44 protein-coding genes, 3 tRNA genes and 3 pseudogenes (1 of these 50 only partly in view) are annotated in these 54621 nt (G+C 70.9%); 22 read left to right on the top strand and 28 right to left on the bottom strand.

The features are described 5' to 3' along the window. Nucleotides 1–362 precede the first annotated feature (362 nt). From ACWDZ7_RS21680 to ACWDZ7_RS21640, 9 genes and pseudogenes are all read right to left on the bottom strand, one after another. Nucleotides 363–1148, bottom strand: a complete 786-nt coding sequence (locus ACWDZ7_RS21680; protein WP_451798966.1) for a TetR/AcrR family transcriptional regulator — start codon at nt 1146–1148, stop codon at nt 363–365. A 137-nt stretch (nt 1149–1285) separates the two neighbouring features. Further along, nucleotides 1286–2788, bottom strand: coding sequence for an MFS transporter (locus ACWDZ7_RS21675; protein WP_451798964.1), 1503 nt, complete (start codon nt 2786–2788; stop codon nt 1286–1288). Nucleotides 2789–3034: 246 nt separating this feature from the next. After that, nucleotides 3035–5179, bottom strand: a complete 2145-nt coding sequence (locus ACWDZ7_RS21670; protein WP_451798963.1) for a glycosyltransferase family 39 protein — start codon at nt 5177–5179, stop codon at nt 3035–3037. Then, the gene (locus tag ACWDZ7_RS21665) at nt 5179–6522 is read right to left on the bottom strand and encodes a glycosyltransferase (RefSeq protein ID WP_451798962.1); all 1344 of its coding nucleotides are present in this window, start codon (nt 6520–6522) and stop codon (nt 5179–5181) included. Before ACWDZ7_RS21665 ends, ACWDZ7_RS21670 begins: the two co-directional genes overlap by 1 nt. Before the next feature lie 175 nt (nt 6523–6697). Further along, entirely contained in the window at nt 6698–8359 is a 1662-nt protein-coding gene (locus tag ACWDZ7_RS21660) for a sensor histidine kinase (protein WP_451798961.1), read from the bottom strand. A gap of 110 nt (nt 8360–8469) precedes the next feature. Beyond that, nucleotides 8470–9201 (bottom strand): annotated as a pseudogene (locus ACWDZ7_RS21655) (response regulator transcription factor); the annotation flags it as partial. Nucleotides 9202–9359: 158 nt separating this feature from the next. Then, nucleotides 9360–9584 (bottom strand): annotated as a pseudogene (locus tag ACWDZ7_RS21650) (amidohydrolase family protein); the annotation flags it as partial. Between the two features lie 8 nt (nt 9585–9592). Further along, the gene (locus ACWDZ7_RS21645) at nt 9593–9943 is read right to left on the bottom strand and encodes an antibiotic biosynthesis monooxygenase family protein (protein WP_451798960.1); all 351 of its coding nucleotides are present in this window, start codon (nt 9941–9943) and stop codon (nt 9593–9595) included. Nucleotides 9944–10134: 191 nt separating this feature from the next. Then, nucleotides 10135–11052 (bottom strand): DUF2797 domain-containing protein, encoded by a 918-nt coding sequence (locus ACWDZ7_RS21640; protein ID WP_451798958.1) that lies wholly within the window; start codon nt 11050–11052, stop codon nt 10135–10137. 356 nt (nt 11053–11408) lie between these two features. Between ACWDZ7_RS21640 and ACWDZ7_RS21635 the strand changes: the two genes are divergently transcribed. Continuing rightward, the gene (locus tag ACWDZ7_RS21635) at nt 11409–11876 is read left to right on the top strand and encodes a hypothetical protein (protein ID WP_451798956.1); all 468 of its coding nucleotides are present in this window, start codon (nt 11409–11411) and stop codon (nt 11874–11876) included. Between the two features lie 32 nt (nt 11877–11908). Beyond that, on the top strand, nt 11909–12310 hold the full coding sequence (locus tag ACWDZ7_RS21630) for a hypothetical protein (protein ID WP_451798955.1): 402 nt from the start codon (nt 11909–11911) through the stop codon (nt 12308–12310). Nucleotides 12311–12316: 6 nt separating this feature from the next. Here the strand turns inward: ACWDZ7_RS21630 and ACWDZ7_RS21625 are convergent, their stop codons facing one another. After that, a complete protein-coding gene (locus ACWDZ7_RS21625) occupies nt 12317–12898 on the bottom strand; it encodes a hypothetical protein (RefSeq protein ID WP_451798953.1) in 582 nt (193 codons plus the stop codon). Between the two features lie 196 nt (nt 12899–13094). After that, entirely contained in the window at nt 13095–13325 is a 231-nt protein-coding gene (locus tag ACWDZ7_RS21620; protein ID WP_451798951.1) for a hypothetical protein, read from the bottom strand. A 151-nt stretch (nt 13326–13476) separates the two neighbouring features. On the opposite strand from ACWDZ7_RS21620, the gene ACWDZ7_RS21615 reads away from it, so the two are divergent. Beyond that, nucleotides 13477–14817, top strand: coding sequence for a tetratricopeptide repeat protein (locus ACWDZ7_RS21615; RefSeq protein WP_451798949.1), 1341 nt, complete (start codon nt 13477–13479; stop codon nt 14815–14817). 158 nt (nt 14818–14975) lie between these two features. Next, nucleotides 14976–15395, top strand: coding sequence for a tyrosine-type recombinase/integrase (locus ACWDZ7_RS21610; protein WP_451798980.1), 420 nt, complete (start codon nt 14976–14978; stop codon nt 15393–15395). Between the two features lie 30 nt (nt 15396–15425). Here ACWDZ7_RS21610 and ACWDZ7_RS21605 read toward each other — a convergent pair. Beyond that, a tRNA-Arg gene (locus tag ACWDZ7_RS21605) sits at nt 15426–15498 on the bottom strand. 253 nt (nt 15499–15751) lie between these two features. After that, nucleotides 15752–15842 (bottom strand) — tRNA-Ser (locus tag ACWDZ7_RS21600). A 251-nt stretch (nt 15843–16093) separates the two neighbouring features. On the opposite strand from ACWDZ7_RS21600, the gene ACWDZ7_RS21595 reads away from it, so the two are divergent. From ACWDZ7_RS21595 to ACWDZ7_RS21585, 3 genes and pseudogenes are all read left to right on the top strand, one after another. Then, nucleotides 16094–16549: an SSI family serine proteinase inhibitor gene (locus ACWDZ7_RS21595; protein ID WP_451798948.1), complete on the top strand. Its 456-nt coding sequence runs from the start codon at nt 16094–16096 to the stop codon at nt 16547–16549. Nucleotides 16550–16765: 216 nt separating this feature from the next. Next, on the top strand, nt 16766–21712 hold the full coding sequence (locus ACWDZ7_RS21590) for a PAS domain-containing protein (RefSeq protein ID WP_451798947.1): 4947 nt from the start codon (nt 16766–16768) through the stop codon (nt 21710–21712). A gap of 63 nt (nt 21713–21775) precedes the next feature. Continuing rightward, a pseudogene (locus ACWDZ7_RS21585) lies at nt 21776–22107 on the top strand (MFS transporter); the annotation flags it as partial. A gap of 33 nt (nt 22108–22140) precedes the next feature. Here ACWDZ7_RS21585 and ACWDZ7_RS21580 read toward each other — a convergent pair. The 9 genes from ACWDZ7_RS21580 to ACWDZ7_RS21540 all read right to left on the bottom strand — a co-directional run bounded on the left by ACWDZ7_RS21580 (nt 22141) and on the right by ACWDZ7_RS21540 (nt 31380). After that, the gene (locus ACWDZ7_RS21580) at nt 22141–23790 is read right to left on the bottom strand and encodes a long-chain fatty acid--CoA ligase (protein ID WP_451798945.1); all 1650 of its coding nucleotides are present in this window, start codon (nt 23788–23790) and stop codon (nt 22141–22143) included. A gap of 172 nt (nt 23791–23962) precedes the next feature. Beyond that, nucleotides 23963–24544 carry a SigE family RNA polymerase sigma factor gene (locus ACWDZ7_RS21575; protein WP_451517083.1) on the bottom strand — a complete coding sequence of 194 codons (582 nt, stop codon included), beginning with the start codon at nt 24542–24544 and terminating at the stop codon, nt 23963–23965. Between the two features lie 231 nt (nt 24545–24775). After that, nucleotides 24776–25651: a DUF1906 domain-containing protein gene (locus ACWDZ7_RS21570; protein ID WP_451798943.1), complete on the bottom strand. Its 876-nt coding sequence runs from the start codon at nt 25649–25651 to the stop codon at nt 24776–24778. A gap of 52 nt (nt 25652–25703) precedes the next feature. Continuing rightward, nucleotides 25704–26870, bottom strand: coding sequence for a lipid-transfer protein (locus ACWDZ7_RS21565; RefSeq protein WP_451798941.1), 1167 nt, complete (start codon nt 26868–26870; stop codon nt 25704–25706). Then, nucleotides 26867–27274, bottom strand: coding sequence for a MaoC family dehydratase (locus tag ACWDZ7_RS21560; RefSeq protein WP_451798939.1), 408 nt, complete (start codon nt 27272–27274; stop codon nt 26867–26869). Before ACWDZ7_RS21560 ends, ACWDZ7_RS21565 begins: the two co-directional genes overlap by 4 nt. Then, a complete protein-coding gene (locus tag ACWDZ7_RS21555; RefSeq protein WP_451798938.1) occupies nt 27271–28506 on the bottom strand; it encodes an acyl-CoA dehydrogenase family protein in 1236 nt (411 codons plus the stop codon). Before ACWDZ7_RS21555 ends, ACWDZ7_RS21560 begins: the two co-directional genes overlap by 4 nt. A gap of 1 nt (nt 28507) precedes the next feature. Further along, a complete protein-coding gene (locus ACWDZ7_RS21550; protein WP_451798979.1) occupies nt 28508–29422 on the bottom strand; it encodes a bifunctional MaoC family dehydratase N-terminal/OB-fold nucleic acid binding domain-containing protein in 915 nt (304 codons plus the stop codon). A gap of 116 nt (nt 29423–29538) precedes the next feature. Beyond that, nucleotides 29539–30702, bottom strand: coding sequence for an acyl-CoA dehydrogenase family protein (locus ACWDZ7_RS21545; protein ID WP_451798978.1), 1164 nt, complete (start codon nt 30700–30702; stop codon nt 29539–29541). A gap of 366 nt (nt 30703–31068) precedes the next feature. Further along, the gene (locus ACWDZ7_RS21540; protein ID WP_451798937.1) at nt 31069–31380 is read right to left on the bottom strand and encodes a hypothetical protein; all 312 of its coding nucleotides are present in this window, start codon (nt 31378–31380) and stop codon (nt 31069–31071) included. Between the two features lie 417 nt (nt 31381–31797). Between ACWDZ7_RS21540 and ACWDZ7_RS21535 the strand changes: the two genes are divergently transcribed. Beyond that, the gene (locus tag ACWDZ7_RS21535) at nt 31798–32751 is read left to right on the top strand and encodes a bifunctional DNA primase/polymerase (RefSeq protein ID WP_451798936.1); all 954 of its coding nucleotides are present in this window, start codon (nt 31798–31800) and stop codon (nt 32749–32751) included. A 968-nt stretch (nt 32752–33719) separates the two neighbouring features. On the opposite strand, the gene ACWDZ7_RS21530 is transcribed toward ACWDZ7_RS21535, so the two are convergent. Together ACWDZ7_RS21530 and ACWDZ7_RS21525 are read right to left on the bottom strand one after the other, a co-directional pair. Continuing rightward, nucleotides 33720–33804: transfer RNA gene (locus tag ACWDZ7_RS21530), tRNA-Ser, on the bottom strand. A gap of 106 nt (nt 33805–33910) precedes the next feature. Continuing rightward, the gene (locus ACWDZ7_RS21525; protein ID WP_451798934.1) at nt 33911–35386 is read right to left on the bottom strand and encodes a S1C family serine protease; all 1476 of its coding nucleotides are present in this window, start codon (nt 35384–35386) and stop codon (nt 33911–33913) included. 193 nt (nt 35387–35579) lie between these two features. Between ACWDZ7_RS21525 and ACWDZ7_RS21520 the strand changes: the two genes are divergently transcribed. The 3 genes from ACWDZ7_RS21520 (at nt 35580) to ACWDZ7_RS21510 (ending at nt 38208) form a co-directional block, all read left to right on the top strand. After that, on the top strand, nt 35580–36422 hold the full coding sequence (locus ACWDZ7_RS21520) for a glycerophosphodiester phosphodiesterase (protein WP_451798933.1): 843 nt from the start codon (nt 35580–35582) through the stop codon (nt 36420–36422). A 53-nt stretch (nt 36423–36475) separates the two neighbouring features. Continuing rightward, nucleotides 36476–37093, top strand: a complete 618-nt coding sequence (locus tag ACWDZ7_RS21515) for an ATP-binding protein (RefSeq protein ID WP_451798931.1) — start codon at nt 36476–36478, stop codon at nt 37091–37093. A gap of 137 nt (nt 37094–37230) precedes the next feature. Continuing rightward, the gene (locus ACWDZ7_RS21510; RefSeq protein ID WP_451798930.1) at nt 37231–38208 is read left to right on the top strand and encodes a DUF5926 family protein; all 978 of its coding nucleotides are present in this window, start codon (nt 37231–37233) and stop codon (nt 38206–38208) included. A gap of 264 nt (nt 38209–38472) precedes the next feature. On the opposite strand, the gene ACWDZ7_RS21505 is transcribed toward ACWDZ7_RS21510, so the two are convergent. Continuing rightward, the gene (locus ACWDZ7_RS21505; protein ID WP_451798929.1) at nt 38473–39015 is read right to left on the bottom strand and encodes a hypothetical protein; all 543 of its coding nucleotides are present in this window, start codon (nt 39013–39015) and stop codon (nt 38473–38475) included. A gap of 55 nt (nt 39016–39070) precedes the next feature. After that, nucleotides 39071–39772 carry a bifunctional DNA primase/polymerase gene (locus ACWDZ7_RS21500; RefSeq protein WP_451798928.1) on the bottom strand — a complete coding sequence of 234 codons (702 nt, stop codon included), beginning with the start codon at nt 39770–39772 and terminating at the stop codon, nt 39071–39073. 496 nt (nt 39773–40268) lie between these two features. Here ACWDZ7_RS21500 and ACWDZ7_RS21495 point away from each other — a divergent pair, with 496 nt between their 5' ends. Next, complete coding sequence (locus ACWDZ7_RS21495) at nt 40269–41819, top strand: PP2C family protein-serine/threonine phosphatase (RefSeq protein WP_451798977.1); 1551 nt, start codon at nt 40269–40271, stop codon at nt 41817–41819. Between the two features lie 100 nt (nt 41820–41919). After that, on the top strand, nt 41920–43404 hold the full coding sequence (locus tag ACWDZ7_RS21490; protein ID WP_451798926.1) for an aminopeptidase P family protein: 1485 nt from the start codon (nt 41920–41922) through the stop codon (nt 43402–43404). Between the two features lie 106 nt (nt 43405–43510). Here the strand turns inward: ACWDZ7_RS21490 and ACWDZ7_RS21485 are convergent, their stop codons facing one another. After that, nucleotides 43511–43996 (bottom strand): carboxymuconolactone decarboxylase family protein, encoded by a 486-nt coding sequence (locus tag ACWDZ7_RS21485; protein ID WP_451798924.1) that lies wholly within the window; start codon nt 43994–43996, stop codon nt 43511–43513. A 48-nt stretch (nt 43997–44044) separates the two neighbouring features. Between ACWDZ7_RS21485 and pdxR the strand changes: the two genes are divergently transcribed. Next, on the top strand, nt 44045–45508 hold the full coding sequence (pdxR, locus tag ACWDZ7_RS21480) for a MocR-like pyridoxine biosynthesis transcription factor PdxR (RefSeq protein WP_451798923.1): 1464 nt from the start codon (nt 44045–44047) through the stop codon (nt 45506–45508). A gap of 16 nt (nt 45509–45524) precedes the next feature. Here pdxR and ACWDZ7_RS21475 read toward each other — a convergent pair whose 3' ends face one another. Beyond that, entirely contained in the window at nt 45525–45986 is a 462-nt protein-coding gene (locus ACWDZ7_RS21475; RefSeq protein ID WP_451798922.1) for an ATP-binding protein, read from the bottom strand. A gap of 261 nt (nt 45987–46247) precedes the next feature. Here ACWDZ7_RS21475 and ACWDZ7_RS21470 point away from each other — a divergent pair, with 261 nt between their 5' ends. The 8 genes from ACWDZ7_RS21470 to serS all read left to right on the top strand — a co-directional run. After that, entirely contained in the window at nt 46248–47141 is an 894-nt protein-coding gene (locus ACWDZ7_RS21470; RefSeq protein ID WP_451798921.1) for a hypothetical protein, read from the top strand. Between the two features lie 193 nt (nt 47142–47334). After that, a complete protein-coding gene (locus ACWDZ7_RS21465; RefSeq protein ID WP_451798919.1) occupies nt 47335–48084 on the top strand; it encodes a YcnI family copper-binding membrane protein in 750 nt (249 codons plus the stop codon). Between the two features lie 91 nt (nt 48085–48175). Beyond that, a complete protein-coding gene (locus ACWDZ7_RS21460; protein WP_451798918.1) occupies nt 48176–48889 on the top strand; it encodes an SCO family protein in 714 nt (237 codons plus the stop codon). A gap of 50 nt (nt 48890–48939) precedes the next feature. Continuing rightward, nucleotides 48940–49386 carry a copper chaperone PCu(A)C gene (locus tag ACWDZ7_RS21455; protein ID WP_451798976.1) on the top strand — a complete coding sequence of 149 codons (447 nt, stop codon included), beginning with the start codon at nt 48940–48942 and terminating at the stop codon, nt 49384–49386. A 16-nt stretch (nt 49387–49402) separates the two neighbouring features. Then, a complete protein-coding gene (locus ACWDZ7_RS21450; RefSeq protein WP_451798917.1) occupies nt 49403–51358 on the top strand; it encodes a copper resistance CopC/CopD family protein in 1956 nt (651 codons plus the stop codon). A gap of 6 nt (nt 51359–51364) precedes the next feature. Further along, a complete protein-coding gene (efeB, locus tag ACWDZ7_RS21445) occupies nt 51365–52621 on the top strand; it encodes an iron uptake transporter deferrochelatase/peroxidase subunit (protein ID WP_451798915.1) in 1257 nt (418 codons plus the stop codon). A 110-nt stretch (nt 52622–52731) separates the two neighbouring features. Then, entirely contained in the window at nt 52732–53667 is a 936-nt protein-coding gene (pheA, locus tag ACWDZ7_RS21440; protein ID WP_451798913.1) for a prephenate dehydratase, read from the top strand. A 657-nt stretch (nt 53668–54324) separates the two neighbouring features. After that, a protein-coding gene (gene serS / locus ACWDZ7_RS21435) for a serine--tRNA ligase (protein WP_451517056.1) crosses the window boundary here: on the top strand, nt 54325–54621 show its 5' portion. The gene runs 993 nt beyond the window's last position; 297 of the gene's 1290 nt are visible here — the first part of the coding sequence; the start codon lies at nt 54325–54327; the stop codon falls past the right edge of the window.

Genomic DNA, 54621 nt, shown 5'->3' with positions numbered 1-54621 from the left:
TATGTGCGTGCTCGCCATCTTGGTGCGGGCGTTGATTTGCTGCTGGGCCAGTTGCCCTACTGTGCTCCGCTCGCACATACCCCCACGTCCCCTCGCGCGCGCTCGCGGCTGCGGGCCGTCACGGCTTCCCGACTCCCACGCCCACCTCAACAGCGCCGGGAGCCCCCGCCCGCCGCCACCGTGCGATCCCAGGCTCACCTCAACAGCGCGGGAGCTCCCCACCCGCCCGCGTTCCTACGCCCACCCCGCAACGCGGGGTAAACGGGCGGGTGGGTAGGAGATATCCGCCGCGGAGCGGCGGGACAGGGGCGCCCCGACGGCGGGAAGGCGAGAGACCACCCCCACCCAGGCGCCCACGCCAGCTACCCCGGAGGCCGCTCCCGGGTGAGGAGGGATTCGATGCCCGCGATCATTAGATCGAGGGCAATCGTGAAGTCCCGTTCCCACATTTCCTCGACCGTCGCCCCACCCCGCGCCGCCAACAACTCCTTCGCGCTCTCCATGATCCCGTGCGAGGCCAGCTCGACCCGGACCTTCCCGGTCGCCTCCTGGTAGTACTCGTCCTGGGTCATCCCCGCCTCGGCGCACCGCGCCATGTAGTGGCCCTCGATGGTCCCGAAGCCGTACACGAACTGGAAGACCGCCGAGATCGCCCCGTTCTGGGTATACGGGGACAGCCCCGTCTTCCGTACCGCCTGCTGGACCGCGACGGCGAACGCCAGCCAGTTCGGCCCGATGTTGAGGAACCTGCCGACCAGCGGCGAGACCCAGGGATGGCGGATCAGCAGAGAGCGGTACTCGTCGGCGAGGGCCCGCAGATGGTCCCGCCAGGACTCCGTGGACGTCTCCATGCCGGGCAGCCGCATCTCCCCGCAGACCGCGTCGAGGGCCAGCTCCAGGAGGTCGTCCTTGGTGTCCACGTACCAATAGACGGACATCGCCGTGACGTTCAGCTCGGCGGCGAGCCTGCGCATGGAGAACTTGGCGAGGCCCTCCGCGTCCAGGAGCCGGACCGAGGCCTCGGTGATGCGGTCCCGGTCGAGGCCGCTGGGCTGGTCGCCCTTGCGGCCGCCGCCGCGGGGCGCCTTGCCCTCCAGCCAGACACTCGTCCGCGCCGGGTTCTTCGTGCGGCCGGCTGCCTTGACCATGGCGCACCTTCCTGATCGGTCGTGGGCCTGGAGCGGTGTTGCTCCGGGGGTCCCCGTCCCCGGAGGGTGTCGCTCCGAGCGCGTGACAGGCAAGGCGGCGGTCCGGAAGTGAAGGGTCCGCCCCCTCCCCCACGATGCTATGCCGACGCCTTGCCCACGGAGTCCGCCCGCTCCGCCCTGCGCAGCAACGCCGCGGCCAGGACACCACCGAGGAACACCGCGGCCGCGCCCACCAGCTGACTCGTCTCAAGGCCCGAGGAGAACGCGTCGGCGATCCGCTCCCGCTCGCCCGACGACTTCGCCGCGGCCATGGCCGCCGGGAAGGACGCCGCGGAGACCGCCACGAGTGAGGCGAAGCGGGAGTTGAGGACCGCGCCGAGGACGGCGACGCCGAGGCCGTTGCCGAACTCGGCGAGCGTGCCGTTGACGCCCGCGCCCACGCCCGCCTTCTCCACCGGGATGGCGCTCATGATGGCGTTGGCCATGGCGGGCATGGCGAACGCGATGCCCGCGCCCATGATGACGAGCCCGGCGAGCATGCCGTTGTAGTTGTCGCCGCCGAGCAGCGCGATCACCGCGAGGCCCGCGGCGAGGGCGCTCATGCCGGACAGGATCGTCGCGGGCGTGCCCAGCTTGGCGTGCAGCTTGGCGCCGACGCCGGTGAGGTTCAGGGCCACGATGGTCACCGCGAGCGGCGCCGTCCGCAGGCCCGCCTCCAACGGCTCGTACCCGAGTACGAATTGGAGGTGCTGGGTGAGGAGGAAGAGGGAGCCGGCGAGGCCGAAGGCGACCAGGATGGCGCCCGCCACCGCGCCGATGAAACGCTGGTTGCGGAAGAAGTGCATGTCCAGCATCGGGTACGGGATGCGCAGCTCCCACAGGACGAACACGCCGAGGACCAGCACGCCGACGGCCGCGGAGACCAGTACCTGCGACGACGTCCAGCCGTGCTCGGGCCCGGAGATGATCGCGTAGACCACCGAGGCCATACCGATGGTCGAGAGCAGCGCGCCGAGCAGGTCGGGGCGGTCGCCCTGCCGGTTCTTCGACTCGGGCACCAGCTTGGCGACCGCGGCCAGGCCGATCAGCGCGACGGGGATGTTGATCAGGAAGATCGATCCCCACCAGAAGTGGTTCAGCATGAAGCCGCCGAGCAGCGGACCGGCCGCGAACCCGAGGGAGTTGATGGTCGACCAGAGGCCGATCGCCTTGACGCGCTCGGTGTCGTCGAAGATCTGCACCACGACCGCGAGCGTCGTGGTCATCAGGAGCGCACCGCCGACACCCATGCCCGCGCGGGCGGCGATGAGCTGTGCGGACGACTGCGCGAACGCCGCGACGAGCGAGCCGATACCGAAGAGCGCGAGGCCCGTTATGAGCATCTTCTTGCGGCCGTAGCGGTCTGCGGAGCTGCCCGCGGTGAGCAGCAGCCCCGACTGCACGAGCGAGTACGCGTTGATCATCCACTGGATGTCGGACGTCGACGCGTCCAGCTCCCGCGTGAGGGAGGGGATCGCGACGCTCAGGACGGTGTTGTCGAGCAGCACGGTGAGCTGGGCGAGGCAGATGACACCGAGGATCAGCCAGCGCTGCGGGTGCCGGGGTGGGGCGGCCGAGGTCTCGGCGGTCGTCGCCGTCATGCGGGCTCCTTCGGGGGTGGTGCGGGGGGTGGGGGGAGGTGCGGGGCGGGAGGTGCCGGGGGAGTGCGTGGTGCGGGGGCGGTGCGTGGGGTGCTGGTGGTGGTACTTGGCTGTAGAGCCTGTGCCTCGTACGTGGCTCTGCGGCCTCGTACATGGCTCTACGGTGTACGAGGCTTCCGCGACGTACACCGTAGAGCAGATCCCATACGCCGTACAAGACGGTTTCCCGCAGCCCCTCCGGAGCGGCTACTTCTTCGGCTGCGTCAGGTCGTAGAACGTCGCGTTGCCCACCGTCACCTTCTTGAAGGTCGACTCGACCCACGACGCGATTCCGGACGCGGTGCCGTCGCCGCCCGCGCCTCCCACGCCGCCCACGATGAAGTAGTGGATCTCGCCGTCCGCCACGTACCGCTTGAACCGCGCGAGCGTCGGCGACGGGTCGCTCCCGTTGAAGCCGCCGATCGCCATCACCGGGTCGCCGGTGGCCAGTTGGTAGCTCGCGGCGTTCTGCGAGCCGATGGCCGCCGCAGCCCAGGTGTAGTCACCGGCATCCGCCTCCACGAGCTTCTTGGCCCCGGCGGAGACCCGCGCACCGTCGAGCAGACCGCCCATGCCGCCGCCTTTGCCGTTCTCGCGGATCATGCCGCCGTCGGGGAACCCTCCGGTGCGGCCGTCTTGCGGGGGCACCGTCTGCCGGCCCTGCCCGGCGCCGCCTTTCGCCGGCCGCGTCGGGGGCTGCCCCGTGCCGCCGCCCTGACCCGCGTTCTGGCCCGGCTGCCGCGTCCCGGCGCCCGCACCGCCAGGGCCGCCACCGACCGGGCCACTGCCCGCTCCGCCGCCCGGCCCCATCCGCCCCGCCGAACCCGGTCCGGCCGTCACGATCGAACCGGTGTGCGAACTGCCGACCGTCGACAACGTGTACGCCACCGGCCCCGCCACGGACGCCGCGACACTCAGCCCCACCGTCGCGAGGGCGAGCCGCCGGCCCAGCCGCCCGGCGAACAGCAGGCCCGCCGCCCCCGCGATCCCGGCCACCAGCACCGCCCACCGCAGCCAGGGCAGGTGGTCAGGGGCGCGGCCGAGCAGGACGTACGCCCATACGACCGTGCCCGCGACCGTCGCGCCCAGCACCGCGCCCGCCCACCGCGAGGCCCGCTCCTCCCACAGGACCGTGGCGCCCATGCCGATGAGCGCCGCGATGTAGGGCGCGAGCGCCACCGTGTAGTACTGGTGGAAGATCCCCGCCATGAAGCTGAAGACCGCGGCCGTCATGAGCAGCGCGCCGCCCCAGGCCACGAACGCCCCCCGCGCGGTGTCCGTGCGCCGCGCCGAGCGCGTCAGGACGAGCCCGGCCATGAGCATGACCAGCGCGGCGGGCAGCAGCCACGCGACCTGACTGCCGACCTGGGCGTCGAACATCCGCCCGATGCCGGTCTCGCCCCACTGAGGCCCGCCGCCCCCGCCGCCACGGCCGCCACGGCCGCCCACGCTGCCGGTCTCCTCGCCGTTGATGCGGCCCAGACCGTTGTAGCCGAAGGTCAGCTCCAGGAAGGAGTTGTTCTGCGAGCCGCCGATGTACGGACGCGAGGACGCGGGCCACAGCTCCACGACGGCGACCCACCAGCCGCCGCAGACGACCGTCACGAGTCCGGACAGGGCGAGTTGGCCCAGGCGCCCGCGCAGCGGGACGGGCGCGCATACGGCGTACAGGACCGCCAGCGGCGGCAGGACCAGGAACGCCTGCAGCGTCTTTGTGAGGAAGGCGAGTCCCACGGCGACGCCCGCCCACACCAACCACTTGGTGCGCCCGTGCTCCAGCGCGCGCAGCACGCAGTAGACCGTGACGGTCATCAGGAGGGTGAGCAGCGCGTCCGGGTTGTTGAACCGGAACATCAGCGCGGCCACCGGCGTGAGCGCGAGCACCGCGCCCGCGATCAGCCCGGCGGCCGGGCTGAACCGCCGTCGCACGGCGGCGTACAGCACACCGACCGTGGCGACCCCCATCAGGACCTGCGGGACCAGTACCGCCCACGAGCCGAGGCCGAAGATCCGTACCGAGAGCGCCATCGGCCACAGGGCGGCCGGGGGCTTGTCGACGGTGATCGCGTTGCCCGCGTCGAGCGAGCCGAAGAAGAGGGCCTTCCAGCTCCGGCTGCCGGCCTGGACGGCGGCGGAGTAGAAGGAGTTGCCGTAGCCGGACGCGCTGAGGTTCCAGAGGTAAAGGGCGGCGGTGGCGAGCAGCAGTCCGAACAGCGCCGGGCGCGCCCAGCTGGGGTCGTCGGGCCGGCCGCGCCAGAGGCGGGCGGGCAGGGCGCCGCCACCTGACCATCGACGTGCGGCGTGGCCCGCCGCAAGGGGTGGCGTCGGCGTCGCGGAGGAGGTCGTCGTCATCATCGTGCGTTCCTCGGTTCGTCCGCGAGAGTGGGGGTGGGAGTGGGAGTGGGAGTGGGGGCGGAGGTGGGAGGCGTCGAAGCCGTCACCCCGGCTCCGGGTTCGCGGCGGTCCGGGAACACCCACGCCCGCAGCAGAAGGAACCGCAGCACCGTCGCCGCGAGGTTCGCCGCGATCAGGACCGCGAACTCCGTGGAGTGCGCCGGGGTGCCCGAGGCCGCGCCGAGCGCCGCCAGGGAACCGCTGGTGAGGGCGAGGCCGATGCCGAAGACGACGAGGCCCTGCGCCTGGTGACGGATCGCGCGCTCGCGGCCGCGTACTCCGAAGGTGAGCCTCCGGTTGGCCGCGGTGTTGGCGACGGCCGATACCAGCAGGGCGAGCGCGTTGGCGGCCTGCGACCCCGTGGACGTACGGAAGCCGCTGTAGAGCAGGAGGTAGCAGAGGGTCGAGAGGGCACCGACCACGCAGAAGCCGACGAGCTGGCGGGCGAGGCCGCCGGGTACGCCGCTCAGCTGCCGGTCACGCGGATCGTCCCCGAAGGGGCGCGCGAGCCGGTCCAGCGGAAGCGCGCCGACAGCGAGCGCCCGGCCCACACGCCACACGCCCTTGAGGTCGTCGGCGGCGGTCCGCACCAGGTGGACCGTGGAGTCCGGATCGTCCACCCAGTCGACGGGCACCTCGTGGATGCGGAGCCCGGCGCGCTCGGCGAGCACCAGCATCTCGGTGTCGAAGAACCACCCGGTGTCCTCCACGAGCGGCAGCAGCACCCGCGCCACATCGCCGCGGATCGCCTTGAACCCGCACTGGGCGTCGGAGAAACGGGCGTGCAGGGAGCCGCGAAGGATGAGGTTGTACGTACGTGAGATGAACTCCCGCTTGGGACCGCGCACCACCCGAGAGCCGCCCGCGAGCCGTGAACCGATCGCCAGGTCCGAGTGGCCCGAGATGAGCGGGGCGACCAGCGGGAGCAGCGCGTTGAGGTCGGTGGAGAGGTCGACGTCCATATAGGCGAGGACCGGCGCGTCGGAGGTGGACCAGACGGCGCGCAGCGCCCGTCCGCGCCCCTTCTGGTCGAGCCGGACGTGCCGCACTTCCCGCACGGCGTCGGCCAGTTCGGCGGCGAGTTGAGGGGTGCGGTCCGTCGAGGCGTTGTCGGCGACCGTGATGCGGAAGGGGTAGGGGAAGGTGCGGACGAGGTGGTCGTGCAACCGGAGAACGCACGGCCGGAGGTCCCCCTCCTCGTTGTAAACCGGGATCACGACGTCTAGGACGGGCACATCACGCCATGCGGCGGGCAGGTGCTCCCGCGACGGCAGAACGCCCGGGAGAGAGTCGATTCGCATGCGACCGACACTCGCCAAGTGGCCTGTCAGGGGTGTGTGGCGAGGCTATGGCTGGGCTGTGGACTGGGCTGTGAGTTTGGCTATGGGCTTGGCTTTGAGCTTGGCTTTGAGCTTGGCTTTGAGCTTGGCTTTGAGCTTGGCTATGGGCTTGGCTTTGAGCCTGGCTGCGCTCCGACTACGAGCCCTGCTGTGAGCTCGTCTGCGGGCCCGGCCCCGAGAAGGAGATCTCCTTTTCCGGCGCCGCCGGGAGTTCAACGGCGAACACCGTCCGCCCCGACACACTCTCGACGGTCACCGTGCCACCGTGCGCGGTCACGATCGCACGTACGAGGGCCAGGCCGAGGCCCGTCGAGCCCGCGTGGCGGGAGCGGGAGGCGTCGCCGCGGGCGAAGCGTTCGAAGACCGAGGGCAGGAGGGCGGCCGGGATGCCCGGGCCGTCGTCCTGGACCTCCAGGCGGACGCGGGGCCCCTCCCGACGCACCCGGGCCGTGACCGTCGTACCCGGCGGAGTATGGGTGCGGGCGTTCCCGAGGAGGTTGACGACGACCTGGTGGAGCCGGTCGGTGTCGGCGCGGACCAGCGCGGGCTCATCGGGCCCGGGCAGTTCGAGCCGCCAGTGATGGCCGGGCCCGGCAGCGCGGGCGTCGCCGACGGCGTCGACGACGAGCGGCGCTAGATCACTGCTCCGGTACGTCTGCGGACGTACACTCCCGCCTCCCGCCAGCCCCGCAGGCCGCGAGAGCCCAGCAAGCGCTGCACGCCCCTCGCGCCCCGCGAGCCCCGCACTCTCCTGCCGCTCGGCATCGAGCCGCGCGAGCAGCAGCAGATCCTCGACCAGCCCCGTCATCCGCTCGGCCTCGGACTCGATCCGCCTGAGCGCGTGCCGCGTGTCGGGCCCGGTGGACTCCCTCCCCCGACGCGTCAGTTCGGCGTAACCGCGGATGGAGGCAAGCGGCGTCCGCAGCTCGTGGCTGGCGTCCGCGACGAACTGGCGTACGCGCGTCTCGCTCTGCTGGCGGGCGTCGAGCGCCGAGTGGACATGGTCGAGCATGCGGTTGAGCGCGGCGCCCACCTGCCCGACCTCGGTGCGCGGATCGGCGTCGGGGGCACGCTCGTACAGCGCCACCTCGCCGCTGTGCAGGGGCAGTTCCGATACGCGCGTCGCCGTGCCGGCGATCCTGCGCAGCGGGCGCAGCGCCACGCCGACCATCACCGCGCCGGCGAGCGAGGCCGCGACCAGGCCCGCCGCGGTGACGCTGACCTCGACGACGATCAGGGTGTTGAGAGTGTTACGCACCTTGGTGGTCGGGATCCCGACGAGGAAGGCGCCGTTCTCCCCGGTCGTGTACGTCACGCGGTACTCACCGAGCCCGGGGATATCGACGGTGTGCGAGTGCCCATCCCTCGGCACAGAGGCGAGCGCGTCCACCTGGTCCTCGTCCAGGGACGTCGCGACCGGCAGCGCACTGCCGGTGCCACTGCGCGGCTCGGCACTGACCAGGGCGCGCCCCACGGAATCGCCGTTCACCTCGGCGCCCAGGGTGCCGATCTCCTGCGGCCCCCGCGTGACGAACTCCAACGGATCGCCTTGCGGCCGACTGCCACGCCCTGGCAGAACTGGCGCCCGCTCGCCGCCGGGCCCTCCCGAGGGAACCGCCGCCCGCTTCGCGACCTCGCCGAGCGCGCCGTCCAACTGTGCGTACAGATGCGACTGCAGGGCGATGGTGGTGACGGTACCGATCACCGCGCACACGACGGCGATCAGCGCGACGGCGGACAGCACGAGCCGCGTACGGAGCGTGCGCGCCCGGGTCCGCCGCCGGACGCCACGTCTCACGAGGACGAGGGTGAGGGTGAGTGCGAGTGTGAGGGTGAGGGTGAGGGCGAGGACGAGCGCGAAGACACGGGTGACGGCGAGGGCGAAGGCACGGGCGAGGGCACGGGCACCGCGGACTTGATGAGATACCCGGCCCCGCGCCGCGTATGGATCATCGGTTCCCGCCCGGCATCGATCTTCCTCCGCAGATACGAGATGTAGAGCTCGACGACGTTGGCCTGCCCCCCGAAGTCGTAGTTCCAGACCCGGTCGAGGATCTGCGCCTTACTGAGCACGCGCCGCGGATTACGCATGAGGAACCGCAGCAGCTCGAACTCCGTGGCCGTCAGATGGATCGAGTCCCCGCCGCGCGTCACCTCGTGACTGTCCTCGTCCAGCGTGAGGTCCCCCACCACCAGGGTGGATTCGCTGCGCTTGTCCGCGGCCCCGGCCCGCCGGATGAGCCCGCGCAGCCGCGCGACCACTTCCTCCAGACTGAAGGGCTTGGTGACGTAGTCGTCGCCACCGGCGGTGAGCCCGGCGATACGGTCCTCCACCGCGTCCTTCGCGGTCAGGAACAGCACGGGCACGTCCGGCATCTCCCGGCGCAGCCTGCCGAGCAGGGAGAGACCGTCCATGTCGGGCAGCATCATGTCCAGCACCACGGCGTCGGGCCGGAACGCGCGCGCCACCCGCACCGCGCCCGCGCCGTCCCCCGCGCTGCGTATCTGCCAGCCCTCGTACCGCAGGGCCATGGACATCAGATCGGTGAGCGACGCCTCGTCGTCCACCACGAGTACGCGGACGGGGCTCCCGTCCGGCCTGAGCAGTTCGGTACGCGCCTGGGGCGAGATCGTGGTCATGCCACACAGCCTGGGCCGCGCCCCTGAGAGCACTCTTGCGCGAACCTGTGAATTCCCTGAGAAAGGCGGGCCCTCAGCAGACCCCCGAAGAGCCGGGCCTCATTCCCATAGAGCCCCCCCGCAGCCACTCTCTCCCCCCCCCCCGCTGAAGTCGGTGAAGCCATGGTCGTGTCGAGGCGCACCTCCTCGTACCGCTCGGCCGGCGCCAGGAACTCGGCGTACTCGGGCATGCCCATGAGCGCCACGACGAGCCGCAGCCGCGGATGCCGCGCGAGCAGCCGCGCCACCGCCGCGGGCCCGGTGTGCTTGCCGGGCTCGGGCCCGGACCCGGACCCGGAGTGCGTCACCACCGGAAGCCCCGCATCCGCAAGGAGCCCCCACACCACCCCCTCTAACCACGCGCAACGCCGTGGCTGTGGCTCCGCTCGACCTTGGCGACGTGGAGAACGTACGACTCGTACCACTCCTCACGCCCGCGCCGCTGCGCCGTGCGGTGCTCGGGATGGCCCTGCCAGGCCTTGATGGCGTCCTCGTCACGGAAGTACCCGACGGTGATGCCGAGCCCGCCCGGCGTCCGCGCGGACTCCACCCCGAGGAAGCCCGGCACGGCGGCGACCAACTCGTCCATGCGCTCGGCGGTCTCGCCATACCCCCGGTCGCCCTCGGTGCGCACCGAGCTGAACACGACAACGTAATAAGGCGGTTCGAACGGCCCGACCGGCCCCGCCACAAGATCACTCATCCTCCCACCCTCAAACCCCCACCCCCCGGTGTCCACCCCTGCTCCCCACTCCTTGCCCTCAGGTCACCAACCCTTGACCCTCCGGTCAGCAAACAAGCCACCCACTGCCATCACCCGAACCCGAATCCGAACGACAGCCAAGCCATGCCCCCAAGGCCCCACCGGGGAGACCCCGCCAGAAGACCCCACAGTCAGAAGAGCCCACCCTGCTCACCAGCACCAGCACGGGCGTCAGCACGGGCACCGGCACCCACCCCCACCCCCTGAACCGGCACAGTCACCCCCGCCCCCACATCGGCCCCCGCCAACTGCCACCCCACAAGCACCCGCGTATCAACGACAAGCACACCCCCGCCCCGGTCCCCGTCCCCGCCCGCGACCTCCAGATGCAGATCAGGCCCGGCCGCAGCAACAAGCCGCCCCGCGACCACCCCACCATCAACCACTTCCCGCACAACCCCCTGAACGACCCCGTCCGCCGCCGCCCCCAGCCCAAACGCCCCCGAGTGATCGACCGCCAAGAACTCCACTCGCTCCAACGTCTCGGCCCACCCCTCCAAGACGACGGCCCGCCGATAAAGCCCCTCCAACTCCCCCACCCGCTCGTCCCACCCGGGCAGCTCCCCCCGCACCGCACGCTTACGCGCATAAGGCACCCGATCCGGCACCCCGAGCGCGCCCCGCAGCAACTCCTCCGTACGCCGAGCCGCCATCAACGGCCCGCGCCCCAGCCAGCAGAACGCCACGGCTCCCTGCTCCAGGAGTCGCGCCGCACCCCGCTCCTCCGCCGTGATCCCGACCTTGACCAGCCCGGCCCCGAACCACGCGAGATACACCCGATACGTACGCGGATCATCCGGCACCCCGTCCGCCGCCACGGAGAACGCCCGGTCGAGCCGCGCGCACTCAGGGCACCGCGCCTGCGTGGCCCGCGCCGGCACCACGGCCCGCAGAGGGCAAAGGTTCCCGCGCGCCCCCACGCACCGCCGCTCACCGACGGCCCGGAACCCGATCGCCCGCCCATACGCGAGCGCACTGCTCCTCCCACCGTCCCACCGCAACACGGGCCCCCCACCCGGCCACCCGAGCCCCGCGCAACGCCACTCCATAGCCGTACTCCTTCCAGATGGAAGCCCCGCCAAGAACCACGATGCCGCACGCCACTGACATCGGGGCGTACACCCCCGGGAACGCAAGAGGCCCCCGGATGATCTCCGGAAGCCTCTCAGCTATGTGCACTCGGCAGGATTCGAACCTGCAACCTTCTGATCCGTAGGTTGGGGCGATGGCCTGAGAGAGGGCCCGTTCGCCTCCTAGCTTGGGCGCTACGTTCGCGCTCACGAGCCCGTGTGTGCCGTCGTTGCCGTCATCTCCAAACGATCATTGACCGTCCCGCCTGCGCCATCTACGGAGAACCCGCACCAGTTCCGAACACTTCTTTGAGAAGGTTTTCAAAGATGACCTAGTGAACCAAGTACGTGCAGGCATCGCTGACCCCTCTTTCTCGGCTCGCCGCGCGAAGGACATTCAGGGCATCATCCAGATCGCCAACAAGACTCAGCGCCGAGTGAGGGACGAAGGCGGAGTGAATGAGCAGCGAGCACTGCACCTAGTACTCGATCGCTTCGTTGCCGTGCCTCGACTCATTTCCGACCTCGACGCTTACAACAACACCTTGGTCGACTATTACGCAAACAGTACCGATGTGTTTGCTGGCGCCAGCAAGGTAGATCTGCGGATGGCCGACGAAGAGAAGGTGTGCGCTGCCGCAGCAAAGAGAATCTATAAAATAAGGAATGCCCTGGTTCACGCAAAAGAAGGTGAGCTGCCGAAGTACGCCCCTTTCGCGCATGATGAAAAACTGTCGCGCGAGATCCCACTGATGCGCTTTACGGCCGAACAGATCATCATTGCACACGGCAAGGTTTTCTAGAATTAAACTGTGCACCACGCTACTCTCTGCGCATGGTTGAGGCTTTCGTCTCCGGTGACGGCCACCGCGCGTGCGGCATCTGTCCGTCCCGCCGTTTCCCACTCGGTGAATTCGACGTGGCCGAGCGGCCGTCTCGCGAGTGCCCCTTCAATCCCGAGGACGGCCACAGGTACACCCTGCGTGGCGTGCCTGTCTGCGTGCACCCGGAGAAGGTGGGGCTACCGCCCGCGCCGTACAAGACGGACGGTGTCGCCCTGCTGGCAGACGTCGCGCTGCCCGATGACGTCGCCGAACTCGATGGATATCTGCGTGAGTTGGTGCACGGCGCAGCCCCTGGTGCGCTTGAGTTCCTGATCGACCTGGCGGACCGTGAGATCCGGCGGGCCTTCCCAGAGGTTGACGCGACCCTGGCACTGCGCCGTGCCTTCAACTAGACCCCGCTAGCCGGCCATGGGGAAGCCGGGGGCGAAACGACGGCCACCATCGAGGATGCCGAGCGGCTCGTACTTGGCCGCGACGATGGCCTTGCGCCTGGCGGTCTCGTCCTTGTCGAACCAGTAGCGCTCGTTCATCGGCCCCCACGCCGCGCGGTACACCTGGTGGGTGTAGTCGCCGTGGTCCCATGCGCCGATGGCTTCGCGGTCCGTGGCGTGCACGAACTTGATCCCGGTGCGGGTCTGGATGCGGCAGAGCACGGTGAACTGAGCGGCGAGTGCGTGGACCATCTCGTCCACGGGGACTGCTACGGGGATCTCGGCGGCCTCCTCGTCGTCCGTCATCTCATAGATGGCCGACTTGATGGCCATGGCGCGCATGGCCTCGGGGAACAAGGGCTCGGTGTCCTTCGCGACATCGAACCCGTCCACCAGGGCGTAGCCCATGAAGCACTGCCAGTCTTCGTCGTACTTGGCACACGCGGTGCGCAAGCGGTCGAACTCCCGATCACCCTCGACGATCGCGAGGATCTCGCGGGCTCGCCGAGCCGCGACCTCCGGGGCGGGCCGTACTAGCGTTGCGGACACTGCTGCACTCTCCTTCGTTGGTTGGTGCATCGGTGGACCCGTCCGACTGCCAACCGCCGTCACGCAACGGCAGTCGGGCGGGAGTTCATGGGGTGGTCGGGCCTGTGGCAGTCATGCCGAGCACGAACCCGGCCGATGCCGGGATGTCGATGATCAGGAGCGCTCCGGCGTAGCTGGTCACACGCGGCCAACCGGCTCACGACTGCTCGCCCGAACTGCGGTCGTCGGCCTCACCGGCGCTTACCCCGTGCCCGTCGTCGGCGGCCTCTTGGGCCTGGGCGGCACGGTGCTGGGGGCACTGGCACGGCGGGTATTTCATGGATCCAGGGGGCAGCTCGTACGCATCCAAGCTGTCGACCTTCAGCACGCCATCGGTGCCCTGTTCCTCGGTCATCCGGGCAAGCTCTGCCCGCGCTTCGCTTCTCATGGCTCAGCCCCTCGGGGGATGTCTGTGGCGAGCGGTTCGCCGATCTTTCGTGTGCTCTACGCAACCGCGCGACCACGCACGGCGGTACCGTTGCAGCACCCTCAGGACTTGAAAGCCTTGAAACGCGCAAGAGCGTGGGGAGTTGAGAGCTATGGCGAAGCGCGAACCGAACACAGCGCTCGGCCACCTGCTCGCCGAGAGCCGTTGGACGTACCGCCAGTTCGCACGAGCCGTGAACCGCATAGGTACGGAAACCCGCACGCCCCTGCGCTACGACGAATCGGCCGTGAGCCACTGGCTTGGCGGCACCGTTCCGCGCGATGCCGTGCGGAGCTGCCTCCTCGAAGCCTTCTCCCGTCGGCTCGGCCGTCCGGTCACGCATGCTGAAGCGGGCCTGCCCGTTCCCCTCGATCACTCCCCCTCGTCCACGGATACCGTGGAAGGACTGATCGACCTGGGGAGGCAAGATATGGACCCGTCCCGCCGCAGAGTCCTCGGTGCGGGCCTGTTCTCGGTCGCCTTGACGATCCCCGGTTGGCCCGACGTGATCGGGCGTGCTGAGGCTGTGCAGTCCGGTCGCACATCGCGCATCGGCATGAACGAAGTGGACATGGTCATAGCGATGACCGAGCGGGTCTCAGAGCTGGACGACCAATTCGGGGGACGTCATGCACGCCCAATGGCGGCGTCCTTCATGGTCAACACAGTTGCCTCGTACCTGCGTGCCGATGCTCCCGAGGATGTCCGGCAAGCCATGCAGTCCGCCGCCTCGGATCTGCTGTACCTGACGGGCTACATGGCCGTGGACGAAGGGCTCCACGGGCTCGCACAGCGCTACTACGTCAAGGCCCTGGAACTGGCCGGGGCGGCGGAGGATCACCTCACGTACTGCACGACCTTGCGTGGCATGAGCGTGCAGGCGGTCGATCTACGCCATGGGTCCAAAGCCATGGAGCTGGCGGACGCTGCTGCCGCAGCATCCCCGAAGGCGGGACCTCGGATGCGGGCCTTCCTCGCCGGGCAACAAGCGCACACGGCGGCGCAGACAGGCGACCGTGCGAGCGCACTCCGGTACATCCGGGAGGCAGAGGCGGCCATGGACCGTGCCGAGTCGCGTGGCAGGGCATTCGGCTCGTACGACCCGTCGTCGCTCAACTACCACGTCAGTCAGGTGCGTTACGAGCTCAGCGACCAAGCCGGTGCAGTAGAAGCCATGCAACAGGCGGACCAAATGCGCCAGAGCGTCTATAGGCGCACGCGGGTACTTAGGCGCGGCCTTCTGGCTGAAAGGCAGCTGGAGATAGGGCACTTGGAGGCAGCCTGCGCCACCTGGCACCAGGCCCTCGACGACTACCCCATGGTTCAGTCCGGACGGGCCGACGACCGCGTGAAAGCGATGTTCGGCCTCATCCGCCCCCATCTGCGGAACGCGTCGGCCCGTGATCTGTACGACCGCGCACGGACGATCGCGCCTCCGGCATTGGTCAGTTGATCTGTCGTGCTCAGCCTGATGAATGGCGCGTTGCCCCACGCGGCCGGCGCTCACGGCTTTGGCCGGTGTCCCGCCCGGGTTGAGGTCGGGCATGGTCAGGGAGGTGGCTAAAGCCGTGGGGGCCTGTCGCCCCCAGCCTCCAGCGGGCCGGCGGTGAGCTGTCGCTCACGGCCACGAAGACCCGTCGCTCCGCACGTCGGCTCGCGCTGCCAGATGAGTGCAGGACGGCATTACGGGCGCGTCGCGCGCAGCAGAGGGCCGACCGGCTGGCGGCCGGTGAGAAGTGGACGGCATCGGATCTTGTGTTCACCACACACCACGGGACGCCGATCGAGCCCCGGAACCTGAACCGCGCTTTCGAGGCGCTGAGCAATCGGGCGGGCATCCGTCAGGTCCGCTTCCACGATCTTCGGCACACCTGCGCCTCGCTCCTGCACGAGCAGGGCGCGGATGCTCGGACGATCACGGAAGTCCTCGGGCACAGCTCCATCCGCGTGACGGCCCAACGGGGTCGCCCGTCGCGATCTAGGACGGTTGCCGCCAACGACTGCCGTCAACGCAAACACAAGAGGCTCTAGCGGTTACCCGCTAGAGCCTCTTGCCTGCTGTGCACTCGGCAGGATTCGAACCTGCAACCTTCTGATCCGTAGTCAGATGCTCTATCCGTTAAGCTACGAGTGCTTGTGCCTTGCGCTTCCGGGGTTTTTTCTGCCCCGTCGGCGTTGCGAGAACAACATTACATGACCTGCGCCGTGAGGCGAAATCCGTTTCCCAAACCTGCTCTGAGCTGGGCAAACGCGCTCCGGACCGCCGGCCGGTCGACCGCAACCCAAGGCCTGACCCAGGTCTGATCCAGGTCTGACCCCACCCCCTGGCCGCCCCCAGAACGACCGAAGCCCCGGTCGAGGACGACCGGGGCTTCGGGCTCACAGCGCGGAGGCGGAGGGATTTGAACCCTCGATGGGCTTGAAGGCCCAAACCGCATTAGCAGTGCGGCGCCATAGACCGGACTAGGCGACGCCTCCAGCTTTCACGCCCTGCGCGAGCGCGGGGGTGCGTGCAGATGATGACACAGCCGGGCGGCGTGCCACCAATCGCGTCCTCCACGGTACTAGTCCCGCGGCCCGCAGAGCAAAGCGTTACCCCGTCCCCGCAACGTCACGCCGCGGACAGCGTTAAAGGCTGTGGATCCACCCGTGGGTCCGCCCGTACGGGGTCCCCTCATACGGGGCCCTATCGCCGCTACCACCGCTACCGCCGACCCGTGGAGCCCCACATGCTGCGTCGCCTCATCCTCACCGCCGCCGCCTCCGCCGCCGCGCTCTCCGTCGTGCCCCTCACCGCGCACGCTGCCCCGCACACCGACACGCCCGCCGACACGCCCGCCGTCGCACCCGCCGAAGCCCCGACCGACCGGCTCTTGATCACCGTTACCGGCTCGGGAGGCGACGGCGAGGGAACGTACGAACTGAGGTGCCACCCCACGGGCGGGACGCACCCGGCCGCGAAGGCCGCGTGCGCGCGCCTCGACGAGGTGACGGTCTACGGGACCGACCCCTTCGCTCCCGTACCGGCCGGCGCGATGTGCACGCGGCAGTACGGCGGTCCCGCCACCGCGCACATCAAGGGGACCTGGCAGGGACGGCCCGTCGACGCGACGTACACCCGCGGCGACGGCTGCGAGATCTCGCGCTGGGACCGCCTCGCGCCGGTGCTTCCCCGCACCTCGTGATGACCGGTGGGGCCGCCGTCTCTATGCGGTGGCCTCCACCCGCCCGTGACCAGGCGGTACTGAAAACTCACATCTTCTGCGTGCGACCTCCCTCTCATCCGGCGTCGCGCGGGTAACCACTCCCCGTAGACTCCCTCCCGTGACACGCCACGGGCCGAGGGGCAAGATGGTCTGAGCGGGTCGGCAAGCAGCGGTAACCAGGGAGGAAGCGTCGTCGTGAGCAGCAGGCCATCCCGAGGCGCTGCTCGCCTCGCAGCCATACTCGACGCGCTCCCGGACGCGCTGGTGCTGGTCAACGCCAACGGCACCGTCGTGAACGCCAACGCGATCGCGCTGGAGGCGTTCGAGACACCGGGCACCGCACTGGTCGGGCGTGGTCTGCTCGATCTCCTGCCGGAGTTCGACTCCCGGCTCATTCCCGGGTCCATGCGGCGCCCGGACACCATCGACGAGCGCGGGCGGACCAAACCCACCCGTATGACCGCGCGGCGCACGGACGGCACCGAGTTCCCCGTCGAGGTCACCAGCTCCCCGCTGGAGGACGGCAGGACCGCGTACGACAACCACGGCTACACCGGCGACGAACTGCTGATGCTCGTCGTACGGGATCTTTCGGGCACCGTGGACACCGAGGCCGAACTCGCGCGCTCCCAGCGGCAGACCGAGATGATCCTGCGGGCCGCGGCCGAGGGCGTCGTCGGTACGGACACCGACGGACGGGTCGTACTCGTCAACCCGGCCGCCGCGCAGATACTGGGCTTCCGGGCGAGCGACCTCGGCGGGCAGGAACTGCACCCGCTGGTCCTCCACTCGCGCGCCGACGGCGAACCCTTCCCCTACGAAGAGTCCCCGCTCGCCGACACACTCCGCTCCGGGCGCAAGCACCGGGTGCGCGGACAGGTCCTGTGGTCCAAGAGCGGCGCCAAGGTGCCGGTCGACCTGACGACGTCACCGGTGCGCGACGGGGACCAGCTGGTCGGCGCGGTGATGACGTTCACCGACCGCAGGCCCTACGACGAGCTGGCCGAGAAGCACGAGGCCGCCCTCGCGCGGCACGCGGAGGAGCTCCGCGCCGCCGCCGAGCAGCGCGCCGAGGAGATCAAGGCCGCCGAGGAACAGCGCGCCGAGGAACTCGCCGCCGAACAGGAGCGGTACGCGGCGCTCGCCGAGCGCGAGAAGGACCGCTTCGAAGAGCTGGCCGAGCGCGAGAAGGCGCGTTACGACGCGCTGGCGGCGCGGCACGAGCAGCTGCTCGCCGTCCTCGGCTCGTCCCTGCGCGGGCCCCTCGACGAGCTGCGCCGCGAGCTGGCCGCCCTGGCCGCGGACGACGCGGGCCAGTTGTGGCCCGAGGCCAACCAGGTCCTGCACCACCTGTCCGCCGGGTACGCCCGGATGACGACGCTGGTCGACAACGTCCTCGGCTTCCAGCGGCTCGACGCGGGCGACGAACAGCTGTCCCTCACGACGGTCCCGCTCGACGCGGTCGTCGCCACGGGCGTGGAGGGCGCGGTCGAGCTGATCGGGCCCGGACGGGCCCAGTTCGCGGTGCACGCGCCGCCGATCGAGGTCGTGGTCGACGCGGAGCGGCTCGCCACGGCGGTGGCTCATCTCGTCGCGGACGTGGCGGGGATCGACGCGACGGGCAACACGCGCGCGGGCGTCGGCGCCGGTGTCGGCGCGGCGGGTGGTTACGTCGACTCGACCATCGTCGTGGCCGCGGCACAGCGCGGCGAGGTCGTCCGCATCGAGGTGCGGGGGCCCTACGCCGGCGGGGACCCAGTGCACGAACCGATCGTGCGGGGCATCGTGCGGGCGCACGGAGGTGTGCTCCAGACGCACGAGGTGCCGGGCATGAGCGGCAGTGCGTACGTTCTTGAAGTACCGATCGGGGCGGGCTCTACGGAGAGCGGCGGTCCCGGAGCGGGCTCTACGGAGAGGGCCGTTTCGCGGGCGGCAGCCCCCGCCGCGGGTGGCTCGGTCGTGGTGCCCGAGCAGGCGACGGCCACCATGGGCGGCGGACGTCGACGGGCTCGGCGTCCCTCTGTGGACTCCTTCCTGGAGAGCGGTGTTCCGGGGGCCACGGACTCCTCCGGCAGCTCCTCCGGTAGCTCCTCCGGTGGTACGGAGACCGGGTCGTCCCCCGCGCCGACCGGCACGGGACGACGCAGGGGCCGGCGCGCCACGGAGGCGACGGCGGCTGCGGCGGCGACTGCGGCTCCAGGGAGCGTGGACACCCTGGACACCTTGGGTGGTGGCTCCGAGGCGGAGGCGGGCTCTTCGGAGACGGTCGGTGGCGCTTCAGGGGTCACCTCGGGTGGCGCTTCGGGCGGTACCGGGCGGCGGCGCGGGCGGCCGAGTGCCGCCGAGGGCGCCGTGGTGACGGCGGCCGAACACGCGGCCGGGTCCGCCGCGTTGGGCCAGACGGTGCCCCCGCAGGGCGTACCGGTGCCCGCGGACGGGACGGGGCGTCGCGCACGGCGGGCCGGTGAGCAGCACGCGCTACCCGCGCTGGCTTCGGGGCCGTCGGAGACGTCCAGCACCACGCCGGGCACGGAACTCGCCACGCCGGGCACGGAACTCGCCACAGCGGGCACGGAACTCGCTGCGGTGGATGCCGCCCACGGCGACGCCGCGCGGCCCACGGGACGGCGAGCGCGACGCGCGCTGGCCGCGGCCAAGGAGCGGGCCGCCGCCGAAGAGGCGAACAGCGGACGCGTCTTCGCGCTGCCCCCGGCCATGGCCGACCGCGGCACGCCTGGCGGCACACCGGGCCAGGATGCCGCTGCGCCGGAAGCCGTGAGCACGGTGGGCCATGCCGTGCTGAATCAGCGCGCGGTGGCCGTGGACCGGGGCGTTGTGGACAAGGGCGTCGCGGGAGCGGCGGCTGCGGGGCAGGGCGCCGTCAGCCCCGGTGGCGTGGGCCAGGGAGCCGCAGGCCAAGGCGGGGGCAGTCACGCTGTCGCCGGGCAGGGAGCTGCTGGCCAGGGTGTTGTCAGCCCGAATGGCCTCGGTCAGACGGGCGTAGGCCAGGGTGCCGCCGGGCCGGGCACTGCCGGGCAAGGGGTCGCCAGCGCAGGTGGCGTGGGCCAAACGGGCGTAAACCAGACGGGCGTACGCCAGGAGACCGCAGGCCAAGGTGATGTCGGCCGACGCGTCGCCGCGCCGGGCACTGCCGGGCAGGGCGTGGTCAGCCCGGGTGGCCTCGGCCAGACGGGCGTAGATCAAGCGGCCACAGGCCAAGGCCCGGTCGGCCATGCCGTGGTGAACCAGGACGCTGTACGCCAGGGCTCCGTCAACGCGGGCACTCCCGGAGGGACGTACCCGGCCGCCCAGGGTGACACCGGGCAGCACGCCACGGCTCCGCACGCCACGACCCCGCACAGCTCGGCCCCGCACGCCACGACCCCGCACAGCTCGGCCCCGCACAACGCAGGCGAGGACCACACTCCGCCGCAGCCGCACCCCGCTCAGGCTCCGACAGGCCGCCGCCGCTCCCGCCGACCGGTCACTGCCAACCCGGCGACTCCGGAGAGCCCCGCGGCTACCTCGACTGGCCCGGCGGCCCCGCGGACCCCCGGCGTCCCGCCGACTCCGGCAGCCCCTTCAGCCCCGGCTGTGCCAGGCCAAGGAACGCCCGCCCAAGGAACCCCCGTCGCACCCGGCGCCCAACAGGACCGCCAGTCCGCCGAGCCCGGATCGCAGCCCGGACCACTGCCCGCGCCGCAGCCCTGGCCCGACGGCACCACGCCGGCCGGCGGCGTGCCCGCGCAGGGCGCTCCAGCGCCCCCTGGAGGCTCCGCGCTCCCGCCCGAGCGCGCCGCGCAGGCGCGGGCGGCCCAGCCGCTGCCCGCGGAGGCCGCGCCCGGCGACCCCAACTCGACGCAGGGGCGCGCCTTCAGCGTGCGTACGCTCGGGCAGGGCGTACCGTTCGGCCAGCAGCTCACCGAGCAGCAGAAGCAGCAGCAAGGCGGACCGGGCGGGGCGCCCGCGCCCGACCAGGGCAACCGGCCGCCGGGCAATGTCCGGACTCCGCAGTCGTCCCCACAGCCCTCACAGCCCTCACGGCTGCCGCAGGCCCCGCTGCCGCCCCATGCCCCGACAGGCCCGATGCCGCAGGACGGCGCCCCCGAGCCACAGCAGGCCCAGGCCGCCGCCCCGCAGTCGCAGACCCTCGGCGGCTCAGGGCGTCGGCGCAGACTGGCCACGCCTCCCCAGCCCGCGGGCGACGAGCGTCCCGAGAACTCGGCGCGCCCGCACCCGCAGCCCCAAGCGCACCCCCAGTCCCGTCTCGGGTCCGCGTCCACGACCGAGGGCGCCGGACGTTCGTACGCCATAGGCGCACCGGACAAGAACGCGGACGAGGGTCCGGAGCCGCTGGACGGCCCCGGCGGCGCGGTCGAGGTCGCGAACCGGCCCCAGCCCCAGCCGATGGACGACGAGCTGCCGCCCGAGCCACTGGACAACCCGCGCCGCCTCCTGGTGTGGCCCGCGCCCGACGTCACCACCCAGCAGGCGCTCAGCGACCGCGGCTACCGTCCGGTGATCGTGCACTCGCGCGAGGAGGTCGACGCTCAGATCGCGGCGTTCCCGGCGGCCCTCTTCGTGGACCCGCTGACCGGACCGATCACGCGCACGGCGCTGCAGTCGCTGCGGCAGGCCGCCGTGGCCGCCGAGGTGCCCGTGCTCGTGACGGCGGGCCTCGGCCAGGCGACGCGCGAGGCGGCGTACGGCGCCGATCCCGCCGTACTCCTGAAGGCCCTCGCGCCCCGCGACAGCGAGCAGCATCCACCACGTGTGCTGCTCATCGAGGAGCACGAGGAGATCGCGCTCGCCCTGACCGCGACGCTCGAACGGCGCGGCATGCAGGTCGCGCGGGCCGCGAGCGACGCGGACGCGGTGACGCTGGCGGCGCAGATGAGGCCGAACCTCGTGGTGATGGACCTGCTCCAGGTGCGCCGCCGCAGGGCCGGAATCATCGACTGGCTGCGCGCGAACGGGCAGTTGAACCGCACCCCGCTGGTCGTCTACACCGCCGCCGTCGACGAGACGGAACTGCCGCGCCTCGCGGCCGGCGAGACGGTGCTGTTCCTCGCGGAGCGCTCCACGAGCACCGAGGTGCAGAGCCGCATCGTGGACCTGCTGGCGAAGATCGGCACCAACTAACAGATCCACGTTGGATACACGTATGAGTGCGCTGATACGTGCACTCATAACTCGTACGTGCACTCAGCGGGACTGTTCGGGCTCTTCGGCCTCGCGGCGAGCCTGGTCGCGCCGCTCGCGGGCGGCCCGTGGACCGCTTCGGCGCGGCGAAGGTCGTGGCGCGTACGGATACGCCCTCGCGGCGGTGTCGGTGCCCCTGTTCTGGCTGGGCGAGGGGGCGCTCTGGGCGCTGTGTGCGGCGGCGGTCGCCAACACCGCCTATGTGGTGGCCGGTTTCGCCTGCGGCGCGCTGGCCTCGGCTCTCGCGGGCAGCGCGTTCACCCCACTGGGGCTGGACGGGCGTGTGCGCGGTCGCCGCCCTGTGGCTGGCGCTCAGGTGGGCGACGACCGCGATACCGGGCCGTGGGGGGGCCGCGGGGCCCGGGGCGTCAGAGCTGCGTGACGTCGAGTTCCCCGTCGGCGTACTGCCGGCGCAGGACCTTCTTGTCGAACTTGCCGACGCTGGTCTTCGGGACCGCGGGGATGATCGCCCATCGCTCGGGGAGCTGCCACTTGGCGATGCTGTCCGCGAGGAAGGCGCGCAGGGCCGCGTAGTCGGCGGTCGCGTTCTCCTTCAGCACGACGGTCGCCAGCGGGCGTTCGCCCCACTTCTCGTCGGGCACGGCCACGACGGCGGCCTCGGCGACATCGGGGTGGGACATCAGGGCGTTCTCCAGCTCGACCGACGAGATCCACTCGCCGCCCGACTTGATGACGTCCTTGGCCCGGTCGGTGAGGGTCAGGAAGCCGTCGGGGCTGATCACACCGACGTCGCCGGTCTTCAGCCAGCCGTCCTCGCTGAACTTGTCCTCGGGCCTGAGCAGCTCGCCGCCCGCGCCGCCGTAGTAGGCGCCCGCGATCCAGGGGCCGCGCACCTCCAGCTCACCGGCCGACTCGCCGTCGCAGGGCAGGTGCTCGCCACCGGGACCGACCAGGCGGGCCTCGACGGCGGCGGGGAAGCGGCCCTGCGTGAGCCGGTAGCGGAACTCGTCGTCGGTGCCGATCGCGTGGGCCGGCGGGTGGGCGACCGTGCCGAGCGGGGAGGTCTCCGTCATGCCCCAGGCGTGACAGACCCGCATGCCGAGGCGGTCGAACGCCTCCATCAGCGACGGCGGGCAGGCCGCGCCACCGATGGTGACCTGCGTGAGCGAGCCGACGTCACGCGGCTTCGCGGTGAGCTCGGCCATCAGGCCCTGCCAGATGGTGGGGACGGCGGCCGCGTGAGTGGGCCGCTCCGCCTCGATCATCTCGGCGAGCGGCGCGGGCTGCAGAAAACGGTCCGGCATCAGCATGTTCACGCCAGTCATGAGGGTGGCGTGCGGCAGCCCCCACGCGTTCACGTGAAACTGCGGAACGACCACCAGGGTGGTGTCCGCGTCGGTCAGCCCCATCGACTGGGCCATGTTGACCTGCATGGAGTGGAGGTAGATGGAGCGGTGGGAGTAGACGACGCCCTTGGGGTCGCCGGTGGTGCCGGAGGTGTAGCACATGGCGGCCGCGGCGCGCTCGTCCAACTCGGGCCAGTCGTAGGCCGTGGGCTTGCCGGCGAGCAGCTCCTCGTACTCGTGTACGCGTACCTGCGCGCCCGCCAGGAGCGAGCGGTCGCCGGGGCCCGAGACGACGATGTGCTCGACGGTCGTCATCTGCGGGAGCAGCGGCGCGAGCAGGCCGAGGACGGAGCCGTTGACGATGATGACGCGGTCGGCGGCGTGGTTGACGATCCACGTCAGCTGGTCGGCGGGCAGCCGCAGATTGAGGGTGTGGAGGATGGCGCCCATGCAGGGCACCGCGTAGTAGGCCTCGACATGTTCCGCGTTGTTCCACATGAAAGTGGCGACCCGCTCGTCGTCCGTGACGCCGAGGTCCTCGCGCAGGGCGTGGGCGAGCTGGGCCACGCGCTCACCGATCTCGCGGTAGCTGCGGCGCTGCGGTGCACCCTCTCCGGTCCAGGTGATGATCTGCGAGGTCCCGTGCACGGTCGAGCCATGCCGGAGGATGCGGGTGACGGTCAGCGGTACGTCCTGCATCGTGCTCAGCACGGCGTCCTCCTGGGGCGACATCGCCTACGCGGCAGTACTCGCCTGCGCGGCAGTAAGGGTTGCGGCTGATTCTGCGCGCATACCGCTTGGTATGTCACTACTCCAGGGGATGATCGATCATCGACTCGCAGAGGTGGGCGCCTCGGCGACCCGGTCCGGTCTCCCCGCGTGCTCAGCGGACCGGCGTCAGCTCCGGGTCCTCGCGCAGCTTGCCGAGCGCGCGCGACACCGCGCTCTTCACCGTCCCGATCGAGACACCGAGCACCTCGGCGGTCTGCGCCTCGCTGAGGTCCTCGTAATACCTCAGGACGACCATCGCCCGCTGCCGGTCCGGCAGCTTCATGATCGCGCGCCACATCGCGTCGCGGAGCACCTGCTGCTCGGCCGGGTCCCCGACCGGCGTCACCTCGGGCTCCGGCAGCTCGTCGCACGCGAACTCGTCGACCTTGCGCTTGCGCCACTGCGACGTACGCGTGTTCAGCAGGGCGCGGCGCACATAGCCGTCGAGCGCGCGATGATCCTCGATCCGGTCCCACGCGACATACGTCTTGGTCAGCGCGGTCTGCAGCAGGTCCTCGGCATCGCTCGGATTCGCGGTCAGCGAGCGGGCGGTGCGCAGCAGTACGGGCTGGCGTGCCCGTACGTAGGACGCGAACGACGGGTACGCGAAGGGCCCGGTGGCCCTCGTCGGGCCCGTGCCCCGCGTCGCGGCCTTCGATGCGCTGGTGCACACGGACACCATGGATGCGGTCATGGCTCCACGCTAGAAGCGCCCCCTACTTCGCGGATCGGCCCCAAGTCCCGAAACGGTGTCCGCCTCAGGTTGTACGAGTGGGGCCGGCCCCACCTCCTACAGGTGGAGGAGGCGGAGCACACCCCTGAGGGTTCACCCCTGAGAGCACCGTGGACACACGGGCACACGGGCACCGCCGACACACGGGCACACGGGCACACGGGCACACGGGGCACCGGCAGGCGGGGCCGTCTAGCGGATGCGCGCCACGGGAGCGTGCATCAGATTGCGGTCGATCGTCATCGTGCGCCCAGCGTGCCGTTCCCTCACGTTCCCCGCGTACTGGTGGATGCGCCGCCCCGGGTTCCAGGCGTTCCGGCGCAGCGAGGGCTCGCGGTAGAGGTGCGGCCGGGTGTTCCAGCGCGCGAACCACATCACCGACGGCAGATCCCGCACGCCCGCCCGCCGCGACAGCTCCATGTGCCGTACTCCGGAGCCGGCGCTGCTGTAGAAGCCGGGGATGTAGCCGTGCCTGCGCACCTCACGGTCCCAGGACCGTACGAAGGAGAGCGTGGTGCGAGCACACGCCTTCTGCCGGTAGGAGTACGCCTCCATGTCCAGGTAGAGCGGGCTGCCCCTGCGGATGCTGACGGCCTTGGCGCTGCGCACCGCGTCACGTGCCTCCCGCTTCCCCTGACTCCAGGGGTGCCGTCCGATACGGACTCCCTTCTTGTGCTTGGCGATGACACAGGGCGACTGCGAACCCACGTACAGCGGGAGCACCCGCCACCCCATCCGGTCCACCGCGCGTGTCCAGCCGCGGTTCAGGTTCGGCTGGCGCTTGCACGCCCGGCCGCGCCCCCCGTAGTAGACGCCCACGGCGCCGTACGGGGAGTACTGCCAGCGCCGCATCGTGTCGAGGGTCGGGGCGATGCAGGTGTCGAAGGCCCGCCCCCGGTAGGTCGGCGCCTTGGCCAGCAGCTCGGCGGATTCCGTGGTGTCGGGCCAGGCGGCGTCCTCGCGCGCGTCGGCGGGGGCCGCCTTGGCGCCTGGTGGGGACGCGGTCAGATCGAGGGCCAGGACCGCCAGCGCGAGGACAAGTCCAATGATCAGTTTTTGGAGACGCATACGGCGAGTGAACGGCCCCGCGCCTCATCCGAGCCGGGGACACGCGCCGCGTTCAGCCGTCCGACCCCAGAATCAGCCCCGATGTGGGGACTCCCGTGCCCGCGGTCACCAGCGTGCGCGCGGCGCCTGGTATCTGGTTCACGGACGTGCCTCGTATCTGTCGGACGGCTTCCGCCACGCCGTTCATGCCGTGCAGATACGCCTCCCCGAGCTGCCCGCCGTGCGTGTTCAGCGGCAGTCGCTCTTCGGCCACGAACCCCGCGGCCTCCCCCGGCGCGCAGAACCCGAACTCCTCCAGCTGCATCAGTACGAACGGCGTGAAGTGGTCATAGAGGATGCCGACGTCGAAGTCGGCCGGGGCCAGCCCCGACGTGCGCCACAGCTGCCGGGCCACGACGCTCATCTCGGGCAGGCCGCTCAGATCGTCGCGGTAGAAGCTGGTCATCTGCTCCTGCGCCCGGCCCGCTCCCTGGGCCGCCGCCGTGATCACTGCAGGAGGACGCGGGAGATCGCGGGCCCGCTCCACGCTCGTGACGACGATCGCCTGGCCGCCGTCCGTCTCCTGGCAGCAGTCGAGCAGCCGCAGGGGCTCGACGATCCAACGCGACGCGGCGTGCTCCGCGAGCGTGATCGGCTTGCCGTGGAAGTACGCGGCGGGGTTGGTGGCCGCGTACTTCCGGTCCATCACGGCCACATGGCCGAAGACGTCCGGAGTCAGCCCGTACGTATGGAGATAGCGCTGGGCCGCCATCGCCACCCAGGAGGCGGGGGTCAGCAGGCCGAACGGCAGGGACCAGCCGAGCGCCGCGCCCTCGGCGGACGGTTGCCGCTGCTGCACTCCTGAGCCGAATCTGCGCCCCGACCGTTCGTTGAACGCGCGGTAGCAGACAACGACTTCGGCCACTCCGGTCGCCACCGCGAGCGCCGCCTGCTGCACGGTGGCGCAGGCCGCTCCGCCGCCGTAGTGGACGCGGGAGAAGAAGGACAGCTCTCCTATACCGGCCGCCTGGGCGACCGTGATCTCCGGATTGGTGTCCATGGTGAAGGTGACCATGCCGTCGACGTCGGCGGGGGAGAGCCCGGCGTCGTCGAGCGCCGCCCGCACCGCCTCCACGGCCAGCTTGAGCTCACTGCGCCCGGAGTCCTTGGAGAACTCCGTCGCCCCGATACCGACGATCGCGGCCTTGCCTCCGAGACCGTCACGCGTACGGACACTCATGCGGCGCCTCCTGCGGGAAGGGTCACGGTCACTGTGCCGGTGACGTGCTTGCCGATGCCGTTGGCCCCGACGACCTTGACGGTGGCTGTCTCGCCCTCGGGTGCGGTGTCGACCTCTTCGACCGTGCCCGTCAGCACCATCGTGTCCCCGGGGTAGTTGGGCGCGCCGAGACGTATCGCCACCTTGCGCAGGATGGCTGTGGGGCCGAAGTGGTCCGTGATGTACCGACCGACCAGGCCGTTGGTCGTCAGGATGTTCATGAATATGTCGGGGGAGCCCTTGGTCCGGGCCAGCTCCGCGTCGTGGTGCACGTCCTGGTAGTCGCGGGACGCGATGGCACCGGCGACGATCAGGATGCGGGTGATCGGCACCTCCAGCGACGGCAGCTCCTCACCTGTCCTCATACCGGCTCCCCCTTCGTACGCTGTCCCACTCCCCAGCTCCCTGACTCCCCGGCTCCCCGGCTCTCCTGCCACCTGCTCCCTGCCCCCTGCCCCCTGCCCCCTGCCCCCTGCCTCCTGCCTCCTGCCTCCTGTGACGCCAATGCCGCTTGCTCCGCCTCTGTGGCCAGCAGGCCCCCCAGCTCCTCCAGGACTTCGCTCCCACACCCCAAGTACGCGTCCAACTGCCGCCCCCACAGGAAATGCCGGTGCACGGGATGGTCGAGGTCGGCGCCCATGCCGCCGTGCAGATGCTGGCCCGCGTGCACGACGCGCTTGCCCGCCTCCGACGCCCACCAGGCCGCGGTCAGCGCGTGCGTGCCGTATGGGAGGCCCTTGTCGCGGCGCCAGGCCGCCTCGTAGGCCGTGACCCGTATCGCCTCGGTGTCCATATGGGCGTCGGCGGCTCTCAGTTGGACGGCCTGCTTGGCGGCGAGCGGACGGCCGAACTGCTCCCGCTCATTCGTGTGGGCCACGGCGCGGGCCAGGGACCCCGCGCACACCCCGGCCTGCAACCCGGCGAAGGCCGTCCGCGCGCTCGCCCGCACGTCCTCGTACGCCTCCGCCCCGCCGATCCGCTCCCCGGGCGTCCGGTCGAGGACCAACCGCCCCGCCGACCAGGGCGCGGTCAGCTCGACGGACTCCACGCGCGCACCCGCCACCGACACCATCCACAGGCTGCGGTCGGCCGCGGCCACCAGCACATGCGTGGCGTCCCTCAGCCATGGCACCCACGGCACAATGCCCCGGAGCACACCGTCGGGCTCCCCGGCGAGCGCCCCGCCAAGCACTCCTCCGTGCTCCCCGCCGGGCTCGCGGGGCGTGGCCACCTCCACACCGCTCCGCGCCGGAAAGGCCCCCGTGGCCACCACCGTGCCCTGCCGCAGAGCGGGCAGCAGTCGGCCCCGCTGCTCCTCCGTGCCGTGTGCGGCCACCGCGAGGAGGCCATAGACACAGCTCGCCGCGAACGGCACCTGTGCCGTCGTCCGGCCCTGCTCCTCCAGCAGCAGAACGAGCCCCAGCAGCCCGATGTCCTCCACCGCACCCGGCAGCCCCGCCGCGCACAGCGCCTTCCACAGCTCGGCGTCGGAACCGGTCCCCGCCGCCGCGAGCCGCTCCGGTGTGGCCAGATCGCCGAAGATCTCCCTGGCCAGGTCCCGTGCGGCCGCCTGCTCCTCCGTGGGCGTGAAGTCCATGTCAGTCCTCGTCCCCAGCGCCGTCGTCCCGAGCGCGGAACATCGGCAGCTCCAACTCCTCGTCCACTCGCCGATATTCGAGCCGCACCGGCATCCCGATCCGCACCTTGTCGTACGGCACCCCGATGACATTGCTGACGATCCGCACGCCCTCCGCCAACTCCACGAGCCCCACTGCGTAAGGGGGATCGAAAGCCGGGAAAGGCGGGTGGTGCATCACCACGTACGAATAGACCGTGCCCTCGCCGCTCGCCTCGACCGTGTCCCACTCGGGTGAACCGCAGGCGTTGCAGCCGGGCAGCCACGGAAAGCGCAGCTCACCGCAGCCGTCGCAGCGCTGGATCAGCAGGCGGTGCGCGGCGACGCCCTCCCAGAAGCCCGCGTTGTCGCGGTTGATCACCGGGCGGGGGCGCTTGCCCTTCGGCTTCCGCGTTGTCGGCGCGTACTTGAGGATGCGGAAGCGGTGCGTCCCCGCGAGTTCGCCGCCTGCCCTGATGTCCATCCGCGTGGTGACGAAGTGGCCCCTGCCCAGCTTGGTCGTCTTGCGCTCCGACACCGACTCGATCACCGCGTCGAAGGTGATCTCGTCGCCGGGCCGCAACGCCCGTACGTACTCCTGCTCGCAGTCGGTGGCGACCACCGAGGTGTACCCCGCACCGTCGAGCAGCGCCAACAGCTCGTCATACGCGTCGGAACGTCCCTCGTGCCCGGAGAGGCCGCCCATCGTCCACGCCTGCAGCATCGTGGGAGGCGCTATGGGGTCCGCGCCTCTGTACGCGGGGTTGGTGTCGCCCATCGCCTCGCACCAGTGCCTGATCATCGGTTCGTTGACCGGGTCCTTGCCGAGGCCGGCCTCCGCCGCAGCCTTGCCCTCGAACGCCTTCAACTCCTCGTACGTCAAGTCCTTGGACGCCAACTCCTCGTACGTCGTCTCCTCGTACGTCGTCTCCTCGTACGTCGTCTCCTTGTACGCCAACTCCTCGCTCGCCACCTTCTCGTACGCGCTGCCCTGCGGAGTGCCTGCCTTGCCGCTCACCGACGCCCCCTCCGCATGCCGAGCCGCATCGTCGCGACGATCTCCCGCTGCACCTCGCTCACCCCGCCCCCGAATGTGTTGATCTGCGCGGCCCTGTTCATCCGCTCCAGCTCACCGTCCCCGAGCCCACCCGGCGAGCCGGCCCGCACAAGCCCCGCCTCGCCCGCGATCTCCTGACATATTCGGTACACCTCGACGGCCGATTCGGTTCCCACGAACTTCACGCCGCTCGCGTCGCCGGGCGTCAGCCGGCCCGCCCCCACATCACCCACCAAACGCCAGTTGAGCAGGCGCGTCGCCGCGAGGCGGGCATGTGCCTCGGCCAGTCTCGACCGGACCCACGGTGCGTCAATCCGGCGCTCACCAGTCACCGGATCGGGTGTGCGTGCGAGAGTCAGCGCCGCCGCGTAGAAGTCCTCGGCCTGCATGCCGATCGCGGCGAGCGCCACCCGCTCGTGGTTGAGCTGGTTGGTGATGAGGCCCCAGCCGCCGTTCTCATCGCCGACGAGGTTCGCGGCGGGAACCCGGATTCCGTCGTAGTAGGTCGCCGTCGTCGTCAGGCCGCCCACGGTGTCGATCGGCGTCCAGGAGAAACCGGGCGCGTCGGTCGGCACAAGGATGATCGAGATGCCCTGATGCTTGGGTGCCTCGGGGTCGGTGCGGCAGGCCAGCCAGATCCAGTCGGCGTTCTGCGCGTTCGAGGTGAAGACCTTCTGGCCGTCGATCAGCCAGCCGTCCCCCTCCCGCACCGCCCTGGTCCGCAGCGAGGCCAGGTCCGTGCCCGCCGACGGCTCGCTGTAACCGATGGCGAAGACCAGGTCGCCGCTGAGGATGCGCGGCAGGAAGGTGGCCTTCTGCTCCTGGGTGCCGTACTTCATGAGCGTCGGCCCGACGGTGTTCAGAGTGACCATCGATACGGGCGCGCCCGCACGGTACGCCTCGTCGAAGAAGACGAACTGCTCGTCGGCGCCGCGGCCCTGTCCGCCGTACTCGACGGGCCAGCCGAGCCCGAGCATGCCGTCCGCGCCGATGCGCCGCAGCACGCCGCGCTGCCGCGCCGGGTCAGCGCTGTCGGGCGGGCCGTCGGGCATCACGTCCCGGAAGTAGGCGCGCAGTTCGGCACGGAGTCTTCGCTGGCGTTCGGTGGGGGCGAGGTGCACGGTGGCGGCCTCTCCATCTCGTACCGGCAAGGGGTTCTGACCGTCGGAAAACCTCGACAGCTCCGACAGCTCCGGCCACTCCGACAGCTCCGGCCACTCCGACAGCTCCGACAGGTCCGACAGCTCCGACAGGTCCGACAGGTCGACAGGTCCGAGCGCGCTGCGGACGCTACGGACGCTGCAGACGCCGACGGGACGCACCTGACTGTCCGTCAGGTAACGCGGCCATGTCAATAGACCGCACCTGTGCCCCGCCACCGGACACACCTGTGCGGCGACACCTGAGCGCCGCCGCACAGGGGGCCCGTCACACCCCACGTCTCGAACCCCGAGGAGCCGTCCCAAGCGGCTCCAGGGGGTGTCGGCTCACCAGAGGTTCGTGAAGTTCACCGTGATGTTGTCGTTCGACTGGCTGATCGCCGTGAACCCCGGACCGTTCACCTGGGCAGTGTTGTTCTGGTTCCAGGCGCCGTCACCGACGGCCTGCTGCTGCGTGGTGGTCGAGTTGCCATGGTTGTCGCCACCGACGCCGCTGCCGTCCACGGTCGCCACACCCGCGTTCGATCCATCGTTCGCGAAAGCGCCGTTGTCGGCCATCGCCGTACCCGAGAAGAGCGCGGCCGTCAGAGGCAGAGCGGCTGCGGCAGCGATGACGCGAGCGGTACGGATGCTTGCCATGTCTATTCCTCCAGAACAGGAGATACGCGCCGGCGGTGAGCCGGGAGTACCAAGAGAAAAAGCGGCTGGTCCAAGGGAGTCGGCTGACCACCTCGGATTGCTGCACGACGTCGCGGCATCAGGGTCGCCCAGCGAATCCCCGGCGAACCACCCTGGAAGCCCCGATTCCCTCGCAAGCGTGAGGACATGACGATAAACATGCTTCGTACCTCGAACCGCCGGCCCGGCACCGCGTCGACCGCCCGCACACCGTCCGCCGCCCGAGCCGGATCCAGGCGCCCCATGAGGAGAAGCGTTCCTCCAAAAGCCGTCGGCATCCTTAAGAAGAGGGCGCTTCCCCGCTGCGGTCCTCACTACCCGAGCCGTTCCAGGCCCGCGCCCCTTCCCTTCTTCGAACGCACGTACGAAAATGGCGCCATGGCCACCACCGACCGCCATGCCACTACCCTCGCGCTCGCCCACGCCCTGTCCGCCGCCGAGCGAGGCCTCGCGGTGATCCCGCTCTCCCGTAGCAAACTCCCGGCCCTTCGCTCGCCCCACCACGAAGCCGCACACCACGAAGCCGCACACCACAAAGCCGCCCATCAGGAGGCCGCCCACTACGAAGCCGCACACCACGGAGCCGCCCAACGGGCAGCCCCCTGCCATGGCGAGTGCGGCCGCCTGGGCCACGGCGTGTACGACGCGACGACCGACCCGCGGCGCATCCGTGAACTCTTCGCCGCCGCCCCCTGGGCCACCGGTTACGGCATCGCCTGCGGGCTGTCCCCGCACTATCTGATCGGCGTCGACCTCGACACGAAATCCGGCGCGGACGCGCCCGCGGCCCTCCGCGCACTGGCACTGCGCCACCTCTTCACGATCCCCGAGACCGTCGTCGTGACCACGCCGAGCGGTGGCCGCCACATCTGGCTGGCGGGGCCACCCGACACCGTGGTCCCCAACTCGGCGGGCCGGCTCGCCCCCGGCATCGACATCCGCGGCGCGGGCGGCTACCTCGTCGGACCCGGCTCCCGTACCGAACACGGGGTCTACAGCACCGTGCCCGGCACCGCCCAGCTACCGCCCGCACCCTGTCCGCCCGCGCTGCTGCGCCTGCTGACGCCCCCGCCCCGCGCGCACCACCCGGCGCCCCCGCGGACCGGTGAGGCGGCGGCCCAGCAGGGCCAGGGACTCGTACAGTTCGTCCTCGCGGCGCACGAGGGGCAGCGCAACACCCGCCTCTTCTGGGCCGCCTGCCGCGCCTACGAGAACGGCATCGGCGAGTTCCTCACCCCCCAGCTCACGGACGCCGCCCTCCGCGTCGGCCTCACGCACCGCGAGGCCCACTCCACGATCGCCTCGGCGGCACGCCTGACAGGGTGTGGGTAAGGGGCGCCCTCAATTGCCGACGCCCCTTACAGACAAGCGGTGGGCGCGGAATGCGCCGACCTGCACGAGCTACCCGCTCATCAGCACCGCGGGTCTACGGCTTACCTGCTGTTTCCCCGCCCGAGGACTCGCCGCGCCCCACCCTGTGGATCAGGGGAACGAGAACGGCGACCACGCCGGCGGCGGTTCCGATCGGGGCCGCGAGACGCGGGAAAGCCAGCACCAAGGCCACGACCCCGAGCCCGACCGCGACAACGCCGCCGATCAGCAGCCCCCGCCGCCGCGGCAGCACGGCGGCACGGACGCGCGGGACGGGCGGGACGAGAGGGCCGGGCGGGACCAGTGGGACGAGCGGGACGGGTTCGGCACTACACGGCTGACAGGACTTCCTGAAGTGCGCGCTTTCAGCGTTAGTGGGTACCGTCATGACTGACCTCTCTGAAGTGGGGTCAGGGCGGCTCCCGTGCCAGCGGGGGCCGCCTTTTTGCGACCACGCCACCCGTCAGCGGCAATAGTGACAGCGCGTGAGCCCGTCGCCAATCTGCTTATCAACAGGGCTTGTGGATAACCCGCCTATCACTGTGTATACCTAGCGGAAAACTGTGTACGACTCGGTGGACAACGCAGTGCGAGGGCCCACAAGGTAACCCACAGGAGCGGTCTGAGCTGGCGTTTCGCTGTCCCCAGACTGTGGATCAGAAGTTTTCTCCGATGCAGGGCGATATCACTGCTAGTGAGCACGGAAGGCTTGATTCCGTTCTTATTCTATACGCGTAGAACAGAAGGAATAAGGGTGCCCATAGTGTCGAACGCAGATAATCACCCTTTCGGTCCCCCGCCCATGCGTGGCCCCATGAACGGAAGGGCGCGAACCCTGACCGGGTTCGCGCCCTTTGACCTGCCACTTCTCTGGCCTGCTACTTCTCTGGCCTGCTACTTCTCTGGCCTGCTACTTCTCTGGCCTGCTGCGGTGGGTGTGGGATTTGAACCCACGGTGACTCGCGCCACGACGGTTTTCAAGACCGTTCCCTTAGGCCGCTCGGGCAACCCACCCCGCGCCGGCCACCGGAGACCCGGGACGGCGCGGGGACAAGACTAGCGGGTCGGTCCGCCGTCGGAGCAGCGGCTCAACAGCCCAACGGCTCAGCGGCTCAGCGGCTCAGCTGTCGCCCTTGCGCTGGCCCAGCGTCACGTCGACCGTGTGCTCCTTGCCGCCGCGCTCGTAGGTGATCTTGACCGTGTCGCCCGGCTTGTGGGTCCAGATCTGGCCGATCAGGGTCGGGCCGCTGTCGATCACCGTGTCGTCCAGCTTCTTGATGACGTCACCGGGCTTGAGGCCCGCCTTGTCCGCCGGGCCGTTCGGGGTGACCGCCTGGGAGCCGTTCGCGCCCTCCTGGGAGATCGTGGCGCCGTCCGAGGAGTCCTGCCGCAGCGAGACCGAGGCCCCGATCACGGGGTAGACCGGCTGGCCGGTCCTGATCAGCTGCTGGGCGACGTTCTTCGCCTGGTTCACCGGGATCGCGAAGCCCAGGCCGATGGAGCCCGACTGGCCGGAGCCGCCGAGGCCGCCGCTGTCGGCGGGCTTGATCGCGGAGTTGATGCCGATGACCGCGCCACGCCCGTCCAGGAGCGGGCCGCCGGAGTTGCCGGGGTTGATGGAGGCGTCGGTCTGCAGGGCGCTCATGTACGAGCTCTTGCCGCTCTGCCCGCCGTCGCTGGAGGTCACCGGACGGTTCTTGGCGCTGATGATGCCCGTGGTGACGGTGTTCGAGAGGCCGAAGGGGGCGCCGATCGCGATCGTCGAGTCGCCGACGGCCACGCGGTCGGAGTTCCCGAGGGGGAGCGGCTTCAGGTCGCCCGGGGTGTTCTTGAGCTTGACGACCGCCACGTCGTACCCCTCGGCGCGGCCGATGACCTCGGCGGCGTACTTCTTGCCGTTGGAGAACGTCGCCTGCAGCTTTCCGCCTTCGGCGGCCGAGGCCACCACGTGGTTGTTGGTGAGGATGTGGCCCTGCTTGTCGTAGACGAAGCCGGTGCCCGTGCCGCCCTCACCGCTGCCGCTCTGCGCCTCGATGGTGACGACGCTCGGCAGCGCGTCGTTCGCGATCTTCGCCACCGAGCCCGGCTCGCGCTTCAGGTCGGCGGGCGTGTCCGCGGCGGAGACCGTGGTCGAACCGGTGTCGTTGTCGTCCCGCTCGGCAGCCCAGTAGCCGACGCCGCCACCGACGCCACCCGCGATCAGGGCGGCCGCGAGCACCCCGGCGACCAGGCCGCCGCGCCGACGGCCGGGCTTCGGCTCCTGCGGCTGGTACGAGGCGCCCCAGCCGGAACCAGAACCCGAACCGGAGCCGTCACCGGAGGCGTACGACGGCACAGCAGGCGGCGGCGGAGGCGGCCACACACCACCACCGGCAGGACCAGCAGGACCGGCAAGGCCCCCAGGACCCCCAGGACCGGCAGGGCCCCCAGGCCCTCCAGAAACCGCAGGACTGGCACCAGCGGGACCCGCAGCAGCACCAGCCCCCTCAGGAACACCCTCACCAGGAGAGCTCGCGGAAACAGCGGGAGCGTCCACCGGCACAGGAGGTGCGGACGGGGCCTGAGGTACCGCGTTGCCCTCGTTCTCGGTGTTCACAGCTCTTCTCCTCGGTCCATGCTGTCGTGGCTGGCGTTCTCGGTCACGGCCTGGCTGTGCCAACTGTGCATGTGTCTGCGGTCAGCTTTTCCCATGGGCCGTCAGGGCACCATAAGCCGAGCCTGTGTGTCCGGCCCCCGGGACGCGACCCTCCGGCGAGCCGACGGGTACCCCGTGATGGCACCATGACGCGGTGACCCTCGCACGACAGCACCAGATCCAGGTCGTCGCCCACCGCGGAGCCTCCGAGGACGCCCCCGAGCACACGCTGGCCGCGTACAAGAAGGCGGTCGAGGACGGGGCCGACGCCCTTGAATGCGATGTGCGGCTCACCGCGGACGGCCACCTCGTCTGCGTCCACGACCGCCGCGTCAACCGCACATCGAACGGCCGCGGGGCCGTCTCGGCCCTCGAACTGGCCGACCTGGCCGCCCTCGACTTCGGCTCCTGGAAGCGGCACCACGACGAGGCCGAGGAGGGCGAGGGCCCTGACTGGGAGGGCTCCGCAGGCGCGGACACCTCCGTACTGACCCTGGAACGGCTCCTTGAGCTCGTGGCCGAAAGCAATGCCTCGGGGCGCCAGGTGCGGCTGGCGATCGAGACCAAGCACCCCACACGCTGGGCGGGCCAGGTGGAAGAGCGCCTGCTGATGCTCCTCAAGCGCTTCGACCTGGACGCGCCGCCCTCCGAGGGGCTCTCGCCCGTGCGCGTCATGAGCTTCTCGGCGCGTTCGCTGCTGCGCGTACGGGCCGCGTCCCCGACGCTGCCGACCGTCTATCTGATGCAGTTCGTCTCGCCCCGCCACCGGGACGGGCGCCTTCCCGCAGGCGTACGCATCGCGGGTCCCGCGCTGCGGATCGTGCGCAACCACCCCGGCTACGTGGCCAAACTGAAGCGCGCGGGCCATCAGGTGCACGTCTGGACGGTGAACGAGCCCGAGGACGTCGAGCTCTGTGCCGAGCTAGGTGTCGACGCGATCATCACCAACCGCCCCAAGCAGGTTCTGACCCAACTGGACCGGCTGGGGCTCCGATAACTCCTGTTACAGGGAGTGCACCGGCGCGTTCGGTGCGTATTCGATCGTTACGAGTGCGTCACCGGAGGGCGATTGGCCGGTTTCCGGTCCAGTCCATTGGGGCATCCACACCGTGGCGTGGGACAAAGGAGGTCTCGGGGGTGGCGTTGGTGGTGGCACGGGAGGTGCCCACGTCGTCGAGCATGGCCGTACCCCATGGCCCTGCGGGCGTGGGGGAAGCAAGACACCGGATGCGTGATCAACTACGTATCGGCGGAGTGTCCGAGTCGGTCATCGACGATGCCGTACTGATCCTGTCGGAGCTGCTCAGCAATGCTTGCCGGCACGGCAGGCCGCTGGGACGCGGGATGGTCGGCGACGGTGACGTGCGAGCGGCATGGCACGTCGACAAGACGGGCCGACTGACGGTCGAGGTGACGGACGGCGGCGGCCCGACCCGCCCGGTTCCGGCCACGCCCTCGGTCACGGCGCACGGCGGCCGGGGGCTCAACATCATCTCGTCGCTCGCCGACACATGGGGCGTACGCGACGACGTGCACGGCGAGGTCACGGTCTGGGTCGTCGTCCAAGCGGGGCACCGGCACGAGGATTTCGCTACGCGCGTCGCCGCCCCGTCGGCGGCCGCGCTCACCGACCTCGCCTTCGCGGACCCCTTTGACGACCTGGACTGAGACGCAGCCGGGCTCCGGATACACACCGGCACCCCGCTCCGGGCACACCGAGCGAATCCCGGCGGGCCCCGCACCAACGGCTAGGCTCCCGCCCGTACGCAAGTGAGCATGAGAGCCGCAGCCGGGAGACACCCAAGATGGCCAAGAAGCGCCCCCAGACCAAGGGCAAGCAGCAGCAGCCGCTCAAGGGCGGAGCCAGTGAGAGCTATCCGGCCGTCGGTGCCCGCGAACCCTGCCCCTGCGGTTCGGGCCGCCGCTACAAGGCCTGTCACGGCCGGGCCGCCGCGCACGCGGTGGCCGAGCTGGTGCAGCGCCCCTTCGAGGGCCTGCCGGGCGAGTGCGACTGGGTCGCGCTGCGCGAGCTGGTGCCCGCCGCCACCGTCGAGCTGACGCTCAAGGACGGCCTCCCCGAGGGCGTCCCCTCGGTCACCCTGGCCACCGTGCTGCCGATGGCGTGGCCCGCGCTGCGCCGCGACGACGGCGCGGTCCTGCTCGGGCTGCAGAACGACACCTCGTCCGGCGACATCAGCCGCGACCTGGCCGACACGTTGCTGCGCGCCCTGGAGGCCGAGCCGGGCACGCCGGTGCAGGGCCGCCGCGCTCCCGCGGACGGGCCGCGCCTGCAGGATCTGCTCGCCGCCGAGGCGCCGTTCGAGCCGGTGGTGCACGCCGGGTTCGAGTTCTGGGTGCCGGACTCGGAGAACGCGACGCCGGAGGTCACCGCTTCCCTGGAGCGGGCGAACGACGCCGCCATCCCGACCGTGAAGCTCACCGGTGTGGACGCCGCGTACTGGTGCGAGACGCCGGAGAAGAACCACCTGCGCTGGGTCATGCCGCACCCCGAGGAGCAGCTCCTCGACGCGCTGGCCCGGCTGCACGCGGCCGGCACGTCGAGCCTCGGCGAGGGCACCCGGCTCGTGGGCTCCTTCCGTGCGCACGGTGTCATCGTGCCGGTGTGGGACCTGCCGAGCGGCGTCGGCGCCGACGACATCGAGAAGCCGGCCGCCGAGTTCGCCGGGCGGCTCGCTGTGGCGCTCGCCTCGGACGCCCCGCTGACCGCGGACGAGCGCCGGGCGCGCGGTGGTCTCACCAACCGCCAGGTCACGCTCAGCTGACGCGTGGAGCCGGAGCGAGCCGACGTGGTCGGGTCACGCTCGGCCGACGCGGTCGGGTCACACGGGGCTGACCCACCAGTCAGTCGGTGACGAGTGCGTGACTCCTGTCACAACTCCCCGTCGTCGCAGGTAAATCCCTGTCCGGATAACTGAGATCGAATTTGCCAGGAGCCGATCTCTTGTTACCGTTCAGATAGCCCGGTTGCTGGTGCATCCCCCGTCGCCAGCAACCGGGCCCTTCCATGTCCGGGTTCGGTTCAGTGCTCAACTGCCTTGAGGCGACGTGGAGTTGCTTCCGGAGCGCAGCAGAAGCGCTCCCGACTCGCCCGCCGCGTACTCCGCCACCGCCGAGTACGCCGCCGCCTCGCCCAGCGACCGCTCGCGCGGCGTCTCGCAAGCTCCCGGCTCGTCCTCCGCACCCACCTCGCAGTGCGTCTGTACGGTGCGCGCGTCCGGTCCCATGACGGTCAGTACGGCGGTCAGGTCGTCGCCGGTGGCGTTGCGGTAGTAGGTGCGGGCCCAGGTGTCGCGGCCCTGTGTGAGGACACAGGTCTGGGCCTTGAGGCCGTCCGGGGTGGAGACTTCGGGCCCGCATCGGGCGGCGGTGCTCGCACCGAGGCCGTCGGGCAGCGAAGGTTCCGGTTTCTTCGCCGCTGGGTCGGGGGTGGTCTTCGAAGGGGCGGTCGAGGGGCCGGGCAGGGGCGAGTTCGCGTCACCGTCGCCGACCGGCCCGGCGGACGCGCCCGCGAGCGGCAGGAGAACCATGACGGCCACGACGCCCAGGAGCGCGATCAGGCGGGGTTGCATGGGCCGAACATAACGACAGTTGGCGCGCGGCCCGTCCGCCGCGCGCCCATTTCCCCTACAACTCGGGTGCGCTCACACCCGTACGAGTGAGGGCGTCGACGACCGCGTCCACGACCGCCTCGACATCGGGCACCCAGGGGGCGGCCGAGCCGGGCAGCGGGGCGCGCTCCCAGCGGACCGGCCCCCGACCCGTGTCGTGGTCCGTCCCCTGGCCCGTCCCGGAGGGGGGCAGCGCGATATAGCCGCCCTCTCCGTGGAAGCGCAGTGAGCCGGGGACGTAGTCCTTGGCGTAGAGCAGCTCGCCCAACTGGGCCATGGAGTACGGCGCGACGAGCAGATGGAGGCGGCTCCCGGTGGTGACCACCGGGCCGAGCCTGATGCCCGCCTCGTCGAGCGCGGCCAGCGCGCGCACGCCCGCGTCGACGGGGAGGCTGACGGCGCACGGGGCGCGGCCTCCGGTGGCGAGCACGATGGGGGCGCCCGGGCGGTTGGTCCACCACCAGCGCACCATGCGTTCGTCGGTGGTCGCGGCGAGCAGCCCGGGGTCGAGGGGGTGCGCGCCGGGCACCACGCAGTCGGGGTCGGGGCAGGAGCATCGGCTGCCGTCGCGCCGGTCGAGGCCGATTCCCGGCAGTACGGGCCACCGCCATGCGGTCGCGAAGGTCAGGGCCGCGCCGATCTGTCCGGTACTCCGGCCGGGCTTTCTTCCCATTCGCCAGGACAGGAGCCTGCGTCGCCTTCCGAGGATCTCGCGCATGAGCGCTCGTTCCTTTCCGTTGCACGCCGACGTTTGACGCCGGGGAGACTGCGGGCCGCATCACACCATGTGTGGATCACTACACCCATGTGTGGATCACTACACCCATGTGTGGATCACTTCGCTGTACGTACGAGCTGGCACATCCGACCCCAGCCTGCGGCATGGGGAACCACTCTGAACCGAGCGTTGACGTGGCGTGGGGTGGCGGCGCCTGGCGTTTGCCGTCCCGCGATATTGCTTGCCGCCTCCCCCACGGGAGGATGGGGCACGGTCGTCGTGAGTTAAGACGCCCGGGTCCTCCGCGAGGTTCCGGACGGGTCCCAACTGCCCCTGGTCATCACTGAGTACGTACCCAGCACGACCGCTGCAACGCTCTACCGAACAACGTCAGTCGATCGCAATAAGCCCTAACCCGGCGCGGTTTTCGGCCAAGTTTTCAAGATCGATAACGTTGCTCGGAAAGCCCATGGACACCAGGAATCCCGGCTGGACAATGCTGGACATCCCCTCACCAGGGCGTGTACATCTGGAGACATTGCTAGCGGCGCAGAATGACATGGGGGTTTGCGATGCTATTGAGCATTACGCACCGGCCGGAAAGCCGTCAGCCATGAACGCCCCGCATCTTCCGAAAGTGGCCGGAATCGATTCCACTGTTCCGCCACCGGCCCACACTGTCGCGCCCACCGCGCCTGCCACGCCCAGCACGCCCGCACCGGCGGGTTCCCCCGTCCCCGGCACACCCGGCACCGGCACCCCCGGCGCCATGATCCAGGACCGCCTCGCGGGCTGGGTCTCCGACCTCACCACGCTGCACGAACTCACCGAGCGGCTGGCCCGCACCCAGACCCTCGACGAGGCCCTGCGCGAGCTTCTGCGGGCCGGTGCCGCCCTCGTCGGCGCCCGGCGCGGCCTCGCCGTCCTGGAGCCCGCCGACGGACTCGGCCCCGACAGCACGACCGGCCTGGGGCTCACCCGCGCCGAGCTGGGGCACATCGAGACGGTGCCGCGCGGCGCGACGTCGCACGGCCAGATCCTGGACGCGCCGACGGCCTGCCTCCCGGGCGCCGGTAGCGAGATCGTCCGCCCCGACCTGCTCGCCGACGACGGCCTCGACCCGCGCCACCGCGAGGTCGCCGCCCGCATCGGCTACGCCGCGAGCTACGCCCTGCCCCTGGCCACCGAGGCGGCGGGCCGGATCGGCGCCGCGGTCTGGCTGTACGACGAGCCCGCCGAGCCGGCCGAGCGCAGACGCCACCTCGCCGGGCTCTACGCGGGCTACGCCACCGAGCACCTGGCGCGGCTGCTCGAACTGGACCGCGCCCGCACCACCACCGCGACCCTGCGCGAGGAGCTCATGCCCTCGCGGCTGCCGCGGGTCACCGGGGTGCAGCTCGCCGCACGGCACCGCACCGGGCCGCGCGGCGGCGGCGACTGGCACGACGCGCTGCCGCTGCCGGACGCGGCGCTCGGGCTCGCGGTCGGGTCGGTCACCGGGTCGGGGCCCAGCGCCGTGGCGGCGATGGGGCGGCTGCGGGCCTCCTTGCGGGCGTACGCCGTGATGGAGGGCGAGGACCCCGTCGCCGTACTCTCCGATCTGGAGCTGCTGCTGCGGCTCACCGAACCCGCGCGGTCCGCCACGGCCCTCTTCGCCTACTGCGAGCCCGCCCTGCGCAAGGTCGTGCTCGCCGGTGCGGGACACAGCCCGCCTCTGATCATCGGGGAGCGGCGCACGGAGTACGTGGAGACCTCCCTGTCCGCGCCGCTCGGGATGCTCGCCTGCTGGGAGGCGCCAAGCGTGGAGATCTCCCCGGAGCCCGGAGAAACGGTGCTTCTTTATACGGACGGCCTGCTGCACCGCACCGGGGACGCGATGGACCGGGCGTTCGCGCGCCTGCACGCGGCGGCGGCGAGCGTGCCCAAGGCCATCAAGGACGATCCAGGGGCGATCGCCGATCACGTACTGCGGACCGTGCTTCCGGACGGGCTCGACACGGTGGACAGCGAGGAAGACGTGGTGCTGCTGGCCGCCCGCTTCGAGTGAGGCGACGGGCACACGCGGTAAGTGGTCTTACGGCCCTGTGCCCCCTTCCGTACGCCCGTACGATGGAGGGTGGCCCAGTGTCGTACATAGGAGGCAGACCGTGTCGGACGCTCTCAACCCGGCGGAACCCATTGCTGCTACCGCAGCGGGCCCGGAAGAGACCGAAGAAGAGCCGATCGAGCAGCGCAAGAACGGCCTGTACCCGGGCGTTTCCGATGAGCTCGCCGAGAGCATGAAGTCCGGCTGGGCCGACACCGAGCTGCACGACCTGCAGCCGATCGCGCAGGCCGGGAACACCGCGGCCCGCCGTGCCGCCCTCTCCGCGCGCTTCCCGGGCGAGCGCCTGGTGATCCCCGCGGGCAACCTCAAGACCCGTTCGAACGACACCGAGTACGCGTTCCGTGCCTCCGTGGAGTACGCGTATCTCACGGGCAACCAGACCGAGGACGGCGTCCTCGTCCTGGAGCCGACCGCTGACGGGCACCAGGCCACCATCTACCTCCTGCCGCGCTCCAACCGCGAGAACGGCGAGTTCTGGCTCGACGGCCAGGGCGAGCTCTGGGTCGGCCGCCGCCACTCCCTCGTCGAGGCCGAGCAGCTGTACGGCATCCCCGCCTCCGACGTGCGCGAGCTGCGCGAGGCGCTGCGCGAGGCCACCGGGCCCGTCCGTGTCGTGCGTGGCTACGACGCCGGCGTCGAGGCCGCGCTGACCGACAAGGTCACCGCCGAGCGCGACGAGGAGCTGCGCGTCTTCCTCTCCGAGGCCCGCCTGGTCAAGGACGAGTTCGAGATCGGCGAGCTCCAGAAGGCCTGCGACTCGACCGCGCGCGGCTTCGAGGACGTCGTGAAGGTCCTCGACAAGGCCGAGGCGACGAGCGAGCGCTACATCGAGGGCACGTTCTTCCTGCGCGCCCGCGTCGACGGCAACGACATCGGCTACGGCTCCATCTGCGCCGCGGGCCCGCACGCCACCACCCTGCACTGGGTGCGCAACGACGGCGCCGTGCGCTCCGGAGAGCTGCTCCTGCTCGACGCGGGCGTGGAGACGCACACGTACTACACCGCGGACGTCACCCGCACGCTGCCGATCAACGGCCGCTTCAACGAGTTGCAGAAGAAGATCTACGACGCGGTGTACGAGGCCCAGGAGGCCGGCATCGCGGCCGTGAAGCCGGGCGCCAAGTACCGCGACTTCCACGACGCCGCGCAGCGCGTGCTCGCCGAGAAGCTGGTGGAGTGGGGCCTCGTCGACGGCCCCGTCGAGCGCGTCCTCGAACTGGGTCTCCAGCGCCGCTGGACGCTGCACGGCACCGGTCACATGCTCGGCATGGACGTCCACGACTGCGCCGCGGCGCGCCGCGAGTCGTACGTGGACGGCACGCTGGAGCCGGGCATGTGCCTGACCGTCGAGCCGGGCCTGTACTTCCAGGCGGACGACCTGACCGTGCCGGAGGAGTACCGCGGCATCGGCGTCCGGATCGAGGACGACATCCTCGTGACGGAGGACGGCAACAGGAACCTCTCGGACTCGCTGCCGCGGCGTTCGGACGAGGTCGAGGCGTGGATGGCGGGGCTCAAGGGCTGAGCTTCCGGTTCCGGTTTCGCTGTCGGTTTCGGATGCGCTTTTGGTGAGTGGCCGGGCGCCGCGGGTTTCCGCGGGGTCCGGCCATCGGCGGTCAGTGGGCCACTCGTCAGTGGGCCACTCGCTCGTCCTCGCCCGCGATCTTGCTGGTGCTCAGGGCGATGCGGTTCCAGGTGTTGATGGTGAAGATCAGGGCCAGGACGTGGGCCAGCTCCGCCTCGTCGAAGTGCTCGGCGGCACGGGCGTAGACGTCGTCGGGGACGCCGCCCTGGGAGACCAGCGTGACCGCCTCGGTCAGGGCGAGGGCCGCCTGCTCCTTCTCCGTGAAGAAGTTCCTTGCCTCGCGCCATACGCCGATCATGTGCAGCCGCGCCTCGTCCTCGCCGGCCTTGCGTGCGTCGGAGGTGTGCATGTGGAGGCAGTAGGCGCAGCCGTTGAGGAGCGAGGCGCGGATCTGGACCAGTTCGACCAGGGCCGGGTCGAGGCCGTCGCGGGCGGCGGCGTCGAAGCCGATGAGGGCCTTGAAGGCCTTGGGCGCGGCCTTGGCGAAGTTGAGGCGCGGGGTCTGGGCGGGGTGCTCCGTGATGTCCGTCATGGCAGCGAATCTAGGTGTGGGAAACGACCTCCGTTAAGGTGCATTCCCATGCCTGAGTCATGGGTCAATTCGGCGGAGCGCATCGGCAGTGACCTGTACCTGGAGCTGTCCGGTCCGGGCAGCCGCCGTGCCGTCCTCATCCGTGCCCTGCGGGACGCCGTGCGCGAGGGCCGGCTCGCTCCGGGCACGCGGCTGCCGCCCTACCGCTCACTCGCCGCCGACCTCGGCCTCGCCCGCAACACGGTCGCCGACGCCTACGCCGAGCTGGTCGCCGAGGGGTGGCTGACGGCCCGGCAGGGCTCGGGGACGCGAGTAGCCGAGCGGGCGGCGCCGCCCAAGCGCCCACGCACGCCGAAGCCCGCTCCCGCGCGGCCCGCCGCCCCCGCGTACAACCTCCGCCAGGGCCAGCCGGACCCCGGCTCCTTCCCCCGCACGGCGTGGCTCACGGCCGCCCGGCGCGCCGTCAACGCCGCGCCGGGTGACGCCTTCGGGCCCGGGGACCCGCGCGGCCGCGTCGAGCTGCGGCGGGCGCTCGGCGACTATCTGACGCGCGCCCGCGGGGTGCGCGTCGACCCCGAGCGGATCATCGTGTGCTCCGGCTTCGCGCACGCGCTGCGGCTGCTGTTCGCGGGCTCCCACGGAGCGGGCGGCGCGGTGCTGCGCGGCCCCTTCGCCGTGGAGTCGTACGGGCTCGGCTTCCATCGCCAGATCCTGGAGGGCGCGGGCGTACGGACGGTCCCGCTGGGGCTGGACGAACAGGGCGCCCGAGTGGAGGAGTTGACCGACGGGCCACGCGCGCGTGGCGTGCTGCTCACACCCGCGCACCAGTTCCCGACGGGCGGTCCGCTGCACCCCGCCCGGCGCGCCGCCGTCATCGACTGGGCCCGCACCAGCGGCGGCCTGATCCTGGAGGACGACTACGACGGGGAGTTCCGATACGACCGCGAGCCCGTCGGCGCCCTCCAGGGCCTCGATCCCGAACGGGTCGTCTACCTCGGCTCGGTCAGCAAGAGCCTGTCCCCCGCGGTGCGTCTGGGCTGGATGGTGCTGCCGGAGCAGCTCGTCGACGGCGTGCTCGCGGCCAAGGGGGAGCGGGAGGCGTGGGCGAGCGTCCTCGACCAGCTCACGCTCGCCGACTTCATCGCCTCCGGGCAGTACGACCGCCACATCCGCCGGATGCGCCAGCGCTACCGGCGCCGCCGCGACCGGCTCGTCGCCGCCCTCGCCGAACACGCCCCGCACATCACGGCCACCGGCATCGCGGCCGGGCTGCACGCGGTCCTGCGGCTGCCGCCGGGGACGGAGGCCTCCGTGACCAAGGCGGCGGCCTGGCAGGGCGTGGCGCTGGACGGCCTCGCGGAGTTCCGCCATCCGCGGGCCACGATGCGGGGCGTGGACGGCCTCGTCGTCGGGTACTCCACGCCTGCCGAGCATGCGTACGGGGTGGCGGTGGAGGCGCTGGTACGGGCGTTGCCGCCGGGTGATACGGGGCCTGGGCTGGACGGCGCCTAGCAGTGGCCTGAGCGTGTCATGCCGTCACAAGCGGCGAGCCCTCCCGCCACTTGAGCATCTTGTCGAAGCTGATCACCGCTCCGCCTCTGCCCGGCTTGTTGCCCAGGTGGACGTGGTCGGCGAGTTCTCTGATGAGGCACAGGCCCCGGCCGTTCTCGTCCGTCTCCGCGGCGGGCGGCCGCGGCGTCGGACAGCCGCGTGACGCCCCTGGGAAGCCCGGTCCCGAGTCGGCCACCTCGATGCGGCACTTCTCGCCGTCCAGATAGGCCGTCACCCGGTACGCCCCGGCCGAGCCGCCGGGGGCGGTCGCGCCGCCGTGCTCGACGGCGTTGGCACAGGCTTCGCTGAGGGCGACCGACAGGTCGTAGGAGACGTCGGGGTCCACGCCCGCCGTCTCCATCGTGCCGATCAGCAGGCGGCGGGCGAGCGGAACGCTCGCAGCTTCGCGCCGCAAATGGAGAGACCACCAGATGCTCATGCTCCAGCCTCCTGGCCGCGGCTCGACATACCGATACGTATTGCCGCAAGGGCGCATGGATAAGCGCTCGGTGGACGTGATGCCGCCCATACGGCGGACGCGCGTACCGCGGTGGCTCGTGTAGGACGACGGGGGCGGGCACGACATCCTTCACGCCTTCCTCGCCCCCTTGAGGGGACACAGCCGTGCCCATCGGCTGGAACGGGACCTTCCGGACCTGCCGTGTGCGTTGGGTAAGCGCAGTGCGATGATGGCCCCGCCATGTCTGCCCCCCACCCGCGCCAGCCGCGTGACGGAGTCGATCTCCGGCTGCTCAGGGCCGCGATGTTCGCCGCGGTCTGCGTCGTGCTGTCCGCCGGGGGCCATGTGCTCGCTTCCTGCGTCGCCGTCCCGCTGTGGACGCTCGGCGCGGGCTTCCTCGCCGTCCTCGCGGTCGCGCTGCCGCTCGCCGGGCGGGCGCGGTCGCTGCCCGGCATCGCGGCGCTCCTCGCGGTGGGCCAGCTCGGGCTGCACGCCCTGTTCGGCCTCGGCCAGCACGGTACGGCGGCCGCCGTCGCTCCGGTGAACGGCGACGCCTCCCTGGTGGAGCGGGCCGCACGCCTGGTCTGCGGGGCGGGCGCCGCGACGATCACTCCCGCGCAGGCCCACCGGATACTCACGACGGCCGGGCTCGGACCGGGCGGGGGCGCGGATCACTCGGCCGCGCACCACCACGGTCAGTCCGCCGCGGTGTCGGCGGACTCCGCACTGGACTCCATGGGCTCTATGGCCTCGTCAGGCTCCATGGGCTCGACGGACTCCATGGGCTCCATGGCGCTCCTGCCGTCCCTGCCCATGCTCGTCGCCCACCTCCTCGCGGCCGTCGCCGCGGGATGGCTGCTGCGCCGCGGCGACCTCGCGCTGCTCCGGCTCGTCCGGCTCGCACAGGGGGCGCACGGGGTCGCCGGAGGGGCGCTCGTACGTTCCTTGCGCTCGGCCCTCACTCTCGTACGCGCCCTGCGGGCCGGTCTCCCGGGAGCGCCCGAGACGACGGGGCCGCCGGCTCCGCGCACCGCGCTGCTCGTGCCGCCGAAGCCGCGCACCATCGCCCTGAAGGACGCGGTGATCCGGCGCGGCCCACCGGCCGGCGCCCGCGACGTCGAACTCGCTGCCTGACGCGACGCACTCCACCCAGCAGTACGGATACGTACTCCACTGAGCGGTACGGAGGGGTCGCGCGGCACGCACGCGCGCGTGCCCGCCAACTCGGCCGCGCGCATCCCCCTCGTACGTACTGAGCACCGCACAGCATCGCGCGGCACCGCGCATGCGCACCGCTCATCACCGCCAAAAGTGGAGTGTTTCCCTCATGAACATGTCCCGTATCGCCGCCGTCGGCACCATCGGCACCGTCGCCGCCTCCGCCGTCCTCGTGCTCTCCGCGCCCGCCTTCGCGCACGTCAGCGTCTCGCCGGAGGGCGAGGCCGCCAAGGGCGGGTACGCGACGGTCAACTTCAAGGTGCCGAACGAGATGGACGACGCAGCGACCAACAAGGTCGAGGTCTCCTTCCCCGGCGACCACCCGCTCGCCTCGGTGATGACGCAGCCCGTCCCCGGCTGGACCGCCAAGGTCACCAAGGACAAGCTCGACAAGCCGCTCGAGATCCACGGCAAGAAGATCGACGAGGCCGTCACCAAGGTCACCTGGACCGCCGACGGCAAGGGCATCCAGCCCGGCACCTTCCAGAAGTTCCCGGTCTCCATGGGCCAGCTGCCCGAGGACGCCGACGAACTCGTCTTCAAGGCGATCCAGACGTACGACAACAAGGAAGTCGTCCGCTGGATCGAGCCGCAGCAGAAGGGCCAGGAGGAGCCGGAGCACCCCGCGCCCACGCTCCAGCTGACCGCCGCGTCCGACGACCACCACGGTGGCGGCGCGTCCGACGACACCAAGTCGGACGACAAGGCCGAGAGCGCCTCCTCGGACTCCTCCGACAGCAGCGACAGCAGCGACAGCAGCGACACCACCGCCCGCGTCCTCGGCGTCGTCGGCATCGTCGTGGGTGCCGCGGGCGTCGCGTTCGGTGTCGTCGCCTCGCGGCGCCGCGCCACCAGCTGAGCCGTCGGCCCAGCCATCCTTCGGGGTGCTCCGGCGCGGCGAACGCCTGCCCCGGTGCACCCCGGCCCCCTCACATCTGGGACATTTTCGTATGCGCACGAAGAGCACCAAGAGCTCGAAGAGCACCGACTCCAAGAGCACCGACTCGAAGAGCACCAAGAAGAAGCTCGCCGCCGCCGCCCTGCTGGCCGCGGCCGCACTCACGCTGACCGCCTGCGGCGGTGGGGACGACGCCAAGACGCCGGTCGCCGACGTCTCCACCGAGGCCGACCCGGGCAAGGTGGCGACGGTCCTGGACAAGGAGTTCGAGAAGCCGGACCTCGTCCTGACCGACACCCGCGGCAAGAAGTACGACCTGCGCGAGGAGACCAAGGGCGAGCCGACGCTGCTCTACTTCGGCTACACGCACTGCCCCGACGTCTGCCCGCTGACGATGAACAACATCGCGGTCGCCAAGAAGGCGCTGCCCAAGGCCGACCAGGACAAGCTGAAGGTCGTCTTCGTCACCACCGACCCGAAGCGCGACACCCCCGCCGAGCTGGGCAAGTGGCTCAAGGGAGTGGACACCGACTTCGTCGGCCTGACCGGCGACTTCGCGACCATCCAGGCCGGCGCCCGCCAGGTCGGCATCAGCATCGAGCCGCCCAAGAAGGACAAGAACGGCAAGATCGTCTCGATGCACGGTACGAAGGTCATCACCTTCTCGCCGAAGACCGACGGCGGATACGTCCTGTACGGCGAGGACGCCACCGCCGCCGACTACACCAGGGACCTTCCCAAGCTCATCAAGGGAGAGACCCCGTGACCCCCCGCACCACCGCCCGCCGCCGTTCTCTCGTCGGCGGGGCCATAGCGATGGCCGCGGCGCTCACCCTGGCGGGCTGCGACGACGGCTCGGGGTCCGATGCCGAGGACTCCGCGAAGAAGCCCGAACTCAAGGTCGCCGGGGCCTACATCCCGGAACCGACCATGGACGACATGGCGGCCGGCTTCTTCACGCTCACGAACAAGGGCGGCGCCGACAAGCTCACCTCCGCCACCAGCGACATCGCGGGCGCCGTCACGCTGCACAGCACCAAGGGCGGTGTGATGAAGGAGCAGAAGTCCTTCGACGTGCCCGCGGGCGGCGAGCTGGGACTCGCCAGCGGCGGCAACCACCTGATGCTCGAAAAGCTCAAGCGCAAGCCGAAGCGGGGCGAGAAGGTCGCCCTGACGCTGCGCTTCCAGAAGTCGGACCCGATCACGATCGAGGTGCCGGTCAAGGAAGCGACGTACAGCCCCAAGCAGCACTCGTCGCACTGAGGGACGGATCGGACCGTTGACGCAGACCATCGCTCCCCGCCTCTGGCGGCTTCTTCTCGTGCTCGTCGCCGCGACCGGCGCCTTCCTCGCCGGTGCCACGCCGGCCTCCGCGCACGCCGCGCTGACCGGCAGTGACCCGAAGCAGGGAGCGGTGGTCGACAAGGCGCCCGCCCAGGTGAAGCTCACCTTCTCGGAGAAGGTCGCCATGTCGGACGGCTCCGTGCGGGTCCTCGACCCGTCCGGCAAGCGCGCCGACACCAACAAGACCACTGACCTGGGCGCCAACACGTACGGCGTGAAGTTGCGCCCCGGCCTGCCCGACGGCACCTTCACCGTCGCCTACCAAGTGGTCTCCGCGGACAGCCACCCGGTCGCCGGCGCCTTCACCTTCTCCATCGGCGCGCCCTCCGACACGAAGGCCGTGCTGCCCGACCAGGAGGCGGGCGGCGGCCTCGTCGGCGTGCTCTACGACATCGCGCGCTACCTGTCCTACGCCGGGTTCATCGTGGTCGTCGGCGGCGCCGCGTTCGTGCTCGGCTGCTGGCCGCGCGGCGCGGGCGTGCGGGCCGTACAGCGGCTCGTGACGTACGGCTGGGTCACGCTCACCGGCTCCACGCTCGCCCTGCTCCTGCTCCGCGCCCCCTACACCGGCTCGGGGAAGCTCGCCGACGTCTTCGACATGGGCAAGCTCGGCGACGTGCTCAACACCAAGACGGGCGCGGCCCTGGTCTCCCGGCTGCTGCTGCTCGCCGCCGCCGCGCTGTTCATCGCGGTGCTCTTCGGGGCGTACGAGAAGCGTGACGACCCCAAGGAGAAGAAGGACCTCACCTTCGGCCTCGCGATCGGCGGCACGGTCGTCGCCATCGGTATCGCGGCGACCTGGGCGATGGCGGAGCACGCCTCGACCGGCATCCAGGCGGGCATCGCGATGCCCGTCGACGTGCTGCACCTGCTGGCCGTCGCCGCCTGGCTGGGCGGGCTCGCGGCGCTCCTCGTCGCGCTGTACCGCACCTCTTCAGTAGAAGCCGTGGCCGTACGGCGCTTCTCGCGCGTGGCGTTCGTCAGTGTCGTCGTGCTGGCCGCGACCGGGCTCTACCAGTCATGGCGGCAGGTCGGCTCGTGGTCGGCGCTGACCGGTACGTCGTACGGGCAGCTGCTCCTCGTCAAGATCGGCCTGGTCGTCGTTCTCGTGGGTGTCGCCTACGTCTCGCGGCGCTGGACCGGACGCATCGCCTCCGAGGGCAGCGGTGCCGCGTCGGAGACCGCGGCCGCCGTGGTCGTCGAACAGCGCACGCAGAAGGAGTCGACGAAAACAAATAGCTTGGTCAGGCTCGCGAGCAAGTCCGTGAAGAAGCCGGTCACGGTGCCCGCGCCCGCCGCCGGCGACGCGGACGACTCCGAGCGCTCCGCCCAGCTCGCGCGCCAGCGGGCCGCCGTGGCCACCGCGCGCGAGAAGCGCGTCCGCGACGCCGACCCGCACCGCTCCGGGCTGCGCCGCTCGGTGCTCACCGAGGCAGGCGTCGCCGTCGTGCTGCTCGCCGTCACGACGGTCCTGACGACCACCGAGCCCGGCCGCACCGAGGAGGAGGCCGCCAAGGCCACCTCCGCGGCGGCGGCCGCACAGCGCTCGGGCCCGCTCACCCTCAACGTGCCCTTCGACACGGGCGACGAGGACGGCAAGGGCACCGTGCGCCTCGAACTGGACCCGGGCCGTACCGGCAGCAACGACCTGCACGTGTACGTGAAGCGGCCCAACGGCAGCGCCTTCGACATCCCCGAGGTGAAGGTCTCCTTCACCCTCAAGTCGAAGGACGTGGGCCCGCTGCCCGTCACCCCGGACCACATCGCCACCGGACACTGGAGTGCGAGCGGGGTGCAGATTCCCATGGCGGGCAATTGGAAGATCGCGGTGACGGTGCGGACCTCCGACATCGACCAGGTGACCGTGGACAAGAACGCGCAGATCGGCTGAGCCAGCATGACGGACAACGGGATTTCCAGGCGGCGGCTGCTCGGCACCGCCGGCGCGACCGGCCTCGCGCTCGGTGCGGCGGGCGGCGCGGTCGGGTACGCCACGGCGCCCTCGTCCGGCGCCTCCGACGCGTCCGGCTCGTCCGGCTCGTCGAAGGCCGCCCTGGCGTCTCTCGGCACGGACGAGGTGATGTTTCACGGGAAACATCAGTCCGGCATCACCACGCCCATGCAGTCCCGCGGCCATCTGACCGCCTTCGACCTGGCGGCGGGCGCGGGCCGCAAGGAGGCGGCGGCCCTGCTGCGCCGCTGGTCGGCGACGGCCGAGCGGCTGATGGCGGGCGAGCCGGCCGGCGGTGACGACACGGCGGTCGCGCGGGACGCGGGCCCCTCCTCGCTCTCCGTCACCTTCGGCTTCGGCGCCTCCTTCTTCGCCCGGGCAGGCCTGGAGAAGCAGCGCCCGGCCGCGCTGGACCCGCTGCCCGACTTCTCCTCGGACCACCTCGACAAGGCGCGCAGCAACGGCGATCTGTGGGTGCAGATCGGCGCGAACGACCCGCTCGTCGCCTTCCACGCGCTCCGCGCGCTCCAGAAGGAAGCGGCGGGGGCCGCGCGCGTGCGCTGGCAGATGAACGGCTTCAACCGGTCCCCGGGCGCCACCGCGCGGCCGATGACGACCCGGAATCTGATGGGCCAGATCGACGGCACGAACAACCCGAAGCCGTCGGAGAGGGACTTCGACGAGCGGATCTTCGTACCCGCCGACGGCGACCCGACGTGGATGGCGGGCGGTTCCTACGCCGTCGTACGCCGTATCCGGATGCTCCTCGACGACTGGGAGAAGCTCGGTGTGAAGGCGCAGGAGGCGGTGATCGGGCGGCACAAGTCGGACGGTTCGCCGCTGACCGGCGGCACGGAGACGACCGAGCCGAAGCTGGAGAAGACGGGCCCGGACGGCAAGGTCGTCATCCCCCTCAACGCGCACGCCCGCATCACGCGGCCCGACCAGAACGGCGGCGCCGCCATGCTGCGCCGGCCGTTCTCGTACCACGACGGCTTCGACGCGCACGGCGAGCCGGACGCGGGGCTGCTCTTCGTCTGCTGGCAGGCGGACCCGATGCGCGGCTTCGTGCCGGTGCAGCGCAAGCTCGACCGGGGTGACGCCCTGTCGGAGTTCATCCGGCACGAGGCGAGCGGGCTCTTCGCGGTGCCGGGCGGAGCGGCGAAGGGCGAGTACGTGGGGCAGCGGCTGCTCGAGGCGTAGCCGGGCCGCCCCGGGCACGTGGGGAGCGGTGAGTCCGGGTACGGCTGAGGCGCGTGCCGCTCCCTGAGACGCGTGAGACGCGCCACGCCGGGCCCCATTAGGGTGACGGTATGTCGGCGACGCGCTACACCTATCTCGGCCCCGAAGGCACCTTCACCGAGGCCGCCCTCCGTACGCTGCCCGAAGCGGCCGCCCGGGAACTCGTCCCGATGGTGTCCGTCCCGGCCACGCTGGACGCGGTCCGCAGCGGACAGGCGGCGGCCGCGCTCGTGCCGATCGAGAACTCGGTCGAGGGCGGCGTCACGACCACGGTCGACGAGCTGGCCAAGGGCGAGCCCCTGATGATCTACCGCGAGGTCGTCCTGCCGATCGCCTTCGCGCTGCTCGTGCGCCCCGGCATGGAGCTCAAGGACATCAAGACGGTGACCGGCCACCCCGTGGCCCAGCCCCAGGTGCGCAACTGGCTGGCCGCCCACCTCCCGGACGCCCTGTGGGAGTCGGCGGCCTCGAACGCCGACGGCGCGCGCCTCGTCCAGGAGGGCCGCTTCGACGCGGCCTTCGCGGGGGAGTTCGCGGCGGCCACGTATGGCCTGGAACCGCTGGTCAGTGAGATCCACGACGCGGCGAACGCCGAGACCCGCTTCGTCCTGGTCGGCCGTCCGGCCCGCCCGGCGGCGCCGACGGGCGCCGACAGGACCTCCGTCGTCATCTGGCTGGGCGACGACCACCCCGGCGCCCTGCTCGAACTGCTCCAGGAGTTCGCCGTACGTGGCGTCAACCTCATGCGCATCGAATCGCGCCCGACCGGCCAGGGCATCGGCAACTACTGCTTCTCGGTGGACGCCGAGGGACACATCACGGACCGCCGGGTCGGCGAGGCCCTGATGGGGCTCAAGCGGATCTGTCCGCAGGTGCGCTTCCTCGGCTCGTATCCGCGGGCCGGGGTGTCCCCGGCGGATGCGCGGGTGCTGCGGCCCGGCACGTCGGACGGCGAGTTCGCGGCGGCCTCGGACTGGCTGGCTCGCTGCCAGGACGGCCGTTTCTAGCCACTGATGGCTTTGAGGCGCTCGGTGAGACGCTCCGGGCGCCATTCCTACCTGCAGATTTACGTTGCCCACAGAAGTTATCCACAGGCTCGCATCTCGACCTGGGGACAAGTCGACAACGAAGTACGACATCGTCGACAAATCTGCCCACAGCTCCCGTCTCCGTCCACGGCCCCTCACGTCACCCCTCGTCCACTCTTTTCCATTGATCAACTCTTTAGAGCGAACCATTTCCACTCGAAAGTGGAGGCGAGGCCGGTTTGGGAAACGAATCCTTTGTCGCGCTTGTGGCTTTCAGAACGACCACTTCCGGCATCCACAGATCTTTCGCACACCCTGTGGATAACTCTCCGGAGGTCGCCATTCCTGTGGACAACCGGAGTGGACAGAGGCCCCAAGTCCCGCTCGCGGCAAGGGCTTCGCGTCAAGGCGGCGAGCGCGCTCTGCCCCATTTCGGGGAGGGCGCCCCATTTATTGACCAGGCGCCCGCGTGTATTGACCAGGTGCCCGCGTGGGCGCGAGAGGGCCTTTTCGGCCGGGACGATCGTGTTTGATCTCCGTTTCGATCTCCACGAATTCGTTCCGGCAAAACGGGCATAACGTACACAATGGAATATCGAGTCGTGGGCCGGAACCGCACAACGGTAGCCTTGAGGGGTGATTGACCTTCGCCTGCTCCGTGAGGACCCCGACCGTGTTCGCGCCTCCCAGCGCGCCCGTGGAGAGGACGTCGCGCTCGTCGACGCCCTGCTCTCCGCCGACGAGCGGCGCAGGTCGTCCGGCGTCCGCTTCGACGAGCTGCGCTCCGAGCAGAAGGCGCTCGGCAAGCTGATCCCGAAGGCTTCGCCCGAGGAGAAGCAGGAGCTCCTGAAGAAGGCGGGCGAACTCTCCGCCGCCGTCAAGGCCGCCGACGCCGCGCAGGACGAGGCCGACGACGAGGCCAAGCGGCTCCTG

The sequence above is a fragment of the Streptomyces sp. NPDC003032 genome (assembly GCF_053591415.1).
Note: the sequence above shows the minus strand (reverse complement) of the source record. Positions and strands in the feature narration are given on the sequence as shown.

Bases quoted from the DNA above. Each gene is read 5' to 3' on its own strand.
- ACWDZ7_RS21680 (WP_451798966.1), bottom strand. From the start codon at position 1,148: ATGGTCAAGGCAGCCGGCCGCACGAAGAACCCGGCGCGGACGAGTGTC.
- ACWDZ7_RS21675 (WP_451798964.1), bottom strand. From the start codon at position 2,788: ATGACGGCGACGACCGCCGAGACCTCGGCCGCCCCACCCCGGCACCCG.
- ACWDZ7_RS21670 (WP_451798963.1), bottom strand. From the start codon at position 5,179: ATGACGACGACCTCCTCCGCGACGCCGACGCCACCCCTTGCGGCGGGC.
- ACWDZ7_RS21665 (WP_451798962.1), bottom strand. From the start codon at position 6,522: ATGCGAATCGACTCTCTCCCGGGCGTTCTGCCGTCGCGGGAGCACCTG.
- ACWDZ7_RS21645 (WP_451798960.1), bottom strand. From the start codon at position 9,943: ATGAGTGATCTTGTGGCGGGGCCGGTCGGGCCGTTCGAACCGCCTTAT.
- ACWDZ7_RS21640 (WP_451798958.1), bottom strand. From the start codon at position 11,052: ATGGAGTGGCGTTGCGCGGGGCTCGGGTGGCCGGGTGGGGGGCCCGTG.
- ACWDZ7_RS21630 (WP_451798955.1), top strand. From the start codon at position 11,909: ATGGTTGAGGCTTTCGTCTCCGGTGACGGCCACCGCGCGTGCGGCATC.
- ACWDZ7_RS21620 (WP_451798951.1), bottom strand. From the start codon at position 13,325: ATGAGAAGCGAAGCGCGGGCAGAGCTTGCCCGGATGACCGAGGAACAG.
- ACWDZ7_RS21615 (WP_451798949.1), top strand. From the start codon at position 13,477: ATGGCGAAGCGCGAACCGAACACAGCGCTCGGCCACCTGCTCGCCGAG.
- ACWDZ7_RS21595 (WP_451798948.1), top strand. From the start codon at position 16,094: ATGCTGCGTCGCCTCATCCTCACCGCCGCCGCCTCCGCCGCCGCGCTC.
- ACWDZ7_RS21575 (WP_451517083.1), bottom strand. From the start codon at position 24,544: ATGACCGCATCCATGGTGTCCGTGTGCACCAGCGCATCGAAGGCCGCG.
- ACWDZ7_RS21570 (WP_451798943.1), bottom strand. From the start codon at position 25,651: ATGCGTCTCCAAAAACTGATCATTGGACTTGTCCTCGCGCTGGCGGTC.
- ACWDZ7_RS21565 (WP_451798941.1), bottom strand. From the start codon at position 26,870: ATGAGTGTCCGTACGCGTGACGGTCTCGGAGGCAAGGCCGCGATCGTC.
- ACWDZ7_RS21560 (WP_451798939.1), bottom strand. From the start codon at position 27,274: ATGAGGACAGGTGAGGAGCTGCCGTCGCTGGAGGTGCCGATCACCCGC.
- ACWDZ7_RS21555 (WP_451798938.1), bottom strand. From the start codon at position 28,506: ATGGACTTCACGCCCACGGAGGAGCAGGCGGCCGCACGGGACCTGGCC.
- ACWDZ7_RS21540 (WP_451798937.1), bottom strand. From the start codon at position 31,380: ATGGCAAGCATCCGTACCGCTCGCGTCATCGCTGCCGCAGCCGCTCTG.
- ACWDZ7_RS21535 (WP_451798936.1), top strand. From the start codon at position 31,798: ATGGCCACCACCGACCGCCATGCCACTACCCTCGCGCTCGCCCACGCC.
- ACWDZ7_RS21510 (WP_451798930.1), top strand. From the start codon at position 37,231: ATGGCCAAGAAGCGCCCCCAGACCAAGGGCAAGCAGCAGCAGCCGCTC.
- ACWDZ7_RS21505 (WP_451798929.1), bottom strand. From the start codon at position 39,015: ATGCAACCCCGCCTGATCGCGCTCCTGGGCGTCGTGGCCGTCATGGTT.
- ACWDZ7_RS21500 (WP_451798928.1), bottom strand. From the start codon at position 39,772: ATGCGCGAGATCCTCGGAAGGCGACGCAGGCTCCTGTCCTGGCGAATG.
- ACWDZ7_RS21495 (WP_451798977.1), top strand. From the start codon at position 40,269: ATGCTGGACATCCCCTCACCAGGGCGTGTACATCTGGAGACATTGCTA.
- ACWDZ7_RS21485 (WP_451798924.1), bottom strand. From the start codon at position 43,996: ATGACGGACATCACGGAGCACCCCGCCCAGACCCCGCGCCTCAACTTC.
- pdxR (WP_451798923.1), top strand. From the start codon at position 44,045: ATGCCTGAGTCATGGGTCAATTCGGCGGAGCGCATCGGCAGTGACCTG.
- ACWDZ7_RS21475 (WP_451798922.1), bottom strand. From the start codon at position 45,986: ATGAGCATCTGGTGGTCTCTCCATTTGCGGCGCGAAGCTGCGAGCGTT.
- ACWDZ7_RS21470 (WP_451798921.1), top strand. From the start codon at position 46,248: ATGTCTGCCCCCCACCCGCGCCAGCCGCGTGACGGAGTCGATCTCCGG.
- ACWDZ7_RS21465 (WP_451798919.1), top strand. From the start codon at position 47,335: ATGAACATGTCCCGTATCGCCGCCGTCGGCACCATCGGCACCGTCGCC.
- ACWDZ7_RS21460 (WP_451798918.1), top strand. From the start codon at position 48,176: ATGCGCACGAAGAGCACCAAGAGCTCGAAGAGCACCGACTCCAAGAGC.
- ACWDZ7_RS21455 (WP_451798976.1), top strand. From the start codon at position 48,940: ATGGCCGCGGCGCTCACCCTGGCGGGCTGCGACGACGGCTCGGGGTCC.
- efeB (WP_451798915.1), top strand. From the start codon at position 51,365: ATGACGGACAACGGGATTTCCAGGCGGCGGCTGCTCGGCACCGCCGGC.
- pheA (WP_451798913.1), top strand. From the start codon at position 52,732: ATGTCGGCGACGCGCTACACCTATCTCGGCCCCGAAGGCACCTTCACC.